Here is a 57671-nt window from a genome sequence, read left to right on the forward strand (position 1 = left end):
GTTGTAAAGTTCCTCAATAAAGATAGCATCGGCACGACGGAGTAAATCACAGTATTCTTTTTTCACTTCCCCAAGCACACGCACGCCTAAGCCCGGACCGGGGAATGGATGGCGGTTGAGCATTTCAGCAGGTAGCCCGAGAGCTAATCCGATTTTTCGCACTTCATCTTTAAATAATTCGCGTAATGGCTCTACCAAACCAAGTTTCATATAATCCGGCAATCCGCCTACGTTGTGATGCGATTTAATCACGTGTGCTTTGCCTGTTTTACTTGCGGCAGATTCAATCACATCAGGGTAAATCGTGCCTTGTGCTAGCCATTTTACGCTACTGAGTTTTTTCGATTCATCATCAAACACATCAACGAACACTTTACCGATCATTTTGCGTTTCGCTTCTGGATCATCAATGCCTTTTAATGCATTTAAAAAGCGATCTTCCGCATTCACATGAATGATATTTAAGCCAAATTTATCACCAAACATTGCCATTACTTGCTCTGCTTCATTAAGGCGTAGCAAACCATTATCTACAAAGACACAATGTAAATTTTTACCGATAGCACGGTGTAATAATAAAGCCGTAACGGAAGAATCCACACCGCCTGACAAACCTAAAATGACTTCATCATTACCAACTTGCGCTTTGATACGAGCGATCGCATCTTCAATGATATTTTCTGGCGTCCAGTTACGTTCACAACCACAAATATTCACCACAAAATTAGTTAAAAGGGCTAAGCCGCTTTTTGTGTGGGTAACTTCAGGGTGGAACTGCACGCCATAGAAGTGGCGATTTTCATCGGACATTGCAGCAATAGGACAAGTTGGCGTAACACCCGCAATTTGAAAGTGCGGTGGTAATTGGGTAACTTTATCGCCGTGACTCATCCAAACATCTAATTTATGATCACCGTCATCTAAACCGGTGAAAAGTGCGGTTGGATTTTGTAAAGAAACGGAAGCATAACCAAATTCACGGTGTTCAGAGGTTTCAGTTAAACCACCTAGCTGCATTGCCATTGTTTGCATTCCGTAGCAAATCCCTAATACTGGCACGCCCGCATTAAACACATATTCAGGCGCACGCGGACTGTTTTCTTCCGTCGTGCTTTCAGGTCCACCTGAAAGAATAATGCCTGTTGGGTTAAATTCACGGATTTGTTCTTCCGTTACGTCCCACGCCCAAAGTTCACAATATACGCCAATTTCTCGTACACGGCGTGCAATAAGCTGGGTATATTGTGAACCAAAGTCCAAGATTAAAATTTTATGGTTGTGAATGTTGTTCATTGTTTACCTTTAATGTGTTACACCCTTATTAGGGTAAATAAAAAATTATTTTCTTAATGCGATAAAACAGCCTGACATCACAAGTAACATTGCAATAACTTGAGTCATATTAACGGTTTCACCAAGTAAAATAAAACTGATAATCGCTGTTGAAATCGGTACTAAGAGTTGCAGAATATTAAAAAAGACTAATCCTTGTTGTTGTACAATATAGAATGCTAAAAACATTCCTGCCATTAAGCAATAAATTCCGGCAAGGATTAAGATAATTAACATCGTGGCTGAGGTTTCTGCTAATTGAATAATGACGCCATCATCTATTGCTAAACAAAGATAAATAATGCCTGATAGTATTGCTGTTGAGGCACTGATAACAATCGGGTGAAGCACAAGTGCGGCTTTTTTTACAACAAGATTTTGTAATGGTTGTACAATAATCCAACCTGTGAGAAGTATAATTCCTGTCGTTAAATTACTGCTTTCGCCTTGATGTTGCCCCAATAGTACGAAAGCAAATGAGCCAATAAGTGCAATAATTGAACCGATGTAAAAAGTCCGTGAAGCTAAATGATTACGCTCATCTTGATAGAATATTGCTGCCATTATTGTTGCCACAGGCATCATAATAATGCCAAAGATACTTCCCGTAAGTGCTGTCGTGTATTTTATTCCTTCCGTAGAAAGATAAATATTAAGCACCATAATCACAGCAATTAAGATTAAATAGCCAACTAACTTCGGCTGCTGAGCAATGAGTACCAGTTGTTGGCGATATTTCCATAGTACGATTGCAACAAATATCACACCCGCTGAAAGTAGCCTAACCGCATTATTATTTAGAATGTGAAAAGACAAACTCACATAGCGGATAATGGGGAATGCTAAACCAATGGCAAGCACATAGATAAAAGCGATGAAATAACGGTTATTTAGCATTATTTTCCCTCTTAATCATTAATTGATTAACTATCAAGGTGATAACTCTATAATTTGCCATTATTAACATCGCTTTTTTACGCTATTTTAAACAGATAAAAATCAAATCATTTTATCCCATTCTATAATTCGGTGCTTCTTTAGTAATGGTAACATCGTGCACGTGGCTTTCTTTGATGCCCGCACCGCTGATTCGCACAAATTGGGCTTTGGTGCGAAGATCTTCAATAGTGGCACAACCTGTTAAGCCCATACAAGAACGTAAACCGCCCATCTGTTGGTGGATAATTTCTTTTAGGTAGCCTTTGTATGGGATACGCCCTTCAATGCCTTCTGGTACGAGTTTATCTGCAGCATTATCACTTTGGAAATAACGATCTGATGAGCCTTTGCTCATCGCACCTAAGGAACCCATTCCACGATAAGATTTAAATGCACGTCCTTGGTAAAGTTCAATTTCTCCCGGTGCTTCTTCTGTCCCCGCAAACATTGAGCCAACCATCACACAGCTCGCGCCAGCGGCAATCGCTTTGGCAATATCACCAGAATAACGAATACCGCCATCCGCAATCACCGGAATACCACGATCTTTTAGAGCTTCCGCCGCATCGGCAATGGCGGTAATTTGTGGCACACCCACACCAGTAACAATACGTGTGGTACAAATTGACCCCGGACCAATACCAATTTTAACCGCACTAGCCCCCGCATCAGCAAGGGCGATGGCACCTTCTGCAGTGGCAACATTACCCGCAATAATTGGTAAATTTGGGTATTTTGCACGAGTCTCACGTACACGTTGTAACACGCCTTCAGAATGTCCGTGAGAAGAATCAATTAATAATACATCCACCCCTGCTTGCACAAGCGCTTCGATACGTTCTTCATTGCCCGCTCCGGCGCCAACAGCCGCACCTACACGCAAACGACCAAATTCATCTTTACAAGCATTTGGTTTTTGTTCTGCTTTTTGGAAATCTTTGACTGTAATCATTCCTTTCAGTTTAAAGCTATCATCCACCACAAGCACTTTTTCTACGCGATGGTTGTGCATTAATGCTAAAATTTCTGTACGAGCCGTGCCTTCTTTTACCGTAACAAGACGTTCTTTTGGCGTCATCATTTTTTCTACTGTTTGGCTAAGATCGTTAACAAAACGCGTGTCGCGTCCAGTAATAATTCCTACTAAATTCCCTTTGCTATCTACAACAGGGTAACCCGCAAAGCCATTTTTTTTCACTAATTCAGCCAATTCTGCTAAAGTGAGATCTGGTGAAACCGTAACGGGTTCAGAAACAATGCCACTTTCAAATTTTTTCACTTTACGTACACGATCAGCTTGGCGTTCAATGCTCATATTTTTATGAATAAAACCAATACCACCTTCTTGCGCAAGAGAAATGGCAAGTTTTGCTTCAGTAACGGTATCCATTGCCGCTGAAAGCATAGGTATATTTAAACGAATGGTTTTAGTTAATTGAGTGGATAAATCGGCAGTATTTGGTAATACGGTAGAATGTGCGGGAACAAGTAGCACATCATCAAAAGTAAGGGCTTCTTTTAGTACGCGTAGCATAGCAATATTCTCTCTTTTTATGAGGTTAATGTTAAAAAATATTGCGGCGAGATTATACAGAGTTTATGCTGATTTGGGAATGGCAAATTATAAATATTTTTTTAATTAAAAAAATTCGATATAAGGGAAGAAAATGTTTAAGCTTTTAACGTTGTTAGCCGATGGTAAGAAAAATTCTCGCCAAAATTTGACCGCACTTTTACATTGCGATGAACGCGAAATGAATACGCATATTCAAGCGTTAAGTGAACTGGGTATTCACTTTGAATTGAATGGTGATGAAATCCAGCTCAAACCCGAATTGCCATTGCTTTCAGCCAAGCATATTAAGCAGCGTCTTGCCCCTTATCCTGTGGTGGTTAAACCCGTGATTCATTCCACAAATCAATTCTTGCTAGAACAGCTTGAACAGCTAGAAAAAGGGCAGCTTTGCTTGGCAGAATATCAATATGCAGGGCGAGGAAGAAGGGGGCGCGATTGGCTTTCCCCTTTTGCTGGGCAGATCATCCTCAGTGCCTATTGGACATTTCCACCGAATATTTCCCTTAATGGGCTAAGTTTAGTTATCGGTATCGCCATTGCGGAAACCTTACAAACCTTTGGTGCGCAAAATGTTGGGTTAAAATGGCCAAATGATGTGTTATTACAAGGGCGTAAACTGGCTGGTGTGCTTGTTGAAATCGCCAATCGTAAAAATGGTTTACTGAATTTGGTTATTGGTATTGGCATTAATCTAGCCTTACCAAAACAAGCAAACATTAATCAACCTTATGCAGAATTGAGGGAAATTCTACCGCACTTTGATCGTGATGAAATCATCATTGCTTTGGTACAACGACTTTACCACTATCTTGACCTGTTTGAACAAGAAGGAATGACATTCTTCCATTCACGCTGGGCAGAGTGGGACGCTTTTCTTAACCAGCCGGTGAGTATGATCAGCGAAAATGGCAGCCAGCACGGTATTGAACGAGGCATAGATCGCGAAGGTTATCTTTTATTAGAAACAAAACAAGGCATAGTGCGGTTTAATGGCGGTGAAGTGTCATTACGCCGAAAAGTATAAATATAGAAAGCAACAAATTAAGGGGAAGCGTTCCCCTTTATTGCGTCAATTTATTAAACTACCCTTTGCACTAGCGCTGAAATATCTTCCGCAAAACGTTCTTGCGCCGCCATTTGTTCAATTTGTTGCGATGTATATTTCTTTCCGTTATACACAACCACAATGCTCACATCATCAGGCTGCAAAAAATGACTTGTGCCAAATTCTGTATAGCGGGTCGCACCAATACTGATAATGGCTTTGGTTGGATAATTCGCGTTCTTTAAGAATTCTGCAATATCATTCATTGGTCCAAAATCAGGCTGATGATTCATTTGCTCCACAATCCAATCTAGCAATCTCTGATGAAAATAACTGTACCCCAAGGCTGGACTATCCACGCCATAAGTATTCATCTCACCACGACGTTTATGAAAGCAAGCAATACGGTAATCATCAATTTCACTGCCTAATGTAAAAGAAGTGAGCGGAATCGTTTTTTCTGCTAAACCTTTGGTTTCCTCACCCCAGTTTTTCTTTTCACAAATTTTATTGGCATTAGGACGGCGGATCGAACAATCGTTATAAGCGGCAAAGGCGTAAGGTAAAAGTGCGGTTACTTTTTCGTTAGAATATTGAATATCGCACAATAATGCAATTTCAGGCTCAATCTGCAAATTATCTGCGCCTGCTTGCGGAAAACGGATATGCGTGGCACTTAACGGATTTACCGCTAAAAAGTCATATTCCCCCAAATTCTCTGCTGGTACATAAAAAGGAAAAATCGCTTTCGGCTGATGCCTTTCTGCTGTTTCTACTTGCTCAAAATCCTTCGCCTCACCCGCTTGCTCTAAATGTCCCGCAAAATTGCCTGCGACACCAAGGCCGATAACGTTTTTTGTCATTTTATTGCTCCTTTTATGTTGATCATCTCTCTCAAATCCTACAAGGTTAGAAGGGATTTTCAAGAAGAAATTGAAGGGATTAAATCATCCATAATGGGAATAAAAGAAAAGCGAGAAACTCTCGCTTTTATCTTTTAAATTAGGCAGTTAAATCTTTAATTTGGGTAGTTGGTGCGTTGTTCATCACTGATTTTACACCATTTTTTGCCCCTTCTTGTGAAGCATAATATTGGCTACGCCCAATTTCTTGGTGATTTTTTGCCTTTAATATAAAGTAAGGCTTATCATTTTTAGCAACTCTCATTTCAAAGTTAGCTTCATCAGCACCATTTTTCTGTACTGAAGCAATCCCATTTAATGCTGATGCTTTAGTTTTGTACAATTCACTGGTCAAGATAATTTGTGAATTTGCTGCATATAAATTAAACATAAATTGACCATCGTTTGCTTGTTTTAGTTCATACCAACCTAATGCCATAATATTTTCCTTCTTAATAAGTCGTGGGATATTCCACGCGTTCATCATAAGCTTTTTTTCTGTTTTTTCAATGCGTTTATTAGAAACCTTAATTCACCCGATTAGGTGATATTACCAAAACTGAAACCAAGGTAAATGTAATATGCCAACGAGGGTCTAGGGTTATCAAATTAAAAAATCATCACTTTTTACCCTATACCTCTCCCATTCTATCTAGTTGCCTTACTTCAACGAGCGAATTTTATTAATCACATTACTACTGGAAAAACCATTTTCAAAATTTAACACTTTTACTTCACCGCCGTTGGCGATGACTTCTTTGCCACCCGCAATCTCTTCGGGTTTGTAATCACCGCCTTTGACTAATAGATCAGGTAGCACCTCACTGATTAAACGTTGCGGTGTGTCTTCAGTGAACTCAACAACCCAGTCCACCGCAGCAAGTCCTGCGAGAACAGCCATTCTGGCTTCTAATGGATTGATTGGGCGACTTTCCCCCTTTAAGCGTTTTACTGAAGCATCGCTATTTACTGCCACAATCAAACGATCACCAAGCTTACGGGCGTTATCTAAATAAGAAATATGACCGGGGTGAATAATGTCAAACACGCCGTTAGTCATCACGATTTTTTCGCCGCGCTGTTTAGCTTGAGAAACCACTTCTTTTAACTGTTGCTCATTCATTACCCCAAAGCCTGTGGTGGTACGCCCGTGAATGGCGTTTTCTAGTTCCACGTTAGACACCGTAGAGGTTCCCAATTTTCCAACCACAATACCCGCCGCGACATTAGCTAAATAACACGCCTCCTCAAAGCTACGCCCATCTGCCAATGCCGTTGCTAAAACACTGATTACGGTATCGCCCGCCCCAGTCACATCAAACACTTCCTTCGCTTCTGTTGGCAAATGGAATGGTGGTTGTTCAGGACGGAGTAAGGTCATTCCTTTTTCTGAACGGGTAACCAACAAAGCACTTAATTCAATATCTTGGATTAATTTTAAGCCTTTTTCCACAATCTCATCTTCGCTATGGCATTGACCGACAACCGCTTCAAATTCTGACATATTTGGGGTTAATAAAGTTGCACCACGATAGCGTTCAAAATTCGTGCCTTTAGGATCAATTAACACTGGCACCTTAGCTTGACGGGCAATTTGAATCATTTTTTGTACTTCATTAAGTGTACCTTTGCCATAATCAGAAAGGATTAAAGCGCCAAAATTTTGCACCGCACTTTGTAATTTATCCAACAATAAATCGCTTTTTACATTGTGGAAATCTTCTTCAAAATCAAGGCGTAATAATTGTTGATGACGCGAAAGTACACGGAGTTTAGTAATCGTTGGATGGCTCGCTAATTGCACAAAATTACAATCAATGCCCTGCTTTTCTAACATTGTTGAGAGTGCGATACCTGCCTCATCTTGCCCTGTTAAACCAAGTAGCTGAACAGGAACATTCAAGGAGGCAATATTCATCGCCACATTGGCTGCACCACCAGCACGCTCTTCATTTTCTTGCACTCGCACCACTGGCACAGGGGCTTCAGGAGAAATACGATGCGTTGCACCAAACCAATAGCGATCTAACATCACATCGCCAAGCACAAGCACTTTTGCTTGTTGAAATTGAGTAGAATATTGCGCCATTTTGACCTCATTCTTTTCATTAAATGACAAATTTTTGCAGATTTTACCATAGGATAAATGCTATTTACTAAAATTTCCGCTAAACTAGCCCTTTAATTAAACCAATTTTAACAAATAGCTCTTTTTTAATTATGGCAAATTCATCACTTCCAAAATTTCAACTCGCATTTCTTGCTCCAAAATACTGGGCATTTTGGATTGGTTTAGCCATTTGGCGCCTCATTCTTTTTCTCCCCTACCCTATTTTAGGAAAAATTGGCAATGGACTTGGCTGGCTATTTTCTAAATTATCTGTTGGCAAACGAAGAATGAAAATTGCCAAACGCAATCTCACCCTTTGCTTTCCTAATTATAGTGAACAGCAAATTAATGAAATTGCACAAGCGAATGTGAAAGCTACGGGAATGGCCATTATTGAAACAGGAATGGCGTGGTTTTGGTCGGATAAGCGCATCAAAAAATGGTCAAAAGTGGAAGGGATTGACTACCTAAAAACCTACCAAAAAGATGGCGTCATTTTGACCGGTGTGCATTTTCTTACCCTTGAGTTGGGAGCGAGAATTCTGGGGCTTTACACACCGGGTATTGGCGTTTATCGCCCAAATGATAATCCACTAATGGATTGGCTACAAACTTGGGGGCGGCTACGTTCTAATAAAGATATGCTCGATCGCAAAGATTTACGTAATATGATCAAAGCATTACGCCGTGGTGAAATTATTTGGTATGCGCCAGATCACGATTACGGCAGAAAAAATGCCGTTTTCGTCCCTTTCTTTGCAGTGAAAGAGGCGGCCACCACCACGGGCAGTTATTACTTATTAAAATCCTCACCGCAAAGCAAAGTTATTCCTTTTGCACCATTACGCAATAAGGACGGCTCAGGCTATACCGTCACAGTTTCTGCCCCTGCGGATTTCTCAAACCTCAGCACTGAAATAGAAATTGCCACTCGAATGAATCAAGTGGTTGAACAAGAAATTTTGCAAGGTGTGGAACAATATATGTGGCTACACCGCCGATTTAAAACCCGTCCACAAGAAAGTGATGCGAGTTTATATGATTAGAAAATGAAGGGTGAAGCAATACGCTTTCACCCTTTGTCATAAATATTACCAAATCTAAAGTGCGGTAAAATTTTCACAAATTTTTCTTACTCTAAAGGTTGGAATGAAATATTCAGGCTAAATAAGGCTACACGACATCACCTAGTTTTTCATAAAACCGCTAAGATTACTGTTCTTCCAATTCATCAGCCATTGCAGAAAGAATTTCCCGTGAGAGAAAGGCAAGTGAGCGATAAAAAGGTAAATTTGCTTGGGTTTCTACTAAATTTAAGAATTTAGTCGCACAAGGTAATAAAAATTCAGCAAACAAGGTTTGTTGAGCTTCAAGGGAATCAAGGTTATCTTCAATCCAAGAGGCAGTGAGAAAAATTAGCGGAAAATTCACCGCACTTTGTTCCAGCTCTGGCATTCCCCGTTCTTGACGAAAAGCGATGAAATCAGCCGATTTAAGATCATAAGCCTCAATATTCATTGGCACAAGAGCATTTTTTCCGCAGAATAAACGCTGATATTCTTGATCTAATAAGGCTAAATCAATTTTCATTTGCAATGCGTCAAGGGCTTGTTCGCTTTGTTTATCTGTTTCTAACGGCCACAGTTCATTGAGAGTTTTTTGTTGCAACCACGCAAAAACATTTTGCAACGTGGCATCTTGTGGTGAACGGTAAAAGAGATTGCCAAATAATCGGCTAATTAACGAAAAATGGTTAAGGCTGTTTTCGTTGTTCATTATACGCTTTCCTTGCTGTTTAAGTTTTCTTGAGTGGATAAAAGTGCGGTTAAATTTTGTGAAGTTATTTGTTCCACTTCTTCAAGCATTTTTTGGCGAGCATTATCATCAATAATATGAATATCACCAAAAAATTTATGCTGAATATCTTTAATTCCACAGAAATTAAATAACCCATCTACCAAGCAATCACGCAAGGATTTATCAATGCCAAACTGTTGATATTTTTCAACATTACTGCCGATGGTAATAAATTGTTGCATTTTTTTACCTTGTAATAAGCCCACGGATTGCCCGTTTTCTGTCTTGTAAGCGAAACCGTGGCTTAACACGCGATCTAAATAGCCTTTCAAAATTGCTGGAAACCCCATCCACCATAGGGGATAAACGAGCGTGATTAAATCGGCCTCGCGAATTAACTGATGCTCATAACGAATTTCTTCTGGCGTAATCCCTTGATTCGCCCCTTGTAATTCATTCCACGAAATCACAGGGTTAAAGTTAAGCTGATATAAATCACGTACTTGCGTTTCTACCGCTCGCTTTTCGCTTGTGGACTTTACGCGGTCTAAAATGCTACGATTAAAACTGCCCTGCCCATTTGGATGGGCAAAAATAATTAAATGTTTCATTTACTCTTCTACTTTCTTAACAAATAAGGTGATCCCTTCCACGTTATACACTTCAATCACATCATTCACTCGTAAATGCTTACCTTGAATTCGCCAAGTCGTATCGCCAAAATAGCCTCGACCAATGCCATTTTCATTGATTTCTTGCACGATCCCTTTTGTCCCAAGCATTGCGTGATCTCGTTGATTTAATGAGGAATGTGATTGATCTTGCAGATCTTTACCGTGTTGGTATTTCCACCAAGAAAAACTTAAAATAATGGCTAAAATGGCATAGCCAATCACTAAAAAAGTTAAGGATAAGGTTGCAAATAGTGCCATCACACCAGCGATAATAATCGCGGCTAAGCCCCACCAGAGTAAAAACACGCCCGGAATAAGAATTTCGGCAATCAATAAACCGAAACCTAAAATAAGCCAATGCCACACTGACCAAGTTGCGAGCCATTCCATACTTATCCCCTTATTTTATGTATTGAAAGGGGCAAATGCCCCTGATAATGATTGGTAGATTTACTGCTTTTCACCTTTTAACAACTCAGCAATACCTGCCACAGAGCCAATTAAATTACCTGCTTCAAGTGGCATTAATACCACTTTACTATTATTCGCGCCGCCGATTTCTTTTAACGCTTCGGTATATTTTTGGGCAATAAAGTAATTAATCGCTTTGGTGTTTCCACCCGCAATCGCCTCAGAAACCATCTGTGTGGCTTTGGCTTCTGCTTCCGCCGCACGTTCACGCGCTTCGGCTTGTAAAAAGGCTTCTGCTCGCTCCCCTTCGGCTTTGAGAATACGTGATTGTTTCTCCCCTTCCGCACGTAAGATTTCAGCTTGTCGAATCCCTTCGGCTTCTAAAATTTCAGCACGCTTATTACGTTCCGCTTTCATTTGCGCATTCATTGCTGCGATTAATTCGTGCGGTGGACGTACATCACGGATCTCAATACGCGTTACTTTAATTCCCCAAGGATTCGTTGCTTCATCCACAATGGATAACAAACGTCCGTTGATATTATCACGCTGTGAAAGCATTTCATCCAATTCCATTGAGCCTAGCACGGTACGAATATTGGTCATCGTTAAATTGATGATCGCTTGCTCTAAATGGTTCACCTCATAAGCCGCACGGCGAGCATCGATCACTTGCACAAAGCACACCGCATCAATAGAAACATTGGCATTGTCTTTCGAGATCACTTCTTGCGAAGGAATATCTAATACTTGTTCCATCATATTAATTTTGCGACCGACACGATCAACAAAGGGAACAACAAAATTTAACCCGGGGGTAAGTGTACGAGTATAACGACCAAAACGTTCGATCGTCCAATGATAGCCTTGTGGCACAGTTTTAAGGGTAGAAAATAAAACTACGCCGACTAAGATTAAAAAAATAATGGCAGCCGTTGGCAACCCCTCTAATAATTCCATCTCTTTCTCCTACTATAATGATAAATAGTTATGCCGAAGTCTAACAATTACACTGGCTTTTGTATATAGTCGTATCCGCCATTTTTATTAACAAACTCAAATAAATGAGTGATACAACTTGGCACATCTTGCTCTTGATGTGAAACAAACAATAATTGCGTTTCGCTATTCATTACCAGCTGATCAATAAAGTGTTTTACCAGTTTACGATTCACCCCGTCTAACCCTTGCAAGGGTTCATCTAAAATCAATACAGGTGGGTGTTTTACCATTGCTCTTGTAATCAGTAATAAACGCTGCTGTCCCCAAGATAAAGATTTAAACGGCTGATTTGCTTGTGCGGTTAAATTCAATCGGGCAAGCCATTCCATTGCTTTAATGTGCAAAGCATCTGGCACTTTTTGATAAACACCAATACTGTCAAAAAAGCCAGAAAGGATTACATCACGCGCTGAGCAATTCACCCGATAGTCCATATGCAATTGGCTACTGACATACCCCATTTTTTGTTTGATCTGCCAAATGGTTTCACCAGAACCACGTTGATTGCCAAATAAACGCACTTTATTAGCATAAGATTGTGGATGATCGCCACTAATCACGGAAAGCAAGGTCGATTTTCCTGCGCCATTTGGACCTTTTATCCACCAGTTTTCCCCCCGCCTTACTTGCCAATTGAGCTTATCCAGAATTTTTTTATCACCATATTGAATGGTTACCTGCTCTAATTCAAAGAGCGGTTGATTTTCGTCAAGTTTTATCGCTGGCATCGCACGTTCAGGTAAGGGAATATGCTGCGCAGAATCCGCATAGCGAAGTTGTTGATAAAGGCTTTGTTGCGCAATGGTATTGCGTTCCCCCTGCAAAATCACTTCCTGATGCTCTAACAAGGCAAGATGATCGGCTTCATCAGGAATATCATCAAAGCGATTTAATATCAGCAAAATTGCGATTTTTGCTTGTAACTGTGCAAGCAACACTTTCCATTCTTTAGCCGATTGTTGATCCAATCCTTCAAAAGGTTCATCTAAAATGAGCAAATCAGGCTGTTGTACTAAGGCTTGGCATAGCAACACTTTACGACTTTCTCCGGTAGAAAGTTGAATAAATGGGCGATCTAAAAGTGCGGTAATTTTTAACAACGAACTATATTCTTCAAATAAAGCAAGATCCGCGTTTTCTGCAAAAATGGTTTGTTTGGCAGTTTTGCCAAAATCATCAGGGCTTACGCCGTCATTATTGCGATCTTTAAAGGTTTCACTGACAATTTTTTGCTGTTTTTCAAAAGAGAGGGAACAAACAGTTTGAAACCGATTTTCCATTTTCCCCTCAAGCAAAGGCAGTTTGCCTTCTAACGCCAATGCAAGTGCGCTTTTACCGCTGCCATTGCTGCCCACGACACTCCAATAGGCATTGGGCTGAATGGATAATTCATCTATTTTTAAGCGTTGATGATGAGCAAGTTGAAATCTTGCATTTTGAATCGTAATCATACTAGCCACCTATAAAAAAAGCGGAAATTTAATCCGCTCTTTCTTATTTAACATCTTTTCATCTTTAACAAAAAGATTAACCTTTTTGTGCTTCCTCTTCAGAGATACACACCGCCGCCGTAAATACTACGTCAGTAGATGAATTCAACGCGGTCTCTGCGGAATCTTGTAATACGCCAATGATAAAGCCTACGCCGATAACTTGCGCAGCAATGTCATTTGAGATACCAAACAAGCTACAAGCTAATGGAATTAATAATAATGAACCACCCGCAACGCCCGATGCACCACAAGCGCACACGCTTGATACCACACTTAATAATAATGCGGTAGGGAAAGATACTTCCACACCTAAGGTATGCACAGCAGCTAAGGTTAATACCGTAATTGTGATTGCCGCACCTGCCATATTGATACTTGCCCCTAGTGGAATAGAAACAGAATAAGTATCTTCATTTAAGTTTAAGCGTTTTGCTAACTCCATATTTACAGGAATATTTGCCGCTGAGCTACGCGTGAAGAACGCAGTTAAACCACTTTCACGCACACAAGTCCAGATCAATGGATATGGGTTATGACGAGTTTTCCAATACACTAAAATTGGGTTTACGACAAAAGCAGTAAATAGCATTGCACCAATTAATACGCATAATAAACGCACATAATCAAATAATGCGCCTAAGCCTTTATCTGCAAGGGTTTCAGCCACTAAACCGAACACCCCAATTGGGGCAAAACTAATGATGAAGTGAACGATTTTTGATACCCCTTCAGACAGATCATTCATCACATTTTTAGTGGTGTCTGATGCGTGGCGTAACACTAAACCTAAACCAATCGCCCAAGAAAGAATCCCGATAAAGTTTGCATTAAACAGTGCATTGATTGGATTATCCACCACATTTAACACTAAGGTTCCTAACACTTGAGAAACTTCGCTTGGTGGTGATAAAGAATTTTCTTGTGTTTGCAATGCAATTTCTGTTGGAAAAGCAAAGCTAAATAACACCGCAGTTAATGCCGCAAGGAAAGTGCCTAACAAATATAAAATCACCACGGCTTTCATATTGCTTTGCGCACCAATTTTTTTATTCGCAATGGCTGAAATAACCAATAAAAAGACAAGAATTGGTGCAACCGCACGCAATGAGCGCACAAATACTTTACCTAAAAAACCCGCTTTTTCAGCAAGATTAAAGCCGAGCATTGATTGTAAGCTTGGTGCAATAATCGCCAAAAGTAAGCCTAGCACTAAACCGATAGAAATTCTTTTCACTAAACTTCCGTGAAAAAACAAAGAATATAAACGAGATGTATTCATAATAATTTACGATGTTGTGTTTAAGCTGAACCGAATAAATGGGTCAGCAACGAGTTAAAATTTAGATCTAAAATTAGATCCCCCATAGCCCTTGTAAAGATAGCCTAATTTTTTACTAAAGAAAATATAAAATCGTAAATTAACGCATATTATTTACATAAAGATAGAAATATTTCCTTCTAAATTAAATAAAATTCATTATTTTCTCCTTTTTGCCCTAAATCTTGTGCAGTAACACAAAAATGTGAAAAAAATTTTTATACAGTATTGACGAGCTGTATAAAACAACAGTATTATTTTCACTGTATAAAAACCCAGTGAATTTAATGATAAGCGGAGCATCAAGATGAATTACCTCAACCAACAAACCTCGTTCTCCTATCAGCCAATGCCATTTTTAACTGATAGTAAATCTTTCAATTCCACCTTTAATAGAAAACTTGATTTAAATCTTTATTGCATTAAACACCCCCAAAAAACCTGCTTTATTCAGGTAACAAACCCAAATATGCTGGCGTGGGGAATTGAAATGGGCGATATGCTCGTGGTGGAACAAAATGATCATCTTAGCATTGGGGATTTAGTGGTAATGGAACAAAATCATCAATTCTGCATATATGAGTTTGTTGCTTATGAAGATAAAGCATTCATTTTTCTACCGCTGGATGCCAAAATGAAAAGCATAAAATGTGAAAAATGGTCTGCCTTACCCATTATTGGCGTAATTACAAATACCATTCATCAAATAAAACCTAAAAAGCAAATGCGATTTGCCGCTTAACTCATTGAAACGAAAAGTGCGGTGCAAATTTTTTCATTTTTACTGTTTAGGACAAATAAAATAGGAAGCATATAATGAAGCAGTTAGACATTCGTTTTATGAAAGAAAGCGACACAAAACGCCAAGAATATCAATTAAAAATCATTGCTAAGCTGCAAGACGTACTGCCTCGAAAGATTGCGGAGAAATTTGAAGATATTCACGTTCGTATTCGTTTTTCCAGTGCGGCAGGCGTGGAGATAACAGGTATCAAAAATAAAGACGAAAAGGAACGTTTAATGGAATATTTAGAAGAACTCTGGAACGACAGTTCGTTGGTTGAACTGGATTGATAAAGCAAGATAGAAGCGAATATTCATTGCGTTCATCATATAAAAAATCATAAAAAAACCACCACACTTTAGTTTATCTATGCCATTAGCTTCTAGGGGGATCTCTATTTGAATAATGCGACTAAAAAGAGACAAAATCGCTAGCAAAATTAGGTAAATTATGCAGAGAAGTGGGATATTCTCAAACTATTTCACAAAGTTTTGCAGGGTTTGGGAATTTTAGACCATTACATTATTCACATACCCAATAAGGTTCGCCCTAAATATTCATCGAAGAAAAAAATAAAGTGCGGTGTTTTTTTTAACAATTTATTCCAGCCAAGTGACCAATTCTTCCATCGGTTTTCTTGATTTCGCTTTAATCTCTTTCGCCCGATAACCAAAGGTAACGATCACAGAAACGCCCCATTCCACTGGATCAAACGCGCCTGACTGGGCTAAAATTTGATTCACCGCTTCATAGTTAAAGCCTTCTATTGGACAGCTATCCACACCAATAAATGCCGCGCCTGTCATCATATTTGCTAATGCGATATAGGTTTGCTTACTTGTCCAATCGAATAATGCCCGTTCACTTTCCAGCACGTTCATATCATTTTGTTGAAAAGTGCGGTATTTTTCTTTCGCTTTTTCCATTTGTTCTGGCGTTAATCCACGCTTAATTAAGGCATTATGCAAATAATCTGAATCGTAACGTGCATTTTTCTTTGCTAAAATCGCCACCACATAACTCGCTTCATCAAGCTGAGTTGCCATTCCCCAGCTGACCGGTTTAAGCTTTTCACGTAATTCTGGATTTTGAATGACGACGAAGTGCCAAGGCTCTGATCCCACTGAACTTGGTGATAAACGAGCAAGCTCTAAAATATAATCAAAATCCTCACGGCTCACTTTTTTATTTGGATCGTAATAACGTGTTGCGGCACGAAAACGAAATCGTTCTAATACTTGTTCTTTACTGATTACACTCATTATACTTTCTCCCGATAAGGTTAAATGCCATCATTATAGCAAGCACAGTAAAAATTCAGGAAATGCTATGACAATTAAAGTTGATAGGCATCAAATAAAAAAGTTACCTATTTTTGTTAGGTAACTTTTTTAATCTAGGTTGAAGTTCTGTTTAAAAAATCAGATTATTCAACCACTAATGTGCGACAAGTGTTTGTTCCACCAGAGGTTAGAAGATCACCTTGAGTTAATAACACAAGATCACCCGTTACTAAGTAGCCTTTATCTTTCAATAATTGCATCGCCGCTTTCAATCCTTCAATGGTACGGCTTTCTTGATCGAAATGAACAGGTACAACACCACGATATAATGCACAAAGATTTAATGTTTCTTGGTTACGAGATAAGGCAAAAATTGGTAAGCCAGAACTAATGCGAGACATTAATTTCGCTGTATGTCCGCTGTTTGTCATTGCAATAATTGCGGCAACCCCTTTCATATGGTTCGCAGCAAACATTGCTGACATCGCAACCGCTTCTTCAATCGTATCAAAAGTGCGATCAACACGGTGGCGTGAAACGTTTACGCTAGGCATTTTTTCTGCCCCTAAACACACTTTCGCCATTGCTGCCACGGTTTCAGCAGGATATTGCCCCGCAGCGGTTTCAGCAGAAAGCATTACTGCGTCTGTACCGTCCAATACTGCATTGGCTACGTCCATTACTTCCGCACGGGTTGGCATTGGGTTGCTGATCATTGATTCCATCATTTGCGTTGCGGTAATCACCACGCGATTTAATTGACGAGAACGACGGATTAATTTTTTCTGTACGCCCACTAATTCAGGATCGCCAATTTCAACGCCTAAGTCACCACGGGCAACCATAATCACATCAGAAGCAAGAATAATATCGTCCATCGCTTCATCACTCATTACGGTTTCTGCACGTTCTACTTTTGCCACAATTTTCGCTTTAAGACCGGCTTCTTCCGCTAATTGACGTGCATAGTTCAAATCAGCACTTGAGCGAGGGAAAGACACGGCTAAGTAATCCACCCCAATACGTGCTGCAGTAATAATATCTGCTTTGTCTTTTTCCGTTAAGGCATCGGCAGATAACCCACCGCCTAATTTATTGATCCCTTTATTATTTGAAAGAGGCCCGCCGACAGTCACTTCAGTGAAGACTTTTGCGCCTTCAGTTGATAATACTTTTAACTGAACACGACCATCGTCTAATAATAAAATATCACCCGGAACAACGTCTTGTGGTAAGGTTTTATAATCTAAACCAACGGCTTCTTGATCCCCTTCACCTTTTGGTAATTCTGCGTCTAAAACAAATTTATCACCCACATTTAAGAAAATTTTGCCATCTTTAAAAGTAGAAACACGAATTTTAGGCCCTTGTAAATCCCCTAAAATCGCCACAGTTTTACCTAATTTTTGTGCAATTTCACGCACACGTTGCGCACGCCCAATGTGATCTTCAGGCGTACCGTGAGAAAAGTTCATTCTCACTACATTAGCACCCGCCGCAATAATTTTTTCTAAATTATTACCACGGTCTGTAGAAGGCCCCATAGTACATACAATTTTGGTTCTTCTTAGTCTTCTAGACATTACTTACTCCATTGTTCTTCAAAATACAAACTAAAAATTGCGAGCTATTATACGCCTAAAACCCAGCAAGATCGAGATCGCCTACGCGAAAAACAGCAAAAAACGCTAAGCCATTGATTAAATTTATGGCAATTAATCATACAATATGAAAAATGCCCTTGTGTTACACGGCAAAAGTCGCTAAGATACGCACCAAATTTCAGTGCGACTATAGCTCAGTTGGTTAGAGCACCACCTTGACATGGTGGGGGTCACTGGTTCGAGTCCAGCTAGTCGCACCATTTCTTCTAATTCCCCCTAAATTTTCTCTTATTTAATACTCAATTTCTCTGCGCCCAGAAAAAGAATGTCCAAGCGTGTTACTATCCACCGTTTCTAGCTCTCCGCCCACTGGGATACCGTGCGCAATACGGGTGACTTTGATATTGTATTGCATACAAAGTTCTGCGATATAATTGGCGGTTGCCTCACCTTCCACCGTTGGATTGGTGGCGAGAATCACCTCCTTAAAGGTTTCATTTTGCAACCGTCTATTAAGCAAGTCTAAACCGATTTCTTTTGGCCCGATACCGTCTAAAGGGGAAAGATGCCCCATTAAGACGAAATAACGCCCTGAGAATTGCCCCGTTTGTTCAATGGCTTGAATATCTGAAGGTTGCTCCACCACACAAAGCAAACCAGTGTTTTGACGACGTGGATTATGACAAATGGTACACACGTCTTCTTCAGTAAAGGTTCTGCATTGTTCGCAATGCCCAATTTTCGACATTGCGGCGGTTAAAGCACGCGCTAGCTCCATTCCACCGTTGCGATCCCGCTGCAACAAATGATATGCCATACGTTGTGCTGATTTCGGTCCGACTCCGGGTAAACAGCGCAGTGCATCAATAAGATTTTCTAATAATGGGCTTGTTTGCATTGTTTTGCCTAAAATAAATAAAAAAACACACCGCACTTTGATTTTTAAGAAAAAATGAAGTGCGGTGCAAAATTAGGAAAATTTAGAACGGCATTTTAAAACCGGGCGGTAATGACATTCCTGCGGTAACCGATGCCATTTTTTCTTTTTGCAATTCTTCTGCACGGCGAACAGCATCATTAAACGCGGCTGCAATCAGATCTTCAAGCATTTCTTTATCGTCTTCCATTAAAGAAGGATCGATTTCAATACGGCGACAGTTATGCGCACCATTTACCGTAATTTTTACCAAGCCTGCGCCAGATTCACCCGTTACTTCCAACTGTGCAATTTCTTCTTGCATTTTTTGCATACGATCTTGCATTTGTTGGGCTTGTTTCATTAAGTTGCCTAAGCCACCTTTTCCAAACATAATTTTTATCCTCAGTGTTAATAAGTCGCAACATTCTAACGAAAAATTAATAAATTGGGAATAATGAAATCTGTGTTAGAATGCCAAGCTTTGTTTTAGCTAATTGATGTTGTCCCTATGCGATTATTTATAGCCGAAAAACCTAGCCTTGCACGCGCCATTGCCGATGTGTTGCCCAAACCCCATCAGCGTGGTGATGGTTTTATTCGTTGTGGCGAAAATGATTGCGTAACTTGGTGCGTTGGCCATTTATTAGAGCAAGCCGAACCGGAGGCTTACGATCCCAAATTCAAAATGTGGCGCTTGGAAGATTTACCCATCGTGCCGCAAAAATGGTTGCTTATTCCACGCAAAGCGGTGAAAAAACAATTGGATACCGTAATCAAGCTCATTCATCAAGCTGATGAACTGATCAATGCCGGCGACCCTGATCGTGAAGGGCAGCTTTTAGTCGATGAAGTATTTAGCTATGCCAATCTTTCTGCCGAAAAAAAAGCTCAAATCCAACGTTGCTTAATTAGTGATTTAAACCCAAGTGCGGTGCAAAAAGCAGTAAAAAAATTACAATCTAATCAACACTTTATTCCCCTTGCGACATCAGCTCTCGCCCGCGCTAGAGCCGATTGGCTTTATGGCATTAATATGACGCGTTCCTATACTAAACGTGGGCAAAATATGGGCTATCGCGGTGTGCTTTCTGTGGGTCGCGTGCAAACCCCAGTATTGGGTTTGATCGTTCGCCGTGATCTGGAAATTGAAAACTTCCAACCAAAAGATTATTTTGAAGTGCAGGCTTTCGTGCAAACAACGGAAGAAATCGCGCAAAAATTCACCGCACTTTGGCAACCAAGCAAAGCCTGTGAAGATTATCAAGATGAAGACGGACGCGTACTCTCACGAGCCTTAGCAGAAAATGTCGTGAAACGTATCACAGGACAACCTGCAACAGTGACGGATTATCAAGACAAACGCGAAAAAGAAGCCGCTCCCTTGCCTTATTCTCTTTCTGCCTTGCAAATTGATGCCGCAAAACGCTATGGGCTTTCTGCCCAAGAGGTGTTGGATACCTGCCAACGTTTATATGAAACGCACCGCTTGATCACCTATCCACGTTCAGATTGCCGTTATTTACCCACAGAGCATTTTGCTGATCGTCACAAGGTGATGAATGCGATTTCCGCACAAGCCCCCGATTATCAATCATTACCCAGTATCATTAATCCTGAACAGAGAAATCGTTGCTGGAATGATAAAAAAGTGGAAGCACACCACGCCATTATCCCAACGGCAAAAAATACCCCCGTTAATCTCACACAAACAGAACGAAATATTTATCAGCTTATCGCTCGTCAATATTTAGCCCAATTCTGTATTGATGCGGAATATCGTCGCTGCAAAATCACCTTAAATATAGCAGGGGGAAAATTTATCGCCCAAGCCAGTAATCTACAAGTGGCTGGCTGGAAAGAACTTTGGGGTAAAGAAAATGACGAGCAAAATAACGCCGAACCCTTGCTTCCTGAAGTAAAAAAAGGGCAAGAATTATTCTGTGAAAAAGGGGAAATTCTCAGCAAGAAAACCCAGCCACCAAAACCATTTTCTGATGCGACCCTACTTTCAGCAATGACAGGGATCGCACGTTTTGTACAAGACAAAGCCTTAAAAAAAATCCTACGCGAAACAGATGGCTTAGGCACAGAAGCCACTCGCGCAGGCATCATTGAGTTGCTATTTAAACGCGGTTTTATCTATAAAAAAGGGCGTCATATTCACAGTAGCGAAACAGGGAGAATTTTAATCCAAGCGTTACCTGATATTGCCACGCTGCCCGATATGACCGCACATTGGGAAGCCCAGCTCAACAGCATTAGCCAAAAAGAATTGAATTATCACCAATTTATGCACGAATTGGTACAATCCCTACCTGCCCTGCTCAGTTATACCAATTTCGATGCGTTACGGCAGCTTAGTGCATTATCTCGACAACAAATGACGACAAAAAATGCAAGCGCAACGAAAAAGAAAAGTGCGGTGGAAAAATCATAAGTTTTACGGCAAGTTAAATTGCTTACAATTAAAACAATCGACAATTTTTTAAAGAAAATCGCTTGCGCGCTGTTTTAATATTCGCTAATATTCGCCCGTTAATTTTTGGTATCCAATAACAAGAGAAGAAATAATGTATCAAGCACTGTTAATTATCTACTTAGTTGTATCTGTTATCCTTATTGGTTTCATTTTAATCCAACAAGGTAAAGGTGCAAACGCAGGTGCTTCATTTGGAGGCGGTGCATCAGGTACAGTATTTGGTGCAAGTGGTGCAGGGAATTTTTTATCCCGTACAACCGCAATCTTAGCAGTTATCTTCTTTGTTACTAGCCTTGCTATTGCTAACATTAACTCTCACCACGGTGAGGTAAAACAAGGCAAATTTGATAATCTTTCACAAGTTGCAGAAAAAATTCAAGAACAGCAACCAAAAGTGGAAGAAAAACAAAATTCAGATATCCCACAATAATCTAAACCGAATTTTGCTCTGATGGTGGAATTGGTAGACACGCTATCTTGAGGGGGTAGTGTCCATAGGACGTGCGAGTTCAAGTCTCGCTCAGAGCACCATAACACTTAACTAAGCCTTTCGTAATCACTCGAAAGGCTTTTTTAATGCCTGTAATTTCAAGGCGTTAGCCTATTTTGCTTATCGCAACTGACCGTAGCTAATTGAGTTAAAGGGCGGATCGTAGTAACTATAATGGTAACTATGAACAGAATATCGTTACGATCCCATTTTTAATAGTGACTAAAAGTACACCGCACTTAATGGATATAAAAATAGCACTCATACCGAGTGCTATTTGTGTTTTAAATATCTACAGGTTGCCAATCTTGCCCTTTCACTGGTGGTAACCAAGGGCTGCCTTTTATACATAAAGACCATAAATAATCAGGTATGCGATAATGATCTGGTTGCTCAGGATCAAGTGCGGTGATAATTTCTTGCGTTTTTCCTTGAGCAATTAACGTCGCAAGATTTGGGTTAATCATTATAGACTTACCCACACCAACAAACTCTACCCATCCTGTATTCAAGGCGCCAACAAGCTGTTCTGCGCTGAATAAATTTCCCACTCCAATAAGCGGTAAACGGCCATTTAGACGTTGATGAATTAATTCAAGACGGGCAGAATGAGTATCTGCACCACGGCGAGCCTTTTTATAAAAATCCCACAATGACACGTGTAAATATTGTAATGGCTTCTCAGCTAAAGCGGACACCAATTCAAGCGTGTCTGTCATTGTTAATCCATTCTCACCCGGCTCTTCTGGCGATAAACGATAGCCAATAATGAATGCTGGGCATTGATGTTTCTCACGCATTGCATTCACTGCATCGATCACTGCAAGTGGGAAACGCAAACGATTTGTCAAATTCCCTCCCCACTCATCGGTACGTTGATTACTTTGCTTAGAGAAAAATTGCTGAATTAAATAACCGTTCGCCCCGTGAATTTCTACCCCATCAAACCCCGAGCGAATAGCAAGCTCTGTGGCGAAAGCAAAATCTTGAATAATTTGCAAAATTTCTTCTTGAGTCAACGCCCTTGTTTGTGTGTCAGGATCTGCTGAAGGCGCCACTTTCTCTTTTCCATTCAATAATTCGGATAGTGCTAATTTCCCGCCGTGATGAAGTTGCAGAATGGCTTTTGCACCTTGCTGTTTAATAATCTCCGCAGTTTTACTTAAACTTTCCAAATGAAATTCATTTAACGCTTCTGGCTGTCCTTGAAATGCCTTACCATTTTCTGACACCAATGTTGCTGCGGTAATAAACATTCCCATATTTTCTGCACGCCCTTGCAAAAATTGAGCCTCTTGGCTTCCTAATGTGCCATCAGGGTTTGATGCAAAATGGGTTAAAGGGGCAACCACTAAACGATTTTTGATTTCAACATTGTTATTCAAAAAATACGGTTGAAATAACGCTGAAAATTTCTGTTCCATTCGATTCCTCATTCATTTATTTATAAAATCTTTTCTATCATACGTGCCAAATGATAAGAAAAATAGTGTTTTCCCTTACAAGAGGAAAATTTAATACATATGAGGGATTTTTGCACCGCACTTTGATTTTTCTTTGCTCTTCAACGCTGACGTGATAACATTCAATATAATTATGCTAATTATTCTCATTTTTAAAATCTATTAATATGATTAAACGCCGTTATTTGTTTATCTTATTATTGTTACTTTCGGGTATTTCCCTCTTTTTAGGCGTAAGTACCGTTAATTTGCAAGGATTATTCAATTTTGATACTCAGCAGTGGCAAATATTTTTGATTAGCCGTTTGCCCCGTTTAGTCAGTATTTTGATTGCTGGGGCATCATTGAGTATTTGTGGATTGGTTATGCAGCAGTTAAGCCGTAATCGGTTTGTTTCCCCAACCACAGCAGGCACGATGGATAGCGCAAGGCTAGGCATTTTAATTGCAATGTTACTGTTTCCTTCTGCTTCAATGTTACTCAAAACAAGTGTTGCAATTCTGGTTTCTTTTTGTGGCACATTGTTGTTTATGACGTTGCTTTCTAAGCTGAAATTTAAAGATAGCATTTTTGTGCCGTTAGTCGGCATTATGTTTGGCAATATTATTAGCGCTATCACCGCATTTATTGCCTATCAACAAGATTTGTTACAAAACCTTTCTGGTTGGTTGCAAGGCGATTTTTCCTTAGTAATGGCTGGGCGTTATGAAATGCTATATTTCAGCATTCCGGCATTGATGCTTGCTTATCTTTTTGCCAATCGCTTTTCCATCGTAGGAATGGGGCAGGATTTTGCAGTCAATCTTGGTTTGAACTATCAGCAAGTGCTTTATTTAGGCTTAGCCATAGTCGCAACGGTATCATCGATCATCATTGTCTCGGTGGGGGTTATCCCCTTTCTCGGGCTGATTATTCCCAATATTGTTACCCTTTATTTGGGGGATAATTTGAAAAAAGTACTGTCTCACACCGCACTTTTAGGTGCTGTTTTTGTGCTGTTTTGCGATATTCTGGGGCGCGCGTTGATTTATCCTTACGAAATTTCCATTAACGCCATTGTGGGCGTATTCGGCAGTGCCATTTTTCTTTATATGCTGTTAAAACAAAGGGTTCAAAATGGTTAAGCACGTTTACGATCCTAAAAAATCATTGATTTTACTGAGTATTTTCGCATTACTTAGCATAGTGCTGTATGTGTTTTATCATCTCCCTACTCGCTGGGAATATGCCTTATATAACCGCGCTCTTGGCGTGCTTGCTATTGTAATGACAGGTGTGGCAATTGCACTGGCTACGATGATCTTCCAAACTATTGTAAATAATCGCATTTTAACGCCGAGTATTTTAGGCTTGGATAATCTGTATTTGCTCATTCAAACCCTGATTATTTTTCTCTTTGGTTCAAGCACATTAACCTCAATGAACCCCATTGTATTATTTTTTGTTTGCACCAGTTTGATGATGTTATTCGCACTAGGTCTCTATCGTTTTTTGTTTAAAAATGAACAACAAAGCCTGTTTTTCTTGCTTTTAGTGGGGATCATTTTTGGCACCTTTTTCCAAAGTTTAACTTCTTTTATGGAAGTACTCATCGATCCCAATGAATTTCAGATCGCACAAGACATCGGCTTTGCCAGTTTTAACCGTATCAATCTTGATATTTTATGGATCGCGCTAGCTGGCTTACTTGCCACAATGCTTTATACCCTACGCTATGTGCGTTATTTTGATGTGCTTGCTCTTGGACGTGAACAAGCAATTAACTTAGGTGTGAATTATCCCGCGATCACTAAGAGATTACTCATTGTTGTGGCAATTTTAACGTCAATTTCCACCGCACTTGTTGGGCCTTTAACCTTCTTGGGCTTATTGGTGATGAATATTACCTTTGAATTTATTCGTACTTATCGCCACACAATATTAATCCCCGCCGCAATGCTGATCGCCGTGATTACCCTTGTTTTCGGGCAATTACTGGTTTCCCAAGTCTTCACCTTTAACACCACCTTGAGCATTATCGTGAACTTTGTTGGTGGCATCTATTTCCTTTATCTGTTATTAAGGACAAATAAAAAATGGCAATAGAGATTAAAAATATTAATAAATCTTATGGTACTAAAAAAGTCGTAGATAACCTTTCGGTTACCATTCCGCAAGGTAAAATTACCTCGTTTATCGGCCCAAATGGTGCAGGAAAAAGCACGGTGCTTGCCATTATCAGCCGTTTACTGCGTGCAGATAGCGGCACGGTAAACCTAAATGGGGTGCCATTACATCAGCAAAAAAGCAGTGACATTGCTAAACAACTTTCTATTCTAAAACAATCCAATCACATCAACTTGCGTTTAACGGTGGAAGAATTGGTTGCCTTCGGGCGCTTTCCTTATAGCCAAGGAAATTTAACCAAAAACGACCGCACTTTTATTGATAATGCGATTGCCTATATGGATCTAGGCGAGTTTCGCCATCAATATATCAACCAGCTTAGCGGTGGGCAGCGCCAACGTGCCTATATCGCAATGACCTTGGCGCAAGATACAGATTACATTTTGCTTGATGAACCACTGAACAATTTAGATATGAAACATTCCGTCCAAATTATGCAAGTGCTACACAAGCTCACTACCGAATTGAATAAAACGGTAGTCATTGTGATCCACGATATTAATTTTGCCTCTTGTTATTCTGATTACATTATTGCAATGAAAGACGGCAAATTAGTTCATCAAGGGGACGTTACCACAATGATGCAAGAACCCATTTTAGCGAGCATTTACGATATGCCAATCCCAATTCAACAAATTAATCAGCACAAAATTGCTGTGTATTTTCGACATCAATCAGCTTAATACAGGAGTATGCTATGAAAAAAACCTTCTCAACCCTTGCCCTCAGTCTTTGCGCCTTACTCGGCGTTGCCAGTGCGAATGCAGCGGATATTACCGTAGAAAATGCAGCTGGCAAACAAGTTGTGCCACAAAATCCTAAGCGTGTCGTGGTGCTTGATTTCTCAGCAGTGGATACCCTTCGCGCACTAGGTGCAAAAGATCGCATTGTTGGCATCAGCAATGCCGGCAAAGTGCCTGAATATTTAAGCGAATTTAGCAAAGAACATTACGCGAGTGTTGGCGTGCCACCAGAGCCTGCGTTTGAGAAAATCAATGATCTTCACCCAGACCTTATCATCGCCACCGGTCGCCAAGAAAAAGTATTGGATCGCTTAAAAGAAATTGCGCCAGTCTTTTTTGTTAAAGTGGACTACAATAATTTCTATCCAAGTTTCCAACAAAATATCCACGCATTTGGACAAATTTTTGATAAACAACAAGTGGCAGATGAAAAACTGGCACAGCTAGACAAACAAATGAAAGCCCTTGCAGAGAAAACCAAAGGCAAAACCGCCCTACTTGCTTTAGTCAATGAAAGCCGTATGAGTGCTTTTGGTGAAAACTCTCGCTATGGTATCGTTTATAGTGGTTTTGGCTTCACCCCTATTGATAAAAATATTAAATCCTCCACCCACGGAATGAGCATTGGGTTTGAATATGTGCTAGAAAAAAATCCAGATTATTTATTGATCGTGGATCGTACCGCAGCCATTACGGACAAAGCCAATAATGCCCAAACCGTGTTAGATAACGCTATCATTCACCAAACTCAAGCGTATAAAAATAATCATATTGTTTACTTAAATGCCGCAAATTGGTATTTAACTTTCGGTGGTTTGGAAAGTATGGGGATTATGATCGATGAAGTAAAAAGTGCGGTGGAAAAATAGGGCATTTTTTATCACAAACAATAAACTATGAATTCCCCCTTTTTAAAGGGGGAATTTTTATCTCACATTACATTACCTCTCGCACCTCAACTTTACGATTTTCATAACGAGATTTTGTACAGGCATCAGCAGTTGCAATCGCCGCTCTTGCTGCTTCCCCTGTGAGTAATTTCTCAAATTCCTTACTTGGCTGCATACCGTGCATAATGTCATTGAGATATTTCATTTCTTTACGCATTACAGAATTGAGCCAAAGCGGTGTACGTTTACCGGGATGACCATATTGAATTGCACCATCCATTTCTGTTCCAGTATAAATCCGTGTGCGATCATCATCTTCCTCTTGGCTTTCGTGAATCAAGAAATGGCTATCCTTTCCGTCCACACGTAATGTTCCACCACAATGAGACATATCTAATTTAATCGCCCCCTTTTCCCCTTGGATAAGAACATAATGCTCTCCCCAGCGAAACGCCGATCCCCATTCCAATACAGCAAATCTTCCATCATCAAATTCGAGATTGAGAAACAACATATCATCTTCATCCCCAAATCCCTCCCCTCGATGTGCAAGATTACCAGCTGTCATCGTAACCGTTTTAGGCATTCCGCCCATTAAAAATTGAACACAATCTAATTCGTGGATATGATGATAGAGATGCCCTCCAGATTTAGAACGCACTTTCTTCCAAGAAACTGTTGGTTGTAAATCTTCCCAACCATTGCGAGCAGTATGACAATAAAGCACTTTTCCGATCACACCTTGATTGATCAGCTCTTTTGCGTGATGCACACCATTAAAGAAATTCATAATATGCCCAGCCATAAAAATAACATTATTTTCTTCACAAGCCCTTACCATTTCATCACAATCTTGATAGCTTAATGCAATCGGCTTTTCGCAAAAAACGTGTTTTTTATATTTTGCTGCAAGTAGTACAGGTTCTTTATGTAAGTAATTCGGCGTTGCGACAATCACACAATCAACATCGGAACGATTAATTGCTTCTTCTAAAGAATTCGCTTCCTCACAACCTAATTCTTCGGCAATTATTGCACCATTTTCTGGATCATAAACTACTATTATCTGTGCATTTTCATTTTCATTCATAATTCTAGCCAAATCTGCACCAAAATAGCCGACTCCAATTACTGCATAATTTTTCATTTGATATCTCCTAAATAGAATAGATAAGTTTATTTAACTGAGCCTTCCGAAAGCCCACCTGCAATTTTGTTTTGGATAAAAGTAAAAAATAGCACTGACGGCAAAACAACCAACACGGAAGCCGCCATCATATCTCCCCAATCTAAAATCTCTGCACCATTTAATGAACGCAATGCGACTGCGACTGTCATTTTGCTCGTATCATTCACTAAAATAAGTGCATATAAAAATTCATTCCACGCATTAATAAAGGTATAGATTGCTGTTGCCACAATTCCCGGAGCGACTAACGGCAGAACAATTTTGAAAAATACAATAAATTTATTTGCACCATCAATCCGTGCAGCTTCCTCAATTTCAATAGGAACTGTTCGAAAAAATCCAACTAATAACCAAACAGCATAAGGAACACTAAATGAGAGATATACGACAATAAGCCCTGTTGTTGTGTTAGTTAATCCAACTTTTGCCATCGCAATAGAATAGGGAATTGCTAACAGGATTGGCGGGAAAATATAGGTAGTAACCAAGAGCTTCGACATTATTGCTCCCAACTTAGGGAAAAATCGAACAATACCATAAGCTGCCATCGCTGAGATCACAATAGCAATGACTGTGGTAATCAAGGCAATAAATAAGCTATTTTTGATATTTACAATAAAATGTAAGTCATTAATAACGTGTTCAAAATAATCTAAAGTGAATACTTTTGGAAAAAAACGAGTAGGTTCACTGGTTAATTCACCTTTGCCCTTGATAGAAGAAAGGATAATCCACACCAAAGGAAATACTGCAACGACTGTGGCGCTCAATAAAAAGAGATGTGCAACAATATCACCTAAAATAGATTTTTTTGTTTTCATTTTATTCCCCCTCTTTTTCCCAACGACTAATCACTTTGAAATAGATAAAACAAACAAGTAATAGGAAGATAAATAACAGCACGGTCACCGCCGAAGAGCGACCAAGCATTTTAGTTCCCCACCCCATATTGTAAGCGAAGATAGGTAGCGTCATCGTTGAATTTGCAGGTCCGCCCCCTGTGATGAGATAAATAATATCGAAATTGTTAAATACCCAAACCGTACGTAAAACCACCAACAGCCCGATGACAACTCTAATATGAGGTAAGGTAATATGACGGAATACTTGCCACACATTTGCGCCATCAATTTTGGCAGCTTCGTATTGCTCTTGAGGAACAGTTTGTAAGGCCGAGAGAACATTAACCATAATTAATGGGGCACCAAACCAGATATTAATAAAGACAAGACTAATAAATGCCCAAGTACTATTAGAAAGAAAATGTGGTGCAATATCCATTAGCCCAAGTTTAACAATCATATTTGGTAAATAGCCGTATACACCGTTTAAAATCCATTGCCAAGAAAAAGCAATGACAATCGTTGGAAATGCCCAAGGAATAATTAATAAGATTTTATATAACCATTGTAAATGGCGAATACGATGTAATGCTATTGCAAGTGCAAATCCCACTAATACTTGCCCTACCAAAGAAAATATGGTCCATAAAATCGAATTAGAAAATGCTGACCAAAAGCTAGGATCATTAATTACTGCGATATAATTATCAAACCCAACAAATTTCCAGTTCTGAATAATTAAATTTTTATTGGTAAAGCTATAAAAAATACTCGATAAAAATGGATAGATGAATAATATTGATACCACTATCATCGCAGGTAGAACAAAAATCCATCTTGTATAGCTTTTTTGATACATAATTCCCCCTTCCCAAAATGAGAATATGCTTATAAGGTGAAATAGGGCGGCGAAACCGCCCTAGTAATTATTGAGAAATGGTTTCAAATAGCGTATTTAGTTGCTCTTCCGCTTTTTTCGCCGCTGTCATAGGTTCAGTACCGTTAATCACAATATCTTGGAACATTGCTTCGATAATATGTTGGTTAGTCAGCAAACCAGCATATACATTAGGACCATACTCATAGCCAATCGCTGAACCAAGATTGACTGCCTCTTGAATCACTTGTTCTGCGTGGCTAAATTCTTGGCGGATAGGTAAATCTTTATAAGCAGGATCATCATCAATACCTGTAATTGCTGGCAGCATTCCTACTGGCACTGCATTTAAGAACTGGATATAACGATCTTTTTCATAAATTGACGCCATAAATGCTTTAGCAATTTCTGGATGTTTTGACTTTTTCCACACAACTAAAGGAAAACTTAATGTTTCAGATCCCCCCTGAGGGTCGTTAATATTCCTTTTAGGTACAGAATAAGCATCAATATAAGGTAATAAATCTGGAGAATTTGCCTTCACGCCACCAATATGAAATCCAGAATTAAAATCAAAGGCAGCCTTGCCCTGATAAAACAACGTGGCTTGTTGCAAAATATTATAATTCACTGCATCTTTTGGTGATGTCTCTTTGTACATTTTTACCCAATATTTAATCGCCTCTTGAGCTAATGGACTTGTCAAATCAACTTTATGCTCTTTCGTTAGAAGCGTTCCTCCTCCGCTTCGCATGTAAAGATCAAGGAAAATTGTCGCAACATAATCATTCGTTCCCATTGGTACAGAAAGCCCATAAACGCCATCTTTAGTTAAGGCTTTCGCCGATTGATAAAGTTCTTCCCACGTTTGTGGCACACTTAAGCCGTTTTTATCTAATAAATCTTTCCTCACCCAAAGCACTTTGGCGTGAGAATACAGTGGAATAGAATAATTATTTTCGCCCACCGTTCCTTCATTAATCGCATTAGCGGAGAAACGATCGCGTCCAATCTTATCAATTACATCATTAATTGGCGTAAGAGCATCAACATTGATCATTTCGATCACTTGATTTGGCAAGGCAGAACTTAAATCTGGTACATTTCCAGAAGCTAAGCCAGTTGTCCATTTTGTATAAAAATCGTTCCACGAAAATGTCTCAATTTTGATCCGCACTTTAGGATTTTTTTGCATAAAATCATTTGCCGCTTTTTGGATCACTTCTAAACGAGGACCTTGTGTAAAGGAATGCCACATCGTAATATCGCCTGCTAACTCGGTAGATTCATTTGTTGCCAACGTGTTCACCGATTGTTTTTCTTCTTTACAGCCATTTAACACCAGTGCACCTAGCACCACCGATGCTGCCACTGTCAATAATTTTTTCAATTTCATAATTCACCTCATTGTTGTATGCACAATTAAAATAATGCTTGCTCGCTAATTGGATCAAAAAAATGAACCCGTCTCATATCAAACGCAAGCGTGATTTCTTGCTCCATTTCAATTTTCTGCCGCGAATGAACAATGGCTTTAATTGACTGCTTACCTAATTGAGTATGTACAATGTATTCTGCACCAAGTAATTCCGCAACATAAACAGGCGCTGTTACCCGTGCATTTTTGTATGATCCCAATAACAATGGTTCATTGGTAATATTCTCAGGACGAATTCCTAAAATTACCTCCCGATGTTCTTTGCCTAGATAGGTTAAATGTTGCCAAATATCCTCAGGTATCGCTAAGCGATGCTCATCAGAAGTCAAAAATGCCTGATTTTCCAACCGCCCTTTTAAAAAGTTCATTGTCGGCGCGCCAATAAATCCAGCAACAAATAAATTTGCCGGCTTATCATAAATCTCTTTCGGAGTACCAATTTGCTGTACAATTCCCGCACTCATAACCACAATGCGATCTGCCATTGTCATCGCTTCAGTTTGATCGTGAGTAACATAAATCGTTGTCGCATTCAGTTTTTTATGAATGCGAATAATTTCTGCACGCATATTGCTACGTAACTTAGCATCTAAATTAGAAAGTGGCTCATCCATCAAAAACACTTTTGGTGAGCGTACAATCGTTCTTCCCAAAGCAACGCGTTGCCGCTGTCCCCCGGATAACGCTTTCGGTTTACGCTCTAGTAATTCATCTAAACCTAAAATTGCTGCGGCTTCACGCACTTTGCGGTCAATTTCCGCCTTATCAACTTTACGTAATTTCAACGCAAATGCCATATTTTCATAAACGGTCATATGAGGATAAAGTGCATAAGATTGAAACACCATTGCGATATCGCGATCTTTTGGCTCAACATCATTAACACGATGCTCATCAATAAAAAAATCGCCTTCGGAAATATCTTCTAAACCAGCGATCATTCTTAATGTTGTTGATTTACCACAACCTGACGGGCCAACTAACGCAATAAACTCTTTATCTGCCACTTCAAGATTAAAATCTTTTACTGCTTCAAAGCCATTACGATAACGTTTATAAATATGTGATAAAGAAAGTGTTGCCATAACGTTTCCTTCTTTGTATTCAACTTAAGATTTAACTGACAAAAAGTTAAAAATAAGCTACCATTTAAACAACATAGAGATAAGACATCATACCTCTCTATTCCAGAGATATGATGTCTTAAATTGAATGAATTTTCTGCGATAAAGATCACAAAAATGAAAAAATCTGAAAAAAAAGCAAAAAATCTTGCTTTACAAGAAGAAATTAAACAGCTCATCTTAAAAAAACGGCTAAGTGCTGGCGATTTAATGCCAACAGAAAATGAACTTATGGAATATTTAAATGTAAGTCGTTCTAGCCTTAGAGAATCGGTTAAATCATTAGAAGCATTGCATATTTTAGACATTCGACACGGTGTGGGAACATTTATTAGCGAATCGTCGCTCACACCAATGATTCAAAGCCTTGCTTTTCATACCCAATTACAGCTACAAAATAATATTAAATATCTATTAGATATCCTCGATATTCGAGAAATTCTGCAATATGGTTTTGCGCCACTTGCTATTGCCAATATTAGCGATGGAGAAATCGATCAACTACAACAGTTAAGCTTAGAATTACAACAATTAGCAAGAAAAAACTTATTTTCCAATGAGCTAGAATATAAAATTCACCTACAAACCTATCAAGCAATACATAATCCGCTTTTATCACAATACCTAGATGCTTTCTGGCAAATATTCAATTTACAAGAAGAAAACTTGCCAGCGATAACGCTTTCAGCTCAAGAAGTGGCGTTACACTATCGTGAATGGGTAGATGCAGTAGAAGCTCGTGATGTTAATCGTTTCCAACACGCGGTATTACTTTATTTTCGTACACTACGCCAACGCTTGCAAAAAAAGGAAAAAGAAAATGAACATAATTAATGTTGCTCTTGTTGGTTGCGGATTCTTTGGTCAGCAACTCGCCTCTGCTTTTAATAAATCACCCGCACAATTGGTTGGCGTAACAGATCTGCAGATAAATTTGGCTCAAAACATAGCAGAAAAGTATAGAATTCAAGCCTATGCAGATCTGAATACATTACTGAGTCAGCAAAACGTTGATCTCGTACTTATTGCTACCTACAATTATAGTCATCGCCACCTTGCCGAAATTGCTATCCAAAAAGGTTGTGCGGTATTTATTGAAACGCCTTTCACGATTAATGAACAAGATGCTCATCAACTAATACAGATAGCAAAAGAAAATAATGTGCCGCTTTTTGTTGGACATTGCTTGCGTGTATTACCGGGTTTGCAACAAGCAAAACAATTATTAGAACAGCAAGTATTGGGGAAATTAACCGTAGTACGAGCAAATCGTCAACGTTGGATTAATCCTATTTTTCAAAAAGATTGGTGGAAAAATAATATTCAACTCACAGGAGGAAAACTTTTTCATGAAATTCATGAGCTTGATCTGCTTACTTGGCTAGTTGGCGATGTAGAATCAGTATTTGCACAATCAACAAACCGCGCCCATCTTGAAACCCCCGATCACCACGACATCATTCAGTTATTATTACAATTTAAAAACGGCGTATTTGGATCTTTAGAAATGGGAACAGCATATCGCTTGCCTAAATGGGATGTTACTATTCACGGCGAGTTAGGCTCAATGATGATCAATTTCTTTACTTCCAGCGTTACACTCACTTTCGCCAATGGAAAACGTGAACATTTCAATATATATAATGAATTTGAGGCCGATCTCTCTTTACGAGAAAGTAGCAAAGGGATTCAAAAATATGGGCAACCTAATGAACATTGTCCTTATTGGATAACCAGAGCCATTGAACTTGAAGCAGAAAGCGTATTTCATCAACTCTTGACACAGCAACCAAGTGTTTTAGCCGAACTTCCAGCAGCTGCTATTTATATTGCTAGCGCAGCAAATGAATCTATGCAGAATAAATTTTTAACTCAAGTGAGAAATTTTAGTTGATAGATAATATTCATAATAAAAAAACCGCACTTGGTTTCTCAAGTGCGGGTGAATTTTGTGGAATTTTTTAGCTTCTGACTGTTTCAGAATCAGGATCACCATTGGAAATTGGTTTTAACAAGGTGAAGAAGCAAATGATCGCTAATAGTGTTAAGCCTGTACCCACCCAAACAGAAACATCGTAGCTTAAACCTAAACCAATTTTTGCATAAGCAAGGAAAGTGGCAGAAACCATTGTCATAAAGATGGCTGGAATTGTACAAATCCAGTGGAATTTATGATAGCGATATAAATAAGCCGCGGCTGTCCATAACATAACCATTGCAGTCGTTTGGTTTGCCCAGCCGAAGTAACGCCAAATTACTTGGAAATCGAGTTTAGAAATGATGAAACCTAGTACGAATAATGGAATAGCGATCATTAAGCGTTTAACTAAATTACGCTGATCGATTTTGAAAAATTCCGCGATAATCAAACGTGCAGCACGGAACGAGGTATCGCCAGAAGTGATTGGTAATACCACCACACCAAGCACCGCTAAAATACCACCGAAGTAGCCTAGCATATGGGTGGCGGAATCATAAACCACTTTTGATGGTGTGCCTGCGGTGATTGCATCATTCATTAGTGCTGGGCTATCGTAGAAAGTTAAGCCTACTGTACACCAAATTAAGGCAATCACCCCTTCGCCGATCATCGCACCATAGAAAACAAAGCGACCTTCTTTTTCATTTTCCATACAACGTGCCATCAATGGAGATTGTGTTGCGTGGAAACCTGAAACCGCACCGCAAGCAATGGTAACGAAAATCAATGGCCAAATTGGTAAATCTTTTGGATGCATATTTTCAAAGAATTTCGAGAAACTCATCTCGCCAACAGTATGGAATAAGGCTTTATCTTCAAATAATAAGGCAAATAACATTCCAAAAGACATAAATAGCAATAACGCACCAAACAATGGATAAATGCGACCAATAATTTTGTCCACAGGCACTAAAGTAGCAATGATGTAATAACCAAAAATAATTGCTGTCCAAACTAATAACGTGCTTTTCGTTTCTAGGTTGAACATTTCACCGACATTATCCACTGTTAGATTGGTTAATAAGCTGGCTGGTGAAATGACGAATACAACCCCAACAAGAATTAACAATACAAGAGCAAGGGCATTCATAAAATGCTTAACTGGCGCACCTAAATATTTACCCGCAAGGTTAGGCACTGATTGTCCCCCATTGCGAACACTTAACATTCCGCAGAAATAATCGTGTACGGCGCCTGCAAAAATGCAGCCAAAAACGATCCATAGCATCGCAACAGGTCCATATAATGCACCAAGAATTGGACCAAAAATTGGCCCCGTTCCTGCAATATTTAATAATTGGATAAGCCAGATTTTCTTTTTAGACATCGGCACATAATCCACACCGTCAGCCATTGTATGAGCTGGGGTTGCACGGTTTGGATTGATCTTAAAGACACGCTCAACCACAGAACCGTATAAAAAGTAGCCCAATAAAAGCAAGGCTACGCAGGAGAGAAACCATAACATAAAGAACCTCATAAAAATTAAACATAAAATTTCGTGCGGAAGTTTAACAAGAGTAAATCTGATGTAAATATATTGTTGCAGTTTATGTGATCTTCCGCACAGTTTTTATTCAAGGATTGATAAAAAAGATCCGTCAATCCGATCCTTATACTCCTTTATGGGTATTTTGCGTGGTCAATATAATAATGAAGTGATGATTTTTTAAGCGAAAAAATCCTCTAATTTATCACCGCACTTTATTTTTTTAGTCATAAACTGCGTTTTAGATGATTAAACTGGACGAACACTATCAAGTGCCAATACGCCATCAAATTCTTCGCAGAAGCGCTGTAAACGTTCATCTGCTTGTAAATTTTCTCGCGCCTGTTCGCTTAACTCTTGGTAGATTTGTTTACGGTAGTCCATTGGGGTGAGCTGTTGGAGATCTGCATTAGTTTCCACAGAAAGTGTCACATCTTGCTGATAAAATTGACTTAAGGCTGTTTGTAACTGAATGCGAAGTTTTTCATTATTCAGATGCAATTTATCTCGGTGCAAGCCTAGCTGAATTTGGTTTTCACTCTGGCTTAAAATTACGCAATTCATTGCCATTTGTTTTGCCAAGCCTGAAATAGCTAACTGTTCGATAATATCCGTCCATTTATCCTTCGCTTTTGCCATAGTCAGTACTTTTTCTTTTAGTTCTGGCGTTGTATTTTCTAAAATGGCTTTGCGAATTTCTGACGGACTTGCATTATCCTGTTCTTCTGCCATTGCTGGATTGCTCCAGTTCCAACGGTAGTTTTCAGCTAAATTGAGATCATCTTCCTGATCAAGATCAGCAGAAAAATCTGGCTGATTTTGCACCGCACTTTGAATGACAGGCATATCCATTGGTGGTATCTCTGCTTCTAGCGGTTGAGGAATTGATGGCTGAGAAATCTGCTGATGGATAGATCGCCCAGTGTTTTTCTGCTGGCTAAATTTGCGTTCTACCACAGGGAGATCCGTCACTTGATTGGTATTAGTGTTTTTTTTTTCGCTCGTTACCGGGGAAGAAAGTTGATCCAATGCATCCATCACTTCTAACGCTGCATTACTCATCGCAGAAGATGGACGATTTGATGTTGAATGTCCTTGTGGTTGCGCAACAAATTGCGTTGTTTTTGATTCTGGATGTGCCTTAAATTGTTGCGATACCACGGGCATTTCCACTAATTTTGTGTGATTTTGTACCGCACTTTGCACTGAATTCTGGGAGGAATTCACTTGTTCCACTGGTTGCATTTCAGGCGCTGCTTGGATAAGTTTAGGGTGAAAAGCCAACGCACGTAGTAAAATCATTTCTACGCCCATTCGCTGGGTTGGTGCAAAGGAAAGCTCTTTCTGTCCGTTTAAGATAATTTGATAGAAAAATTGCACATCTTCTGGTGGAAGGTGTTTTGCCAAAAAGCCAATATGGCTTTCATCACTAATTTGCGCCTGTGGTAGCAATTGACACATTGCAATTTTATGCAGGTTTTCTGCCACAGCTTTTAACAATTCGTTCCAATCACCGCCTTTTTCCGCCACCGCTTGAATTGCCTTCATTAAGCCTTCGCCGTTACCTTGCTGTAAGGCATACAAAATATCAATAGGCTGGCTATCATCGAGTAAGCCAAGCATTGTATTTACCACATCAAGGGTAATATTCGCGTTGCTCATTGCAATAGCTTGATCTGTTAAGCTTAGACTATCACGGATACTGCCTTGTGCGGCTTTCGCTAATTTTTCAATGGCAAGCGGTTCAAAAGGGATCTTCTCTTGCTGTAAAATAAAGGCTAAATGATCGGCAATTTGTTGCTGATCAAGTGCTTTAAGATGAAATTGAATACAACGTGATAAAATAGTAATCGGTAATTTCTGCGGATCTGTGGTTGCCAGTAAGAATTTGACATATTCAGGCGGTTCTTCAAGGGTTTTCAGTAACGCATTGAAAGAATGACGAGAGAGCATATGCACTTCGTCAATTAAATACACTTTATAACGCCCTTGCACCGGTTTATATTGCACATTATCAAGCAGTTCACGGGTGTCTTCTACCTTAGTACGTGAAGCGGCATCAATCTCAATAAGATCGATAAAACGCCCTTCTTCAATGGCTTTGCAATGCTCACAAACCCCACAAGGATTCGCTGTTACCCCTTCAACACAATTCAATCCTTTTGCGAACAGGCGAGCAATCGAAGTTTTCCCCACGCCACGCGTTCCCGAAAAAAGATAGGCGTGATGTAAGCGATTTTCATTCAATCCGTTAGCAAGTGCAGTAAGAACAGGTTTCTGTCCTACTACATCGGAGAACTTTTGCGGTCGCCATTTTCTTGCTAATACTTGATAACTCATTGCTTGCTCGCTTAGGATAAATTAGTGTCCGTCAAAATTCACTAAGGAAAATGGCGTTACCCCTAAATCACGTAACCGTTGTTCACCACCGAGTTCAGGTAAATTAATGACGAAAGCGGCATTTTTCACTTCCCCACCTAAACGTTCAACCAATTTCACGGTAGCTTCTACCGTACCACCTGTGGCTAATAAATCATCAATAATCAATACGTTATCGCCTGATTGAATAGAATCAGTGTGAATTTCTAAGGTATCTTGACCATATTCTAATTGATAGGATTGGGCAATCGTTTCACGAGGTAATTTACCTGGTTTACGCACTAATACAAAAGGAACATTTAACGCTAATGCCACGGGTGCACCAAAAATAAAACCACGGCTTTCTGTGCCAATAACTTTATTGATCCCTTTGTCTTTGTATTGCGCCACGATTAAATCAATAGTTGCCTTGAACGCCTCTGGGACTTCAACGAGGCTTGTAATATCACGAAAGATAATGCCTTCTTTCGGGTAGTTTGGAATAGATTTGATCGATGATTTAATCAGTTCTAATTGTTTGTTCATTTTCTTACCTAAAGTGCGGTCAAATTTTCGACCGTTTTCTATAAAAAAGAGCGGCACGCATATTACCACAGATTATTTAATTTAACGATAAATATCCGCACCATCTTTTCTGGTTTTTAATAAACGTAAAATCCATACATATTGCTCTGGCGTTGGGGTTACAAATTGCTCAATTTCTTTGTTCATTTCCCGTGCCATTTGTGCGGGATCTTCGCTGATTGGCATTGGTGGATGAATTTCCATTTCATATTTGCCCCGCTCTGCGTTATAACGAGGAAACATTGGGATCACCACGGCTTTAGCAAGTTTTGCCATTTTATTCAGCCCCGGTAAAGTGGCTTTATAAGTGGCAAAAAAATCAGCATATTCACTTAATTCTTCGCCATAATCTTCATCGGGCAAATAATACCCCATTTCGCCTTTTTTGACCGCATTAAGAAAGGGTTTGATCCCATTTTGACGAGCGTGCATTTTTCCGCCAAAACGCTGACGTGCCATTGTCCATAGCCAATCCACTAAGGGATTACGATGTGGATTATACATCGACGTCATTGGCATTCCATAAGTATGTAAAATAATACCCGAAGCATCAATTGCCCAACCGTGTGGCACCATTAAAATAATATTATGACCTGCCGATTTGGCCTGCTGAATAACGTCTAAACCAATAAATTCACTACGCTGTTGCAAATGTTTTTTGGAACGCAATGCAATTTCCCCAATGCCCAGCATCACTTGGCTTACGGTGATGAACATTTCGTCAATCACCTTTTCGCGTTGCTCTTCTGTCCAATCAGGAAAGCAATATTGTAAATTCACGCTCGCTCTATGACGTTGTTTTTTTGCTTTTTGCGCTACAATTAAACCAATTTTCGCCGCAAGCTTATCCCTGAAACGAAAAGGTATAAAGGCGAATAACGCCAAAGCCAAAATACCTAGCCAAACAGCCCAATATTTTGGCAATAAAAACGCCCATTGCCATTTGGGATCATAGCCTATGCGCGCGGTTAAACGTACATCATCTTGTTGTGTCATAAATCCTCAACTACCCAAACCAGCCTTGATCATAGGCCATTTTAGCCGTCATAATGAAAGACATCACCACCACCATCGGACGAATTAGCTGTTTGCCCTTGCTTAATACCATTTTCGCGCCTAAGTTTGCGCCAATAATCTGCCCTAACATCATTACCAGCCCGGCTTCCCACCAGATTTGCCCGCCAATCAGAAATAACAAAAGTGCGGCAATATTTGAGGTGAAATTTAATACTTTGGCGTGAGCAGTCGCTTTAGCAAGATTAAAACCCAATAACGTTACAAAAGCTAAACTCAATAGTGAACCTGTTCCGGGTCCGAAGAAACCGTCATAAAAACCGATCCCAAATCCCGCACTAAAGGCAAACGTTGCGTAAGAAATGCGTTTATGGCGATCTTCATCGCCTAAATTTGGCGTGAATAAAAAATACAGACCAATTGCGAGGACTAAAAAGGGGATAACCTTTTTAATCAATGCACTATCAACGAGCTGAATAAGTAGCGTGCCAAACACTGCGCCGATAAATGTCATCAGCACCAGTAACCAAATGGCGCTTAAATCTACCGCTTTTTTACGTAAAAAATAAAAACTTGCGGAAAAAGATCCGCCACAAGCCTGCAATTTGTTTGTGCCTAATGCCATTGCTGGGGGGATGCCTGTCATCAATAACGCGGGAATGGTGATTAAGCCACCACCACCTGCAATGGCGTCAATAAACCCTGCAATTAATGCGACAACAAATAATAAGGCAATAAGGTTGAGGCTGATTTCCATTTTTCGTTCCTATCTCGAAGGATTATTCCAACCATTCACTTTGGTTTGGTGAGCTGCTCACTTGCTGACATAAAAAAGGTTCAGGTGGACGTGGTTTAGGCTTCACACTGCCTGTTGATGGTTTGGCAGGTTTAAACCAAGAATATAATTCTTCACCACAGCCTTCACCCGCAGGAATGGGGGCTTGATTTTCACAATATTTAGCACCTTGCGGACAAGTTAAACGAACGTGAAAATGCGAATCGTGGCCAAACCAAGGACGGATTTTTTGTAGCCAGCTACGATCCCCGCGTACCGTTTGACAAAGTTTCACTTTAATCGCTGGATTGACAAAAATACGCGCTACTTGCTTATCTTGTGCAGCTAGACGGATTAGATTGACGTGATTTTCTGTCCATACAGACTCATCAACACGCTGTGCTTTACGATCCACCACTAACAAGCCCATTCCCGCTGGGTTTTGTGCATCTTTATCGGATAAACGTCCTAAGCGTAGCCAAATATCCGCATCCAAGCCCATTTGATGGCTGGCGTGTCCAGTAAGAAAACGTCCGCCCCCCGGCATCGCAATATCGCCGATAAGCATTGTTGGAATCCCCGCTTGCTTCACTTTTTTACCTAGACGCTGTAAATAGGCAATCATATCAGGGTGTCCATAATAACGGTTTTTACTTGTCCGAATCACTTGGTATCCTTCCCCATTAAATGGCAAGGGTTTAGCCCCAATGATACAGCCATTACTATATGAGCCAACTGGCTCAGGTTCACCTGAGATAGGACGTTTTACTTTTTGCCAATATTCTGGACTAGCTATGACACTGCTAGTCGAAAAAATGCCACAAAAAAGCACCGCACTGACTGATTGAATTAACTTTTTCATTTACATTGAGCCTTAAATCTTAATAGGTGATCGAGTAAAACAATGGCGGTCATTGCTTCTGCAATCGGCACGGCACGAATCCCTACACAAGGATCGTGGCGTCCTTTGGTGATAACTTCCACGGCTTCATTATTTAAATTGACGGAGCGTCCCGCGATAGTGATGCTAGATGTTGGTTTTAGTGCAATCGTCGCAATAATGGGTTGTCCAGAGCTGATCCCGCCCAAAATACCACCTGCGTGGTTAGAACAAAAACCTTCTGGCGTCATTTCATCACGGTGCTGCGTGCCTTTCTGTTCCACCACTGCAAAACCATCACCAATTTCTACCGCTTTCACTGCGTTAATTCCCATTAAAGCGTGTGCCAAATCCGCATCAAGGCGATCAAAAACCGGTTCACCTAAGCCAACTGGCACATTTTCTGCCACCACCGTTAATTTAGCACCAATCGAATTGCCTTCTTTTTTTAGTTCACGGATTAATTCATCAAATTTTTCCACCGCACTTGGATCTGGGCTAAAAAAGGGATTACTATTTACTTGTTGCCAATCAATTTGTGTAATGTCCTCTACGGTTTTGGGATCGATGTTCACTGAGCCAATTTGTGAGAGATAACCACGTACTTCAATGCCAAAATGTTCACGTAAATATTTTTTCGCAATTGCCCCAGCCGCCACTCTCATCGCGGTTTCTCGTGCAGAAGAACGTCCACCTCCGCGATAATCACGCAAACCGTATTTTTGTTGATAAGTATAATCAGCGTGCCCCGGGCGGAAACGATCTTTAATTTCACCATAATCTTGTGAGCGTTGATCGGCATTTTTAATGATCATTCCAATGCTCGTACCTGTGGTTTTTCCTTCAAACACCCCAGAAAGAATTTGCACTTCATCATCTTCTCGTCTTGCGGTGGTATAGCGAGAGGTGCCGGGTTTACGGCGATCTAAATCAGGTTGGATATCCTGTTCAGATAGCTCAAGCCCCGGTGGGATACCGTCCACAATACAGCCCAAAGCAATGCCGTGCGATTCGCCAAAAGTGGTTACTCGAAAAAGTTGTCCGATGCTGTTTCCTGCCATTATTTTTCCTTCTGTTATTCCTTATGATTTTGCTAAATTTTCTGACATAATTTGTACTTCTTGTGCCGTTGCTTGATTTTTAATAAAGACATCAAGCTGATTAAAGGCGATTTCTACATTATGTGCGGCGAAGAGTTCATCAATTCGACGATTGAGATGATCGATCGTCATCGTTCTTTCATTAAGATTGCCCACATAAACCCGTAGTTCATGATCTAATGTACTTGCACCAAAGACAAGGAAGTATGCCATAGGCTCAGGATCTTTCAACACATATTCACATTCATCTGCCGCTTGTAATAATAAACGTTTAACTAATTCCAGATCCGATCCATACGCTACGCCCACGTTAATCACCACACGAGTCATCGAATCTGTTAATGCCCAGTTAATTAAACGCTCTGTCACAAAGGCTTTATTTGGCACAATCACTTCTTTTTTATCAAAATCAATTAATGTGGTTGAGCGGATACGGATTTTTGAAACCGTACCAGAATATTCTCCAATCGTTACCACATCACCAATGCGCACTGGACGTTCAAATAAAATAATAATCCCTGAAATAAAGTTAGCAAAAATTTCCTGTAAACCAAAACCTAAACCAACAGAAAGTGCGGCAAATAACCATTGTAATTTAGACCACGACATTCCCAACACGGAAAAAGCCGCCCCTCCGCCTAATGCAACGATAAAGTAGGTTAATAATGTGGTAATCGTATAAGGGGTACCCTGTGAAAAACTGACTCGAGAGAAAATTAAGACTTCCAGCAAACCCGCGATATTTTTAACGATCGCATACGTCCCTATCAGGATAATTAAGGCAAATAACAAATTAAGTAAGGTTATTGATTCGGTTACCGTTCCTGAATCTGTCGTAACTTGTTGCTGCCATAAGGTTACGCCTTCAAGATAATAAGCTACGGTAATAAGATCTGACCAAACCCAATAAAATAAACCAAATAAGCTCACCCAAAGTAATAGATCAACGATACTTTTTACTTGGCTTTTGACTTGTGAAATATTCAGTACTTCTTCTTGTTGAATTTCCGAATTTAGCTCATTATCACTATTCTCTTCTTTTTGCGCTTGCATTTGCTCACGCTTTTCTAATAAACGACGATAAGATAATCGACGTGCTGACACGGTAAAACTACGATAAATCACATCTTTTGCGATCATCCAAAGCACCAATACAAAATAAGAAGACATTAAATGTTCCATCAAATTAAGTGCGGTGTAATAGTACCCCATTATAATCAACACAATTAATGCTATCGGCGCAATCACAAGTAAAATACGAGCAAATTTAAATAAATAGCTCCGCTCACCTGCTTGTTCTTGGGTTTTCTGATAAATACTTACCGCATAGCGTAAACGTGGCCCTACGATAAAAAGGGAAATCACTAAAATTGAAATGGTTAGCACTTCCCCGATCACATCATTCGTAATCCCCGTATCTAAATGGGTAAAAATCGAGGCATTCAGCCATAACGCATAGATCCAAACTGAACGTTTAGAAACGGAATAAAATAGCTGCACATTATATTGCGGCATATTAAAGTGGCGATAGGCTAATCCATTTGGGCGTAGCATTGCCAAAATAAACGCAAAGAACAACCAATACCCCGCCATTTTTAAAGACCACAACCAAAACGGTTCTGGATTTTCAAAACAGATTGACGCAATTAAAATTAAAAGAGAAAGAAAAATCAGTGTAGAACGCAAACATAAGATTAACGTCCATAAAATCGCCTCGGGGGTATAATGCTGGCGTTCACCTCTTAATGTATTGATTTTACTGTTAATATAAGCCAAGCGTTGGGTGATTTTTTCTTTACGCCACTGAATCAATGCCGCCAAAAGCAAAAGTAGAATAACCTGCAACACCGTTGGCACGAAGTTATCCTTCCAGTTCGCGAAATTGATCAAGCTTTTAATATCTTGCAACTGGTATTTCACTTTTGGCAAGAAATTAGTAAACCAATCCATATCCAACGGTGGATTACTTCTCACCCAGAAACTTTGCTGTTGTAATTTGCCCTGCAAAGCATCACTAATTGCCGTAACCTGCTGTTGGTTTAACTCGATATTAATCGCTAAATTTAGCTGATTATTCAGGTTCGTAATGGAATCTGACAATAATTTACGCCGCTCTTGTAAAATTGCAGTCAGCTGATTTTTTTCATCGTCCGTTAAATGTGCGTTGGCGTTTTTTTCTAAACTGACAATGTAGCTTTGGGTATCATATAAATTATCGCGCAACTCAGTTAAATCAAAAATTTGCACGCGTAAATCCGTAATCTGCTTTGCCAGCCCACGAATCATTTGATCTTGCGGTAAAAGTTGCTTTTGCTTATTGATAATACGTGAAAGCACTAACGTTCCTTGTAACGCACTAATTTGCTCGTTAATGTTTCGCTCTGTTTGTTGCAAATTATCCAGCACACTTTTTATCCGTAAGCTATCTTGTGATAGCACATTTAACTGCGCTGTCTGTTTTACCAAATCTTGGCTAATTCGCACATTTTGGTTTTGTTGTTCAACAATGATAGGATTGCTATCTTGCACATTCGTTTGCGATTGTTTTAACTGCTCTGCCTGCTCACGGGTTTCTTGCAAATTCTTTTCATTAATCACTTCTTGTAGCATTGCTAATTTTGTTTGCAACTGCTGCTGCATCAAGGTTTTTTGCTCTAATTGAATGGTATAAAGCGAAGTCAAATCATTATTGCCTTGCAATAACATTTGATTATAGCTGTTTTGCAAGCCGATCAATGCCAGCTCTGTTTCGAGCTTATTTTTTTCTACGGAATCTCCCGCACTAATGCCAAAGAGTAATTTATCAATTTCTTGTGAACGAATTAAATTCGCGCTCAATGCAGACTGCGCACGTTCAGGTGCGGCGCGTTGGCTCACTAACTGAGCATTAATTGCACCCAAATCCGCTTGGATTTGCTGTAAATGTTGCTGAGTAGCCATAGATTGTGTTTGCAACTCAGCCAACGATAATTTCTCAAACGCTTTTACCGTAACCGGTGAGGCATTTTTTAATTTATCTACCGCCGCCTGTAAAGCCGCAACCTGACTAGGGGCATTCTCCACAGATTGACTTAATGATGCGTTATCCGCTTTCTGCTTTTCAATATTTCCAAGCAACGTGAGGGTTTCTTCAAGATTTTGCACCAAGATTTTATTATTGACATCCGTTTGATCGGCCTCTTTTGCCGCGGCAAGCTGTGTTTGAATATCTGCTTCTTTTGGTAAATCTGCCCAACTTGCAGAAGCCCAAGCCAAGGACAGAAAAAAAATCGCCCAAATACGTTCAATTATTTTCATTTTATTTTCCTAGTAATTCTTTTAAAGCCATTTTTAACGCATTACGCGAAATTTTAATCGTTCCCTGTTGCTGGCATTGTGCCACATCTAATGGAAAATAGTGTATCGGTTGTTTAAATTTTTCTAATCGCGAAGCAAGCCAAATTCGTAAATTTTCCACCGCACTTTGGCTAAATTCATCAATAAACTCAACCATTGCCACAGGGCGTTGCCCAAATTCCATATCTTCCACAGGCAGGACAACAACTTGTTTTACCTTAGGATAATGCAAAATAACCCGTTCAATTTCTTCAGGCTGAATATTTTCTCCGCCTGAAATAAACATATTGTCTAATCGCCCTAAAACGCATAGCTCATCATTTTGCCATTCACCGAGATCTTTGGTGTGAAGCCAACCATCCTGTTGAACCAAGGGCAATATTTCGCCCTGTTGCCAATAACCTAGCCCAAGCCCCGCACCACGCAAACAAATTTCCCCCTCAATCAGCGCAAGTTCTCGACCTTTGAGGGGTAAGCCCACACCACGATATTGATCGCTTTTTTTCGCACAGACTGTGGATGCCATTTCTGTCATTCCATAACCAGAATAACAAGTCAGACGATATTGTGCCGCCTGCTGCGTTAAGGCAAGGGGAATATGGCTGCCCCCTAATAAAATGTGCTGAGTCTGTTCAGTCTGTTCAGAACGTTGTTGCAAATAAGTGAGAAAGCGTTGCAATTGTGTTGGCACAAGAGATAAATGTGAAACCTCAGCCGCGGCGGAATAAAAATTCTCATTCGGCAAATGCAATCTTGCTCCCGCGTGCAACCAGCGCCATACAATGCCTTGCCCTGAAACGTGATATAACGGTAAAGAAAGCAACCACGTATTTTCTGCACCAAATGCCATTAATTCGCACACGCCTTGCGCATTATCCAAATATCCTTGCAGGCTATGCACCACCGCTTTAGGATTGCCCGTTGAACCTGATGTGAGTGTCATTGTCGCTGGACGATTGGGATCATAAGCCGCCGTGCAATGTTTTTTAGCTTGCGAAGCCGTAACGGATACAACAAGTGCGGTGCAATTTTGCAATATTTTTTCGCCCTTAGGATCATAATAAAAATGCACATCCGCATTTTCACATAACTGGACAATCTTTTCTTCTGGAAAAGCAGGATTAATCCCCAACACTCTCGCGCCCAGTTGAATCCCTGCTAAATAGGCAAGTAAGAGCGCAAAACTATTTTTTCCGCATAAGGCAATCCCCTCACCAACATTCACTCCTTGCTGAGAGAATGCCTGTGCCACAGTATTAATTTTTTCACTCAGTTGCTGCCAAGAAAAAAGTTCGCCTTGCTCATTGCGCAAGGCTACTTTATGTTGATAATCAGGCTGGGCGGCATAATGTTGCCAAAGATATGTCATTGTAATGCCAATTAATTTACTGTGAAAAATGTGCGCACTTCGTCAATCAATTCTTCTGGCAAGTGCATTGATTGCATTGCACCTTCCAACATTAACATTTTACGACCACTATTTGTATTGGTGATCACCCAATATGGCGTATTAGGAATTTGTTTTGGCTTAGTGTGATTCCCCGCCATTAACAACGTCCCCTCATCACGGGCAAAGTACACGCGCGTACGCCCTTGTAAGGATTCCGTAGCCTGTGCAAAACTTTCTGGATTGGTGCGATAAAGCACGCGTAAAATAGCCAAGAAGCGCACCACTGCTTTGCTTTCTTGCTGAAAATCAGCGGACTGGATCAACTCACGCACCTTGCTAACCACTTTTTGGATTGCCTCATCAGATTGCTTTCTCGTTGCCACTTTTTCTTTTGCGGCTGGTTTTTCTTCCACTTTTTCATTATCTCGTGCTAATTCGTTGGAAATTTCCACCGCACTTTGATTATCAGCAGAAAGGTTTGGTGCAAAGGTCACATTATGATCAGTACGCACCGCAGGAAAATTGAGTAAACGGCGTAAAATATCAGAAGCACTTTCACCGATAGATCGGGTTTGGCTGGCTATGTATTGATAAAGTTCTTCATCTACTTCAATAATTTTCATTTTTTCTCTCCAGTTGCTTGATCTCTTTACGCTTTTGCAACATTATAACGATTTATTTTCAAATACTCACGCAAAAATTATGTCGCAAACGCAATTACTCAATTTTCAATTTCATCAATTAAAACAACCTACTAGCAACCCAACCTTAGTGTTTATTCACGGATTATTTGGCGATATGAATAATTTAGGGGTGATTGCCCGAGCCTTTGCGGAAAATTACCCTATTTTACGCCTAGATTTACGCAATCACGGACAGAGTTTTCATTCTGAATCAATGAATTATGATTTAATGGCGGAAGACCTATTAGCCACCATTGAACAGTTAGATCTTAAACAGGTAATCTTGATCGGGCATTCCATGGGGGGGAAAACCGCGATGAAAGCGGCAAGCCTTCGCCCTGATTTAGTGAAAAAATTGATCGTTATTGATATTGCGCCAGTGAAATATGGCGAACACGGACATAATAGCGTATTTGATGGTCTTTTCGCCGTAAAAGAAGCTCACGCAGAAACACGCCAGCAAGCCAAACCAATATTAGCTCAACACATACCAGAAGAAAGCATTCAGCAATTTATGTTGAAATCCTTTGATGCACAATCTACTGAAAAATTTCGCTTTAATTTAACCGCACTGAAACAAAACTATTCTCACCTTATGGATTGGCAAGATTGTTTTTATCCCAACCCGACTCTATTTATCAAAGGTGGACTGTCTGATTATATTCAGCCTGAATATAGCAAGCAGATTTTAGCCCAATTCCCCCAAGCTAGCTCTTTCACCATTAACGGCAGTGGACATTGGGTACACGCCGAAAAACCTGACGCGATTATTCGCATTATTCAGCGTTTTTTAGATAGCCAATAACAATCTCACCAATCAAAGGTTGAGGGTTTTAATCAACTATGAATTGTGATATAGTTCGCGACGATGAGTAGTTGTAGCTTATCATTCTCAATTAGCTACATTTTAACCAGTTCAGTGATTTGAAAAATGGCAAAACAAGATGCAGATTGCATAACCTTAGATCTGTTTGCTAACACACCCAAAGTGGGACGCCCAAAAACAAATCCGCTGACCCGAGAACAACAACTCCGTATCAACAAACGTAATCAACTTAGACGGGATAAATCCTGCGGTTTAAAGCGTGTTGAGCTGAAATTGCATACGGATATTGTTCAACAATTGGAAGATTTAGCGTCTGTACAGCGTGTTAGTCGTTCAGAGTTAATCGTAACGATTTTACAAGAATATTTTAAATTTCAAGAAAATAGGAAATAAAAATGGCTATCGTTGGTTTATTTTATGGTAGTGACACGGGCAATACTGAAAACATTGCACGAATGATTCAAAAACAATTAGGCTCAGAAGTGGTAGATATTCGCGATATTGCCAAGAGTACAAAAGAAGATATTGAAGCCTATGACTTTTTAATGATTGGTATCCCAACTTGGTACTATGGTGAAGCCCAATGCGACTGGGACGACTTTTTCCCAACCTTAGAAGAAATTGACTTCACAGATAAATTAGTCGCCATTTTTGGTTGTGGCGACCAAGAAGACTATGCAGAATATTTCTGCGATGCAATGGGAACAGTACGTGATATTATCGAACCAAAAGGTGCGATTATTGTCGGTCATTGGCCAACGGAAGGTTACACTTTTGAAGTTTCACAGGCACTCGTTGACGAAAATACATTTGTAGGTCTATGTATTGATGAAGATCGTCAGCCAGAACTGACTGCTGAACGTGTTGAAAAATGGACAAAACAAGTTTTTGATGAAATGTGTTTAGCTGAGTTAGTTGAGTAACCCACCAAGAGCAAAAGAAAGGAAACATTATGTCTGAAGAAAATATTAAACTTCTTAAAAAAGCAGGGTTAAAAATTACCGAGCCACGCTTAACGATTTTAGCGTTAATGCAAGAACATAGTATGTCACATTTTTCTGCAGAAGATGTTTATAAACTATTGCTTGAACGCGGTGAAGATATTGGCTTAGCAACGGTTTACCGTGTACTTAACCAATTTGATGAAGCAAATATTCTCATTCGCCATAACTTTGAAGGAAATAAATCCGTTTTTGAACTTGCACCAAGTGAACATCACGACCATATTATTTGCGTGGATTGCGGCAAAGTCTTCGAGTTTAATGACGAGATCATTGAACAACGACAAAAACAAATTAGTGAAGAACACGGTATTAAATTAAAAACGCACAGTTTATATCTTTACGGTAAATGTAGTGATATTGATAACTGTGATGAGAAAGAAAAGAAATAATTACGCTTCTAAAAACTAAGCAAAAAATCACCGCACTTTTAAAAGCGTGCGGTGATTTTTTATCGCATTTTAAATGTTGTCATATAATTGGCACTTACGTCCTGATTTAATTTGAATGTTCCCATAAGTGGATTGTAATGATAGCCGACCATATTCACACAATCTAACTCAGCGCGGTCTGTCCAAGCAAGTAATTCAGCGGGTTTAATAAATTTTTCGTAATTATGTGTGCCTTTCGGCAACATTTTCAATACATATTCCGCACCAATAATAACCAACGCCCACGCTTTTAAAGTGCGATTAATCGTAGAAAAAAACAATACGCCATTAGGCTTTAACAAGGCTTTGCAGGTATTGATGATCGAGCTAGGATCAGGAACGTGTTCCAACATTTCCATACACGTAATCACATCAAATTTTTCTCCGCCAAGTGCGGTGTATTTTTCAAGAAAATTTTCTATGGTGGTCTGTTGATAATCAATACTTAAACCATTTTCTTGCGCGTGTAATTTTGCTACTTCAAGGGGGGCGGTGGTCATATCAATACCGGTAACATTTGCCCCTTGCTTAGCCATTGCTTCAGCTAAAATACCGCCACCACAACCGACATCTAAAACGTTTTTACCAAATACCCCCCCAGCTTGTTGGCAAATATAATCCAAACGAAGCGGATTTAAGCGGTGGATAGGTTTAAAATCCCCTTCTGGATCCCACCAAGTTTTCGCCATTTTTTCAAATTTTTCCAGTTCTTGTTGGTCGATATTTTGCATTGAGTTGTTCTCTTGTTTTTGGTTTTTATTATTTTAGCGTAAATTTTCTATCTTTTTTATTCTACGGTAAATTTCTCTTTTCTTTGTTAAGGTTATCACGCGCTTTGTTTTATGCCCCTTATTATTGCCTAAGTGCGGTAAAAATTCATTACAAAATTAGAGATATTATTGGAATTATGATACAATCTGAACAATTTTTTATGTAATTAGGGAATATTTCAATGACGAATTTGGTTTCAAACGTTACCCCTGTTAGTATCGAAGAAGAACTTAAATCTTCTTACCTTGATTATGCTATGTCGGTAATCGTCGGCCGTGCTTTACCTGATGTACGAGATGGCTTAAAACCTGTACACCGCCGTGTTTTATATTCAATGGATCAAAGTGGCATTACCCACAGTAAAGCCTATGTGAAATCAGCACGTGTTGTCGGTGATGTGATCGGTAAATATCACCCTCATGGTGACAGTGCGGTTTATGACACCATTGTGCGTATGGCTCAACCTTTCTCATTGCGCTATATGTTGGTAGATGGTCAAGGTAACTTCGGCTCGATAGATGGCGATGCGCCAGCGGCAATGCGTTATACCGAAGTTCGTATGCAAAAAATCACACAGGAATTGCTCACCGATCTTGATAAAGAAACGGTTGATTTCTCACCAAACTATGATGGTAAAGAAATGATTCCTGATGTGCTACCAACCAAAATTCCGGCCTTATTAGTGAATGGTTCCTCAGGGATTGCGGTGGGTATGGCAACAAATATCCCTCCTCATAATTTGGGTGAAGTTTTAGATGGCTGCCTAGCTTACTTGGATAATGAAGCAATTACCATTGATGAGCTTATGCAATTTATTCCGGGGCCTGATTTTCCAACTGCCGCGCTGATCAATGGACGAAAAGGCATTGAAGATGCTTATAAAACAGGACGGGGTAAAGTTTATGTGCGCGCCAAAGCTGAAGTTGAAACTTCAGATAAAGGACGTGAAACCATCGTTGTTACAGAAATTCCTTATCAAGTTAATAAAGCAAAACTGGTAGAAAAAATTGCTGAACTTGTACGTGAAAAGAAAATTGAAGGGATCAGTAATGTCCTTGATGTTTCAAATAAAGAAGGGATTCGTCTAGAAATTGAGGTAAAACGTGATGCTGTGGGCGAAGTGGTATTAAATAACCTCTACGCCCTCACCCAAATGCAAGTGACATTCGGGATCAATATGGTTGCCTTAGATCACGGTCAACCAAAATTATTTAACTTAAAACAAATTATTGAGGCCTTTGTAAAACACCGCCGTGAAGTGGTAACACGTCGTACAGTGTTTGAATTACGCAAAGCTCGCGAACGTGCGCATATTTTAGAAGGGCTAGCTATTGCCTTAGCTAATATCGATCCCGTTATTGAATTAATTCGTGCCTCTAAAACAGGCGACGAAGCCCGTGAAGCCTTGCTTGCTCGCGGTTGGCAGTTAGGTAACGTAAGCGGAATGTTAGAGGCGGCGGGAATGAATGCCTCTCGCCCTGAAGATCTTGCTCCCGAATTAGGTTTACGTGATGGCGTCTATTATCTTTCTGAAGAACAGGCCCGTGCGATTTTAGATCTACGTTTGCAACGCCTAACCGGCTTAGAACACGAAAAAATTGTCACTGAATATCAGGAAATTTTAGTCGAAATTGGCGAATTATTGCATATTCTAAATAGTACAGAACGCTTAAGAGAAGTGGTTTGTGAAGAACTTACGCGTATCAAAACCGAATTTAATGATGAACGCCGTACTGAAATTACAACGGCATCAGGTGATATTAATTTAGAAGATCTTATCGCTCAAGAAGATGTGGTGGTTACCCTTTCTCACGAAGGCTATGTCAAATATCAGCCACTTACCGATTACGAAGCACAACGCCGCGGCGGTAAAGGTAAATCAGCAACAAAAATGAAAGAAGAAGATTTCATTGAAAAATTATTGGTTGCGAATACACACGATACAATTCTTTGTTTCTCAAGCCGTGGACGTTTATACTGGCTCAAGGTTTATCAACTACCGCAAGCCAGCCGCGGTGCGCGTGGCCGCCCAATTGTCAATATTCTGCCACTGGATGAAAATGAGCGTATTACCGCAATTTTGCCGATTTCTGCTTATGAAGAAGATAAATTTGTAGTAATGGCAACTGCTGGGGGTATGGTGAAAAAAATTGCCCTTACCGAATTTAGTCGTCCTCGTTCTAACGGGATTATCGCGCTCAACTTGCGTGATGAAGATGAACTCATCGGTGTGGATATTACAGACGGTTCAAATGAAATTATGCTGTTCTCTTCGCAAGGTCGCGTGGTGCGTTTTGCAGAAAGTGCTGTTCGCCCAATGGGACGTACAGCCACTGGCGTGCGCGGAATTAAATTAGCCCTAACAAACGATCTTTCTGATGATGAAAGTGCGGTGGAAATTGAAGAGATTTCTGACGATAATAACGAAGAAACCCTTGATCTCAATATCGACAAAGTGGTTTCGCTAGTCATTCCGAAAAATGAAGGGGCAATCCTCACCGCAACACAAAATGGTTACGGTAAACGTACCGTTTTAGCAGAATATCCAACAAAATCCCGTAATACCAAAGGGGTGATTTCTATCAAGGTTAGTGAGCGTAATGGTAAAGTTGTTGCAGCAACCCAAGTGGAAGAAAATGACCAAATTATGCTGATTACAGATGCGGGAACCTTAGTCAGAACCCGTGTTAGCGAAGTGAGTATAGTTGGACGTAACACCCAAGGCGTGCGTTTAATCCGCACCACAGAAGAAGAACAGGTTGTCAGCCTTGAACGTGTTTGTGATGTCGATGAAGAAGACAACGAAGACACAATAGAAAACACGGAAGAATAAAATAAAGTGGGCTATTGCCCACTTTCTCTTTTCTCAAAGCTGAAACCTTTTTTCACGCTCAATATGTTAAATTAAAAACTATCGTATAGGCTATTCAACAATGATTTTTTACACAATTTACACCCACCTTTTTTGTGCTTTTATTAGCTTAGGACTTTTTGTGATCCGAGCCTTAATGCAATTTGCTGGAAAAGATTGGCGTGCAATAAAATTACTCAAAATTTTACCGCACTTATCAGATACGCTACTTATCGTAAGTGGCGCAATCTTATTATTCACATTAAACGTGGGGTTTCCTTGGTGGATTATCGCTAAATTTGGATTATTGATTATCTACATTATTTTTGCGGCGAAATTTTTCAAACGTGGCACAACGAATAACCCTATTGCCTTTCTGCTTGCACTCATTTCATTGCTCGGCGCAATCTTACTCGGCTACAACCATTAATCTCATCAAACTCTCAAGCGGTTTGGTTTAGCTTAAACCGCTTTTTCACTTCACCCAGCCTTTCATTCTCTATAATTTAAAGTGCGGTAGAATTTTGTAAAATTTTCCCACCTATTTTGAGTTATAAAACCTGATTTAGATCATAAGCTCACCATTTTTTTTAAAAAGAAGTTGGGATTGCCAACTAAATACCTTAGTATTTTTGTCAGGTTTAATAATCCAAATAAGGTTAAATTATGTCATTAGAAAACAGAATGAAACAAGCAGATGAACAATGGCAAGATGCCAGTTACCAAGAAACGATTTCGCATATTCTATCGCGTTTTCATCAACGTCATCGTGAACAATTACAAGAACTTATTCCTCTTGCAGAGAAAGTTGAAGCACGCCACGGTGATCTGCCTGATTGCCCAAAAGGTCTGGCTGATGCATTAAAAAATGCCTATGCCGATTTATCTAGCCATATGATGAAAGAAGAACAAATCTTATTCCCGATGATTCAAGCGGGAAATTATATGATGGCGAGAATGCCTATTCAGGTGATGGAATTTGAACACGATGAACATAGTGCGACAATAGAAATCCTACGTTCTCTTACTCACAATATGACGCCACCTGCCGATGCTTGCACCTCTTGGCGTAATCTCTATCAAGGTATTCAAGAATTTTGTGATGATTTACAAGAACATATTCACACAGAAAATAATATCTTATTCCCTCGTGTCTTAAGCGAACAATAGAAATCGTTGCACCTTAATGAAAATTAAGGTGCTTTTCAATGAAACAAAATCTCCACCCAAAAGCCTTTCTCTCCACGTAAATTCTCTGCATTTTTATACCGCACTTGATAATGATGCAGTTGAGCGATGCGTTGTACAATAGATAGCCCCAAACCACTCCCTTTTTCATTTTGTCCCGCTGGGCGGTAGAAGCGTTGCCCTAACTTCTCTAAAACATTATCAGGCACGCCTCCGCCATTATCCGCAATAATGAGTTTATCCTGTTGTAAAATAAGGCGGATTTCACTTCCTTTCGGACAATAAGCAATGGCATTATCAATCAAATTACGTAGCATCAAAGAAAGTAATAATGGCTCACCTTGTTGGGTTCGGGGTGAACTGAGAGGTTCAAAAATTAAGCGAAACCCTGCTTTTTCCACCTCTAAATAACGTTCAGCTACAAACTCAGTGATTAATTTATCCCATTCAATGCGGTTGAGATGTGCCAATTCATTGAGATTATCTAGGCGGGAAAGGGTAAGCAACTGTTCAACTAATTGGCTGGCACGATCGATGCCTAAAGTAAGATTTTGCAATGCCTGATTTCGCATTGCTTCATCTTTCCCCGCCATTTGAGCAAGTTCGGTTTGAATACGTAAGGCGGTGAGCGGGCTACGTAATTCGTGGGCTGCATCGGAGGTGAAACGCCGCTCTCTCAATAAACTGCTTGCCGTGCGAGTAAAAAATTGATTTAAATTTTGCACTAATGGCAAGATTTCCTTTGGCACTGGCTCAGTATTTAACGGCTGATCATCATCAGGACGACGATGGCTGACTTGTTCACTCACTTTGCGCAATATCGCTAATTCACGGCTAATTGCCCAAATAATCACGGCAAGTAGCACAGGCAGGCTAGCAAACCAAATCCACATTTGCCCTAGCACCATTTTTTCGATTAATTCTTGACGATATTCAAGTTCCTGCCCCACGGCAATCATTAATCTGCCTTCCGCCGCTGGTAGCCAAAAAATTCGCCATTTATCGTCATCTCCTTGCAACGTGGTATTGTGAAAGCCTCTTTTCTGCTCATAAATGAAATTGTTGCCATTTTCACTATCACTCAGCAATATTTCACCATCACGATTAAAAATCGCAAAGGCAAGTGCATCGTCATCATAATTTTGCCTTTTGCGAAAGTGCGGTGGTTTTTGTCGATAATATTTCCCCTCTGGGCGAGGGCGTTCAATCAAAATACTTCTTAAATGAGAGGTTGCAAGCCGCTTGGCAAATAAAATTTGTTGTGTATCAAAAACTTCATTTACTTGACTGCGTGCCGCTGACCAAGCAATCGCGGTAGAAATCAGCCAAATAGTACAAGAGAATAGAGAGAGGATCAGAATAAGACGAAGGCGTAAACTACGAGCGTGCATTTTATTCCTCCATCATTCCAAGTGCGTAGCCTACTCCATGCACAGTGCGAATGAAAGGCTTGCCTAATTTTTGGCGTAAATTGTAAATATGCACTTCTAATGCATTACTGCTCACTTCGTCATTCCAAGTATAAAGCTTTTCCTCAATAAAGCTACGAGAAAGTACCCGCTCTTTATTATGCATAAACAGCTCAAGTAACTTATATTCCGTTCCCGTGAGAGAAATCTCTTGGTTGCGTAAAAAGGCTTTATGCTGTCCAAGATCAAGGCTCACGACGCCGTGCTGAAGAAAAGATTGTGCTTGTCCATAACGGCGACGAATTAAGGCTTGCAAGCGTGCCACCACTTCAGCCAAAGCAAAAGGTTTGCCGAGATAATCGTCCGCCCCAAGTTGTAAACCTTCAATCCGTTGTTCCAAGCTATCTCGTGCGGTTAAAATTAGCACTGGCACATCTTGATTTTCCTTGCGCCATTGGTTCAACACCTGCAAGCCATCTTTTTTCGGCAAGGTGAGATCGAGCACCACCGCATCATAAGGGGCATAACGCAAGGCTTGCATACCACTTTCCCCCTCTTTAAACCAATCGACACTAAAACCCGATTTACTCAACCCAATGTTAAGCCCATCACCAATTAAAGGATCATCTTCAATTAATAAAATTCGCATAATTTTAACCGCACTTTACTTAGCTTAGATCCAATCCCATTTGCCAAAAATCAATTTCCATTCG

General features: G+C 39.9%; 54 protein-coding genes, 2 tRNA genes and 1 pseudogene (2 of these 57 only partly in view). 21 read left to right on the plus strand and 36 right to left on the minus strand.

The features are described 5' to 3' along the window. The 3 genes from guaA to guaB all read right to left on the minus strand — a co-directional run. Positions 1–1293 carry the 5' portion of a glutamine-hydrolyzing GMP synthase gene (guaA, locus tag L4F92_RS08040; RefSeq protein WP_250363347.1) on the minus strand. The gene continues 267 nt to the left of window position 1, outside the view, so 1293 of the gene's 1560 nt are visible here — the first part of the coding sequence; the start codon lies at positions 1291–1293; its stop codon lies beyond the left edge, outside the window. Positions 1294–1338: 45 nt separating this feature from the next. Next, entirely contained in the window at positions 1339–2229 is an 891-nt protein-coding gene (locus L4F92_RS08045) for a DMT family transporter (protein ID WP_250363348.1), read from the minus strand. Between the two features lie 112 nt (positions 2230–2341). Continuing rightward, a complete protein-coding gene (gene guaB / locus L4F92_RS08050) occupies positions 2342–3805 on the minus strand; it encodes an IMP dehydrogenase (protein WP_250349799.1) in 1464 nt (487 codons plus the stop codon). A 133-nt stretch (positions 3806–3938) separates the two neighbouring features. Between guaB and birA the strand changes: the two genes are divergently transcribed. Next, positions 3939–4871 carry a bifunctional biotin--[acetyl-CoA-carboxylase] ligase/biotin operon repressor BirA gene (gene birA / locus L4F92_RS08055; RefSeq protein ID WP_250363349.1) on the plus strand — a complete coding sequence of 311 codons (933 nt, stop codon included), beginning with the start codon at positions 3939–3941 and terminating at the stop codon, positions 4869–4871. Positions 4872–4924: 53 nt separating this feature from the next. Here the strand turns inward: birA and L4F92_RS08060 are convergent, their stop codons facing one another. The 3 genes from L4F92_RS08060 to hldE all read right to left on the minus strand — a co-directional run bounded on the left by L4F92_RS08060 (position 4925) and on the right by hldE (position 7883). Next, positions 4925–5755, minus strand: a complete 831-nt coding sequence (locus L4F92_RS08060; protein WP_250363350.1) for a DUF5718 family protein — start codon at positions 5753–5755, stop codon at positions 4925–4927. A 139-nt stretch (positions 5756–5894) separates the two neighbouring features. After that, positions 5895–6233, minus strand: coding sequence for a YegP family protein (locus L4F92_RS08065; protein WP_250349796.1), 339 nt, complete (start codon positions 6231–6233; stop codon positions 5895–5897). A gap of 222 nt (positions 6234–6455) precedes the next feature. Continuing rightward, on the minus strand, positions 6456–7883 hold the full coding sequence (gene hldE / locus L4F92_RS08070; RefSeq protein ID WP_250363351.1) for a bifunctional D-glycero-beta-D-manno-heptose-7-phosphate kinase/D-glycero-beta-D-manno-heptose 1-phosphate adenylyltransferase HldE: 1428 nt from the start codon (positions 7881–7883) through the stop codon (positions 6456–6458). A 131-nt stretch (positions 7884–8014) separates the two neighbouring features. Between hldE and L4F92_RS08075 the strand changes: the two genes are divergently transcribed. Next, positions 8015–8950 (plus strand): Kdo(2)-lipid IV(A) acyltransferase, encoded by a 936-nt coding sequence (locus tag L4F92_RS08075; RefSeq protein ID WP_250363352.1) that lies wholly within the window; start codon positions 8015–8017, stop codon positions 8948–8950. A gap of 166 nt (positions 8951–9116) precedes the next feature. On the opposite strand, the gene L4F92_RS08080 is transcribed toward L4F92_RS08075, so the two are convergent. The 6 genes from L4F92_RS08080 to sstT form a co-directional block, all read right to left on the minus strand. Continuing rightward, positions 9117–9680 (minus strand): TorD/DmsD family molecular chaperone, encoded by a 564-nt coding sequence (locus tag L4F92_RS08080; protein WP_250363353.1) that lies wholly within the window; start codon positions 9678–9680, stop codon positions 9117–9119. Next, the gene (locus L4F92_RS08085; protein ID WP_250363354.1) at positions 9680–10312 is read right to left on the minus strand and encodes an NAD(P)H-dependent oxidoreductase; all 633 of its coding nucleotides are present in this window, start codon (positions 10310–10312) and stop codon (positions 9680–9682) included. Before L4F92_RS08085 ends, L4F92_RS08080 begins: the two co-directional genes overlap by 1 nt. Further along, complete coding sequence (locus L4F92_RS08090; protein ID WP_250349791.1) at positions 10313–10765, minus strand: NfeD family protein; 453 nt, start codon at positions 10763–10765, stop codon at positions 10313–10315. 60 nt (positions 10766–10825) lie between these two features. After that, positions 10826–11746, minus strand: coding sequence for an SPFH domain-containing protein (locus L4F92_RS08095; protein WP_250349790.1), 921 nt, complete (start codon positions 11744–11746; stop codon positions 10826–10828). A gap of 47 nt (positions 11747–11793) precedes the next feature. Beyond that, positions 11794–13239 carry a molybdate ABC transporter ATP-binding protein ModF gene (modF, locus tag L4F92_RS08100; RefSeq protein WP_250363355.1) on the minus strand — a complete coding sequence of 482 codons (1446 nt, stop codon included), beginning with the start codon at positions 13237–13239 and terminating at the stop codon, positions 11794–11796. Between the two features lie 76 nt (positions 13240–13315). Beyond that, positions 13316–14560, minus strand: coding sequence for a serine/threonine transporter SstT (gene sstT / locus L4F92_RS08105; RefSeq protein ID WP_250363356.1), 1245 nt, complete (start codon positions 14558–14560; stop codon positions 13316–13318). Between the two features lie 346 nt (positions 14561–14906). On the opposite strand from sstT, the gene L4F92_RS08110 reads away from it, so the two are divergent. Together L4F92_RS08110 and L4F92_RS08115 are read left to right on the plus strand one after the other, a co-directional pair. Then, complete coding sequence (locus tag L4F92_RS08110; protein WP_250363357.1) at positions 14907–15341, plus strand: LexA family protein; 435 nt, start codon at positions 14907–14909, stop codon at positions 15339–15341. A 74-nt stretch (positions 15342–15415) separates the two neighbouring features. Further along, complete coding sequence (locus L4F92_RS08115; protein ID WP_250349786.1) at positions 15416–15673, plus strand: DinI-like family protein; 258 nt, start codon at positions 15416–15418, stop codon at positions 15671–15673. Positions 15674–15982: 309 nt separating this feature from the next. Here the strand turns inward: L4F92_RS08115 and L4F92_RS08120 are convergent, their stop codons facing one another. Continuing rightward, positions 15983–16645: an NAD(P)H-dependent oxidoreductase gene (locus tag L4F92_RS08120; RefSeq protein ID WP_250363358.1), complete on the minus strand. Its 663-nt coding sequence runs from the start codon at positions 16643–16645 to the stop codon at positions 15983–15985. Between the two features lie 164 nt (positions 16646–16809). Next, positions 16810–18249 (minus strand): pyruvate kinase, encoded by a 1440-nt coding sequence (gene pyk / locus L4F92_RS08125; RefSeq protein ID WP_250349784.1) that lies wholly within the window; start codon positions 18247–18249, stop codon positions 16810–16812. Positions 18250–18453: 204 nt separating this feature from the next. Between pyk and L4F92_RS08130 the strand changes: the two genes are divergently transcribed. Then, a tRNA-Val gene (locus tag L4F92_RS08130) sits at positions 18454–18530 on the plus strand. Between the two features lie 32 nt (positions 18531–18562). On the opposite strand, the gene recR is transcribed toward L4F92_RS08130, so the two are convergent. Together recR and L4F92_RS08140 are read right to left on the minus strand one after the other, a co-directional pair. Continuing rightward, positions 18563–19168, minus strand: a complete 606-nt coding sequence (gene recR, locus L4F92_RS08135) for a recombination mediator RecR (protein ID WP_250363359.1) — start codon at positions 19166–19168, stop codon at positions 18563–18565. A gap of 82 nt (positions 19169–19250) precedes the next feature. Beyond that, positions 19251–19580: a YbaB/EbfC family nucleoid-associated protein gene (locus L4F92_RS08140; RefSeq protein WP_103853095.1), complete on the minus strand. Its 330-nt coding sequence runs from the start codon at positions 19578–19580 to the stop codon at positions 19251–19253. A 117-nt stretch (positions 19581–19697) separates the two neighbouring features. On the opposite strand from L4F92_RS08140, the gene L4F92_RS08145 reads away from it, so the two are divergent. The 3 genes from L4F92_RS08145 to L4F92_RS08155 all read left to right on the plus strand — a co-directional run bounded on the left by L4F92_RS08145 (position 19698) and on the right by L4F92_RS08155 (position 22199). After that, on the plus strand, positions 19698–21626 hold the full coding sequence (locus L4F92_RS08145) for a DNA topoisomerase III (RefSeq protein WP_250363360.1): 1929 nt from the start codon (positions 19698–19700) through the stop codon (positions 21624–21626). 133 nt (positions 21627–21759) lie between these two features. Beyond that, on the plus strand, positions 21760–22098 hold the full coding sequence (gene secG / locus L4F92_RS08150; RefSeq protein WP_250349781.1) for a preprotein translocase subunit SecG: 339 nt from the start codon (positions 21760–21762) through the stop codon (positions 22096–22098). A 15-nt stretch (positions 22099–22113) separates the two neighbouring features. After that, a tRNA-Leu gene (locus L4F92_RS08155) sits at positions 22114–22199 on the plus strand. A gap of 243 nt (positions 22200–22442) precedes the next feature. Here L4F92_RS08155 and L4F92_RS08160 read toward each other — a convergent pair. Further along, on the minus strand, positions 22443–23582 hold the full coding sequence (locus L4F92_RS08160) for an NADH-dependent flavin oxidoreductase (protein ID WP_250363361.1): 1140 nt from the start codon (positions 23580–23582) through the stop codon (positions 22443–22445). 206 nt (positions 23583–23788) lie between these two features. On the opposite strand from L4F92_RS08160, the gene L4F92_RS08165 reads away from it, so the two are divergent. From L4F92_RS08165 to L4F92_RS08180, 4 genes are read left to right on the plus strand one after another with little or no spacing between them, the layout of a single operon-like run. After that, positions 23789–24745: an ABC transporter permease gene (locus L4F92_RS08165; protein ID WP_268739349.1), complete on the plus strand. Its 957-nt coding sequence runs from the start codon at positions 23789–23791 to the stop codon at positions 24743–24745. Next, on the plus strand, positions 24738–25706 hold the full coding sequence (locus tag L4F92_RS08170) for an iron chelate uptake ABC transporter family permease subunit (RefSeq protein ID WP_250363362.1): 969 nt from the start codon (positions 24738–24740) through the stop codon (positions 25704–25706). The genes L4F92_RS08165 and L4F92_RS08170 overlap by 8 nt, the downstream gene beginning before the upstream one ends. Next, positions 25697–26470, plus strand: a complete 774-nt coding sequence (locus tag L4F92_RS08175) for an iron ABC transporter ATP-binding protein (RefSeq protein WP_250363363.1) — start codon at positions 25697–25699, stop codon at positions 26468–26470. Before L4F92_RS08170 ends, L4F92_RS08175 begins: the two co-directional genes overlap by 10 nt. Positions 26471–26484: 14 nt before the next feature. After that, complete coding sequence (locus L4F92_RS08180; RefSeq protein ID WP_250363364.1) at positions 26485–27399, plus strand: siderophore ABC transporter substrate-binding protein; 915 nt, start codon at positions 26485–26487, stop codon at positions 27397–27399. 67 nt (positions 27400–27466) lie between these two features. Here L4F92_RS08180 and L4F92_RS08185 read toward each other — a convergent pair whose 3' ends face one another. From L4F92_RS08185 to L4F92_RS08205, 5 genes are all read right to left on the minus strand, one after another. Next, positions 27467–28567, minus strand: a complete 1101-nt coding sequence (locus tag L4F92_RS08185; RefSeq protein ID WP_250363365.1) for a Gfo/Idh/MocA family protein — start codon at positions 28565–28567, stop codon at positions 27467–27469. Between the two features lie 29 nt (positions 28568–28596). Continuing rightward, the gene (locus L4F92_RS08190; RefSeq protein WP_250363366.1) at positions 28597–29430 is read right to left on the minus strand and encodes a carbohydrate ABC transporter permease; all 834 of its coding nucleotides are present in this window, start codon (positions 29428–29430) and stop codon (positions 28597–28599) included. A 1-nt stretch (position 29431) separates the two neighbouring features. Next, positions 29432–30310 (minus strand): carbohydrate ABC transporter permease, encoded by an 879-nt coding sequence (locus tag L4F92_RS08195; protein WP_250363367.1) that lies wholly within the window; start codon positions 30308–30310, stop codon positions 29432–29434. 67 nt (positions 30311–30377) lie between these two features. Beyond that, positions 30378–31724 (minus strand): ABC transporter substrate-binding protein, encoded by a 1347-nt coding sequence (locus tag L4F92_RS08200; protein WP_250363368.1) that lies wholly within the window; start codon positions 31722–31724, stop codon positions 30378–30380. A 26-nt stretch (positions 31725–31750) separates the two neighbouring features. Further along, positions 31751–32851 (minus strand): ABC transporter ATP-binding protein, encoded by a 1101-nt coding sequence (locus tag L4F92_RS08205; protein ID WP_250363369.1) that lies wholly within the window; start codon positions 32849–32851, stop codon positions 31751–31753. Positions 32852–33007: 156 nt separating this feature from the next. Between L4F92_RS08205 and L4F92_RS08210 the strand changes: the two genes are divergently transcribed. Together L4F92_RS08210 and L4F92_RS08215 are read left to right on the plus strand one after the other, a co-directional pair. Continuing rightward, positions 33008–33724, plus strand: a complete 717-nt coding sequence (locus L4F92_RS08210) for a FadR/GntR family transcriptional regulator (RefSeq protein WP_250363370.1) — start codon at positions 33008–33010, stop codon at positions 33722–33724. After that, complete coding sequence (locus L4F92_RS08215) at positions 33711–34784, plus strand: Gfo/Idh/MocA family protein (protein ID WP_250363371.1); 1074 nt, start codon at positions 33711–33713, stop codon at positions 34782–34784. Before L4F92_RS08210 ends, L4F92_RS08215 begins: the two co-directional genes overlap by 14 nt. Before the next feature lie 67 nt (positions 34785–34851). Here L4F92_RS08215 and L4F92_RS08220 read toward each other — a convergent pair whose 3' ends face one another. The 10 genes from L4F92_RS08220 to seqA form a co-directional block, all read right to left on the minus strand. Then, on the minus strand, positions 34852–36339 hold the full coding sequence (locus L4F92_RS08220) for a carbon starvation CstA family protein (protein WP_250349776.1): 1488 nt from the start codon (positions 36337–36339) through the stop codon (positions 34852–34854). A gap of 270 nt (positions 36340–36609) precedes the next feature. Continuing rightward, a complete protein-coding gene (gene dnaX / locus L4F92_RS08225; RefSeq protein WP_250363372.1) occupies positions 36610–38700 on the minus strand; it encodes a DNA polymerase III subunit gamma/tau in 2091 nt (696 codons plus the stop codon). A 21-nt stretch (positions 38701–38721) separates the two neighbouring features. Then, a complete protein-coding gene (gene apt, locus L4F92_RS08230; RefSeq protein WP_250363373.1) occupies positions 38722–39264 on the minus strand; it encodes an adenine phosphoribosyltransferase in 543 nt (180 codons plus the stop codon). Positions 39265–39345: 81 nt separating this feature from the next. Further along, positions 39346–40299, minus strand: coding sequence for a lauroyl-Kdo(2)-lipid IV(A) myristoyltransferase (gene lpxM, locus L4F92_RS08235; RefSeq protein ID WP_250363374.1), 954 nt, complete (start codon positions 40297–40299; stop codon positions 39346–39348). Between the two features lie 10 nt (positions 40300–40309). Further along, complete coding sequence (locus L4F92_RS08240) at positions 40310–41074, minus strand: TSUP family transporter (protein WP_250363375.1); 765 nt, start codon at positions 41072–41074, stop codon at positions 40310–40312. 22 nt (positions 41075–41096) lie between these two features. Next, a complete protein-coding gene (gene mepA / locus L4F92_RS08245) occupies positions 41097–41954 on the minus strand; it encodes a penicillin-insensitive murein endopeptidase (RefSeq protein WP_250363376.1) in 858 nt (285 codons plus the stop codon). Then, positions 41951–43033: a chorismate synthase gene (gene aroC / locus L4F92_RS08250; protein WP_250363377.1), complete on the minus strand. Its 1083-nt coding sequence runs from the start codon at positions 43031–43033 to the stop codon at positions 41951–41953. Before aroC ends, mepA begins: the two co-directional genes overlap by 4 nt. Positions 43034–43054: 21 nt before the next feature. Then, positions 43055–46369, minus strand: a complete 3315-nt coding sequence (gene mscK / locus L4F92_RS08255) for a mechanosensitive channel MscK (protein ID WP_250363378.1) — start codon at positions 46367–46369, stop codon at positions 43055–43057. 1 nt (position 46370) lies between these two features. Further along, a complete protein-coding gene (menE, locus tag L4F92_RS08260; RefSeq protein WP_250363379.1) occupies positions 46371–47777 on the minus strand; it encodes an o-succinylbenzoate--CoA ligase in 1407 nt (468 codons plus the stop codon). 11 nt (positions 47778–47788) lie between these two features. Beyond that, positions 47789–48421: a replication initiation negative regulator SeqA gene (gene seqA, locus L4F92_RS08265; protein ID WP_250363380.1), complete on the minus strand. Its 633-nt coding sequence runs from the start codon at positions 48419–48421 to the stop codon at positions 47789–47791. A 79-nt stretch (positions 48422–48500) separates the two neighbouring features. Between seqA and L4F92_RS08270 the strand changes: the two genes are divergently transcribed. From L4F92_RS08270 to fur, 4 genes are all read left to right on the plus strand, one after another. After that, positions 48501–49286, plus strand: a complete 786-nt coding sequence (locus tag L4F92_RS08270; protein ID WP_250363381.1) for an alpha/beta fold hydrolase — start codon at positions 48501–48503, stop codon at positions 49284–49286. A 126-nt stretch (positions 49287–49412) separates the two neighbouring features. Further along, the gene (gene ybfE / locus L4F92_RS08275; RefSeq protein ID WP_250349765.1) at positions 49413–49700 is read left to right on the plus strand and encodes a LexA regulated protein; all 288 of its coding nucleotides are present in this window, start codon (positions 49413–49415) and stop codon (positions 49698–49700) included. Between the two features lie 2 nt (positions 49701–49702). Next, positions 49703–50230 carry a flavodoxin FldA gene (gene fldA, locus L4F92_RS08280; protein WP_115249319.1) on the plus strand — a complete coding sequence of 176 codons (528 nt, stop codon included), beginning with the start codon at positions 49703–49705 and terminating at the stop codon, positions 50228–50230. A gap of 29 nt (positions 50231–50259) precedes the next feature. After that, on the plus strand, positions 50260–50700 hold the full coding sequence (fur, locus tag L4F92_RS08285) for a ferric iron uptake transcriptional regulator (RefSeq protein ID WP_250349764.1): 441 nt from the start codon (positions 50260–50262) through the stop codon (positions 50698–50700). Positions 50701–50759: 59 nt separating this feature from the next. On the opposite strand, the gene ubiG is transcribed toward fur, so the two are convergent. Further along, complete coding sequence (gene ubiG / locus L4F92_RS08290; RefSeq protein WP_250363382.1) at positions 50760–51470, minus strand: bifunctional 2-polyprenyl-6-hydroxyphenol methylase/3-demethylubiquinol 3-O-methyltransferase UbiG; 711 nt, start codon at positions 51468–51470, stop codon at positions 50760–50762. A gap of 221 nt (positions 51471–51691) precedes the next feature. On the opposite strand from ubiG, the gene gyrA reads away from it, so the two are divergent. The 3 genes and pseudogenes from gyrA to L4F92_RS08305 all read left to right on the plus strand — a co-directional run. Continuing rightward, positions 51692–54343 (plus strand): DNA topoisomerase (ATP-hydrolyzing) subunit A, encoded by a 2652-nt coding sequence (gyrA, locus tag L4F92_RS08295; RefSeq protein WP_250363383.1) that lies wholly within the window; start codon positions 51692–51694, stop codon positions 54341–54343. 100 nt (positions 54344–54443) lie between these two features. Beyond that, entirely contained in the window at positions 54444–54791 is a 348-nt protein-coding gene (locus tag L4F92_RS08300) for a SirB2 family protein (RefSeq protein WP_250363384.1), read from the plus strand. Positions 54792–55066: 275 nt separating this feature from the next. After that, positions 55067–55531 (plus strand): annotated as a pseudogene (locus tag L4F92_RS08305) (hemerythrin domain-containing protein); the annotation flags it as partial. Positions 55532–55566: 35 nt separating this feature from the next. Here the strand turns inward: L4F92_RS08305 and qseC are convergent. The 3 genes in view from qseC to tenA are tightly spaced (at most 19 nt apart) and all read right to left on the minus strand, a layout consistent with a single transcriptional unit that may run on beyond the window. Then, a complete protein-coding gene (gene qseC / locus L4F92_RS08310; RefSeq protein ID WP_250363386.1) occupies positions 55567–56940 on the minus strand; it encodes a quorum sensing histidine kinase QseC in 1374 nt (457 codons plus the stop codon). Position 56941: 1 nt separating this feature from the next. Next, entirely contained in the window at positions 56942–57607 is a 666-nt protein-coding gene (locus L4F92_RS08315; RefSeq protein ID WP_250349758.1) for a response regulator, read from the minus strand. A gap of 19 nt (positions 57608–57626) precedes the next feature. Further along, on the minus strand, positions 57627–57671 hold the 3' end of the coding sequence (gene tenA / locus L4F92_RS08320; protein WP_250363387.1) for a thiaminase II. It continues 606 nt past the right edge of the window; the window shows 45 of its 651 coding nt (coding positions 607–651); the start codon falls outside the window, past its right edge; its stop codon occupies positions 57627–57629.

Source organism: Avibacterium sp. 21-595 (assembly GCF_023611905.1).
Taxonomy (GTDB): Bacteria; Pseudomonadota; Gammaproteobacteria; order Enterobacterales; family Pasteurellaceae; genus Avibacterium.

Coding starts and splice junctions, on each gene's coding strand:
- L4F92_RS08045 (WP_250363348.1), bottom strand. CDS start 2,229: ATGCTAAATAACCGTTATTTCATCGCTTTTATCTATGTGCTTGCCATT.
- guaB (WP_250349799.1), bottom strand. CDS start 3,805: ATGCTACGCGTACTAAAAGAAGCCCTTACTTTTGATGATGTGCTACTT.
- birA (WP_250363349.1), top strand. CDS start 3,939: ATGTTTAAGCTTTTAACGTTGTTAGCCGATGGTAAGAAAAATTCTCGC.
- L4F92_RS08060 (WP_250363350.1), bottom strand. CDS start 5,755: ATGACAAAAAACGTTATCGGCCTTGGTGTCGCAGGCAATTTTGCGGGA.
- L4F92_RS08065 (WP_250349796.1), bottom strand. CDS start 6,233: ATGGCATTAGGTTGGTATGAACTAAAACAAGCAAACGATGGTCAATTT.
- hldE (WP_250363351.1), bottom strand. CDS start 7,883: ATGGCGCAATATTCTACTCAATTTCAACAAGCAAAAGTGCTTGTGCTT.
- L4F92_RS08075 (WP_250363352.1), top strand. CDS start 8,015: ATGGCAAATTCATCACTTCCAAAATTTCAACTCGCATTTCTTGCTCCA.
- L4F92_RS08080 (WP_250363353.1), bottom strand. CDS start 9,680: ATGAACAACGAAAACAGCCTTAACCATTTTTCGTTAATTAGCCGATTA.
- L4F92_RS08085 (WP_250363354.1), bottom strand. CDS start 10,312: ATGAAACATTTAATTATTTTTGCCCATCCAAATGGGCAGGGCAGTTTT.
- L4F92_RS08090 (WP_250349791.1), bottom strand. CDS start 10,765: ATGGAATGGCTCGCAACTTGGTCAGTGTGGCATTGGCTTATTTTAGGT.
- L4F92_RS08095 (WP_250349790.1), bottom strand. CDS start 11,746: ATGGAATTATTAGAGGGGTTGCCAACGGCTGCCATTATTTTTTTAATC.
- modF (WP_250363355.1), bottom strand. CDS start 13,239: ATGATTACGATTCAAAATGCAAGATTTCAACTTGCTCATCATCAACGC.
- sstT (WP_250363356.1), bottom strand. CDS start 14,560: ATGAATACATCTCGTTTATATTCTTTGTTTTTTCACGGAAGTTTAGTG.
- L4F92_RS08110 (WP_250363357.1), top strand. CDS start 14,907: ATGAATTACCTCAACCAACAAACCTCGTTCTCCTATCAGCCAATGCCA.
- L4F92_RS08115 (WP_250349786.1), top strand. CDS start 15,416: ATGAAGCAGTTAGACATTCGTTTTATGAAAGAAAGCGACACAAAACGC.
- L4F92_RS08120 (WP_250363358.1), bottom strand. CDS start 16,645: ATGAGTGTAATCAGTAAAGAACAAGTATTAGAACGATTTCGTTTTCGT.
- pyk (WP_250349784.1), bottom strand. CDS start 18,249: ATGTCTAGAAGACTAAGAAGAACCAAAATTGTATGTACTATGGGGCCT.
- recR (WP_250363359.1), bottom strand. CDS start 19,168: ATGCAAACAAGCCCATTATTAGAAAATCTTATTGATGCACTGCGCTGT.
- L4F92_RS08140 (WP_103853095.1), bottom strand. CDS start 19,580: ATGTTTGGAAAAGGTGGCTTAGGCAACTTAATGAAACAAGCCCAACAA.
- L4F92_RS08145 (WP_250363360.1), top strand. CDS start 19,698: ATGCGATTATTTATAGCCGAAAAACCTAGCCTTGCACGCGCCATTGCC.
- secG (WP_250349781.1), top strand. CDS start 21,760: ATGTATCAAGCACTGTTAATTATCTACTTAGTTGTATCTGTTATCCTT.
- L4F92_RS08160 (WP_250363361.1), bottom strand. CDS start 23,582: ATGGAACAGAAATTTTCAGCGTTATTTCAACCGTATTTTTTGAATAAC.
- L4F92_RS08165 (WP_268739349.1), top strand. CDS start 23,789: ATGATTAAACGCCGTTATTTGTTTATCTTATTATTGTTACTTTCGGGT.
- L4F92_RS08170 (WP_250363362.1), top strand. CDS start 24,738: ATGGTTAAGCACGTTTACGATCCTAAAAAATCATTGATTTTACTGAGT.
- L4F92_RS08175 (WP_250363363.1), top strand. CDS start 25,697: ATGGCAATAGAGATTAAAAATATTAATAAATCTTATGGTACTAAAAAA.
- L4F92_RS08180 (WP_250363364.1), top strand. CDS start 26,485: ATGAAAAAAACCTTCTCAACCCTTGCCCTCAGTCTTTGCGCCTTACTC.
- L4F92_RS08185 (WP_250363365.1), bottom strand. CDS start 28,567: ATGAAAAATTATGCAGTAATTGGAGTCGGCTATTTTGGTGCAGATTTG.
- L4F92_RS08190 (WP_250363366.1), bottom strand. CDS start 29,430: ATGAAAACAAAAAAATCTATTTTAGGTGATATTGTTGCACATCTCTTT.
- L4F92_RS08195 (WP_250363367.1), bottom strand. CDS start 30,310: ATGTATCAAAAAAGCTATACAAGATGGATTTTTGTTCTACCTGCGATG.
- L4F92_RS08200 (WP_250363368.1), bottom strand. CDS start 31,724: ATGAAATTGAAAAAATTATTGACAGTGGCAGCATCGGTGGTGCTAGGT.
- L4F92_RS08205 (WP_250363369.1), bottom strand. CDS start 32,851: ATGGCAACACTTTCTTTATCACATATTTATAAACGTTATCGTAATGGC.
- L4F92_RS08210 (WP_250363370.1), top strand. CDS start 33,008: ATGAAAAAATCTGAAAAAAAAGCAAAAAATCTTGCTTTACAAGAAGAA.
- L4F92_RS08215 (WP_250363371.1), top strand. CDS start 33,711: ATGAACATAATTAATGTTGCTCTTGTTGGTTGCGGATTCTTTGGTCAG.
- L4F92_RS08220 (WP_250349776.1), bottom strand. CDS start 36,339: ATGTTATGGTTTCTCTCCTGCGTAGCCTTGCTTTTATTGGGCTACTTT.
- dnaX (WP_250363372.1), bottom strand. CDS start 38,700: ATGAGTTATCAAGTATTAGCAAGAAAATGGCGACCGCAAAAGTTCTCC.
- apt (WP_250363373.1), bottom strand. CDS start 39,264: ATGAACAAACAATTAGAACTGATTAAATCATCGATCAAATCTATTCCA.
- lpxM (WP_250363374.1), bottom strand. CDS start 40,299: ATGACACAACAAGATGATGTACGTTTAACCGCGCGCATAGGCTATGAT.
- L4F92_RS08240 (WP_250363375.1), bottom strand. CDS start 41,074: ATGGAAATCAGCCTCAACCTTATTGCCTTATTATTTGTTGTCGCATTA.
- mepA (WP_250363376.1), bottom strand. CDS start 41,954: ATGAAAAAGTTAATTCAATCAGTCAGTGCGGTGCTTTTTTGTGGCATT.
- aroC (WP_250363377.1), bottom strand. CDS start 43,033: ATGGCAGGAAACAGCATCGGACAACTTTTTCGAGTAACCACTTTTGGC.
- mscK (WP_250363378.1), bottom strand. CDS start 46,369: ATGAAAATAATTGAACGTATTTGGGCGATTTTTTTTCTGTCCTTGGCT.
- menE (WP_250363379.1), bottom strand. CDS start 47,777: ATGACATATCTTTGGCAACATTATGCCGCCCAGCCTGATTATCAACAT.
- seqA (WP_250363380.1), bottom strand. CDS start 48,421: ATGAAAATTATTGAAGTAGATGAAGAACTTTATCAATACATAGCCAGC.
- L4F92_RS08270 (WP_250363381.1), top strand. CDS start 48,501: ATGTCGCAAACGCAATTACTCAATTTTCAATTTCATCAATTAAAACAA.
- ybfE (WP_250349765.1), top strand. CDS start 49,413: ATGGCAAAACAAGATGCAGATTGCATAACCTTAGATCTGTTTGCTAAC.
- fldA (WP_115249319.1), top strand. CDS start 49,703: ATGGCTATCGTTGGTTTATTTTATGGTAGTGACACGGGCAATACTGAA.
- fur (WP_250349764.1), top strand. CDS start 50,260: ATGTCTGAAGAAAATATTAAACTTCTTAAAAAAGCAGGGTTAAAAATT.
- ubiG (WP_250363382.1), bottom strand. CDS start 51,470: ATGCAAAATATCGACCAACAAGAACTGGAAAAATTTGAAAAAATGGCG.
- gyrA (WP_250363383.1), top strand. CDS start 51,692: ATGACGAATTTGGTTTCAAACGTTACCCCTGTTAGTATCGAAGAAGAA.
- L4F92_RS08300 (WP_250363384.1), top strand. CDS start 54,444: ATGATTTTTTACACAATTTACACCCACCTTTTTTGTGCTTTTATTAGC.
- qseC (WP_250363386.1), bottom strand. CDS start 56,940: ATGCACGCTCGTAGTTTACGCCTTCGTCTTATTCTGATCCTCTCTCTA.
- L4F92_RS08315 (WP_250349758.1), bottom strand. CDS start 57,607: ATGCGAATTTTATTAATTGAAGATGATCCTTTAATTGGTGATGGGCTT.